The organism is Lagierella sp., assembly GCF_029983815.1.
GTDB lineage: Bacteria > Bacillota > Clostridia > Tissierellales > Peptoniphilaceae > Mediannikoviicoccus.
In genome coordinates this window covers 1-49621 of sequence record NZ_JASBYU010000013.1, presented here as the reverse complement: position 1 = coordinate 49621, position 49621 = coordinate 1, and the positions used below count along the sequence as shown (strand labels likewise).

The following is a 49621-nucleotide window of genomic DNA, read 5'->3' as shown; positions in this document are numbered from 1 at the left end:
ATTTTTCAATGCGTTTAAAGGTTTTGGTATGTATTCAACTGTCAAACTCCCGGGTGAAGTTGAAGAGGTTAGTGATTTACTTGAGGATGAAGATTCAGAAAACCTGGGAAATAATGAAAATTTCACTATTGGTGAAAAAATCTTGAAAAATCCTAAGGATGCATTTATTTATTCTGAAATCTTCAATAGAAAATACTAGAGTTGAAAGTTATACCAAAACTTGTTATAATAAATTTAAGTTAGATTATTTGATAGGAGTGGGATTTTCCCGCTCTTATTTATTTAATAAAAGGAGGCGTAATGAATAAAAAAGAGTTACTTAATCTTTGTAAGGAGGAGTTTGAACCTCTTTTAAAGGAATTGGGTTTGGAATTATACGACATTGAATACAGCAAAGATGCCATAGGAAATATTTTACGGATTTTTATAAGTAAAGACGAAGGTAATGTGGGAATTGAAGATTGCGAAAAGGCTAGTAAATCAATAAGCCAAAAGCTCGATTTACTAGATCCAATTGAAGAATCTTATTTTCTAGAAGTGTCTTCGCCGGGAATTGATAAGCCTTTTAAAAAGGAAAAAGACTATGTTAAAAATATTGGGAAGAAAGTCGAAGTGAAGTTTTATGGTTCTTTTAAGGGGCAGAAGACATTAATTGGTGTTTTATTAGAAAAAAAGGAAAATGAGATTGTAATTGAAACTGATAAAGGGAATGAAAAAATCCCTTTAGATATGATTTCTACTGTAAAATTATCATTATTTTAATAGGAGAGAAAATGAATCAAGAATTTATAAATGCTCTAACTGAAATTGAAAAAAGCAAGGGTATTTCTAGCGATATAATTATTGAAGCTTTAGAAAAAGCTTTAATAAAAAGTTATGAAAAGAATTTTAACGACAATGGAAATGTTTCTGTTAGCATAAATAGGGAAAATGGAGAAACAAAGATTTATTCCATTAAGAAGGTAGTTGAAGAAGTGGAAGATCCTATAACGGAAATATCTATCCATAAAGCTCGGGAGTTAAGATCAAATTTGGAATTAGGTGATGAAATTACAATTGAGGTCACTCCGAGAAATTTTGGTCGAATAGCTGCTCAAACTGCAAGAAATATTGTTATTCAAAAGATAAAGGATGCGGAAAGAGAAATAATTTACAATGAATTTATTGACCGAGAAAAAGAGATAATAACTGGATTAGTGCAAAGAATAGATAGGGGAATTATCTATGTCGATTTAGGAAAAGTTGAAGGTATTGTTCCTTATGAAGAACAGATTCCTAATGAAAATTATAAAATTAACGGAAGATATAAATTCTTTATAAAAGAAGTGAAAAACACTACAAAAGGTGCTCAAGTAATCCTATCTAGATCCGATGTAGGCCTTGTAAAGAGATTGTTAGAATTAGAAGTTCCTGAAATAAATGAAGGAATTGTTGAAGTGTTTTCTATTGCAAGGGAAGCTGGTTCAAGAACAAAACTAGCTGTTTTTGCTAGGGATGAAAATGTGGATCCTGTAGGGGCTTGTGTTGGATTTAAGGGAAGCAGAGTAAGGACTATAGTAGATGAACTAAATGGAGAAAAGTTAGATATTATCGTTTGGGATAAGGATATTAAAAAGTTCTTGGCAAATAGTTTAAGTCCTACTGAAGTCGAACAGGTTTTCATAAATGAAGAAGAAAAAGTCGCAAGGGTAATTGTAGACAATGATCAGTTATCTTTAGCAATTGGAAAAGAAGGCCAGAATGCAAGACTTGCAGCAAAATTAACGGGATGGAAAATTGATATTAAGGGTTCACAACAGTATTTGGATGAGATACAATCTGAAGACTTGAAAGTTGAGTTTCCTGAAGAACAAGAATATATTGCCGGTATTTTAAGTGAGGATCATGAAGACTAAAAAAATTCCAATGCGAAAATGTGTTGCTTGTGGTAATAATAAACCAAAAGGCGATTTACTTAGAATAGTTAAGAATAAAGAAGAAGGAATTATTATAGATCCTTCTGGTAAAAAGAATGGCAGGGGAGCTTATATTTGCAAGGATATAAACTGCCTTGAAAAAGCTATTAAGAACAAAAAGATTTGTCATGCATTAAACACTGAAATCAGTGAAGAAACTTATAAGGAGATTTCAAACTATGTAATGGAAGATAAATAAATTCGAGAGGAGTGCTTTATATGAAGAAAATTAGAATTTATGAGATTTCAAAGAAAATAAATGTTCCTGCAAAAAAAATTATTGAGGAATTAAGTAAAATAGGGATAAATGTTAAAAGTCACATGTCATCGGTAGACGAGGATGTACAAAAACAAGTTGAGGAAATATTTTCCAAAACTCCTAATAAATCTGGAACTAAGGATAAGAAAATGAAACATGAGGGTAAACAAAAACCTCAAAATAATAAACATCCTAAAAGCAAAAATTCAAGTAAATCAGATAAAAATACTGAAAAGACTGACAGTGAAAAAAATAACAAAAAAAATAAGAACCATAACACTCCTATTAATAAAAATAAAAACAAGGGGAAAAAGAATCGTCAAAAGAAAAAAATTGATGAAGATCATTTCAAAAATTTACAAAAAACTACCCCAAGATTAAAAAATAAATATAAAAATAAGAAAAAAAGTGATTCGGAAAATATGGAAAATGAAAATAAGAATGAACCTATAGAAATACCTGGAAAGATTACCGTAGGAGAACTTTCTGAAGCTATTGATGTTCCACTAGCTCAATTGATCAGTAAATTAATCTCCTATGGAATAATGGCTTCTCAGAATGAAGAGCTTGATTTTGAAAATGCTCAAATCATAAGTTTAGAGTTTGGAAAAGAAGTCGTTCAGATGACAGAAGAAGACCTTGAAGAGGATATGATGTTGGAACTGGATTTTGAAGATAAAGAATCTTCATTAAAATCTAGACCTCCTGTGGTAACTGTAATGGGACACGTTGACCACGGAAAGACCTCATTACTAGATAGTATTAGACATACTACTGTTACAAGGGGAGAAGCTGGTGGAATAACTCAACATATAGGTGCATCTGTAGTAAATGTTGATAATAACAGAATAATATTTTTAGATACTCCAGGTCATGAGGCTTTTACAGCGATGAGATCAAGAGGGGCTCAAGTTACAGACTTAGCTATACTTGTAGTAGCTGCTGATGATGGTGTTATGCCTCAGACTTTAGAAGCTATCAACCATGCTAAGGCGGCTGAAGTTCCTATTATAGTTGCCATAAATAAAATGGATAAACCTGAGGCAAATGTCGAAAGAATTAAGCAGGAATTAGCTGAAAATGGTCTTATGCCTGATGATTGGGGCGGAGAAGCTATTTGTGTCCCTGTATCTGCAAGGACAGGTGATGGTATAGATGACCTTTTAGAAATGGTTATTACAGTGGCTGAAATCGAAGACTTAAAGGCTAATCCTAATAGAAGGGCTATTGGAACTGTAATCGAAGCCCAACTTGACAAGGGAAGAGGTCCTACTGCAACTATCCTAATCCAAAAAGGTACATTAAAAACTGGAGATATAGTTGTATCAGGAACTACAAGCGGTCGTGTTAGGGCAATGTTTGACGATAAGGGTAAAAATATTAAGAAAGTCGGACCTTCATATCCTGCTTTAATTTTAGGTTTGTCAGATGTTCCTGAAGCAGGAGATACTCTTTATGCTGTAAAAGATGAAAGAACTGCAAGGGGATATGCTGATAAGGCAAAAGAACTTCAAAAAGAGGATATGTTACGTTCATCCTCTAATATAAATTTAGACGATCTATTTAGTCAGATTTCCAGTGGAGACATCAAAGATCTAAATATAATCATTAAAACAGATGTTAGAGGTACTATCGACGCTGTTAAGCAGTCATTTGAAAAGTTGAGTAATGAAGAAGTAAAAGTTAATATAATCCATGGAGCAGTCGGTGGAATAACTGATTCAGATGTTAACTTAGCTGTAGCATCAAATGCCTTAATAATAGGATTTAACGTTAGACCTTCCCAATCTGCAATAGACCTTTCAAATTTTGAAGGTGTTGAAATACGAACATATAGAGTAATTTATGAGGCTATTGAAGATATTAAAAATGCTATTAAGGGAATGTTGGCTCCTAAGCTTGTTGAAGAAGTAGTTGGAAGAGCCGAAATAAGAGCTGTTTTTAAAGTACCTAATGTAGGTTCTGTGGCTGGTATCTATGTCACAAGTGGTAAAATCCTAAGAAATGCATCTGTAAGACTTATTAGAAATGATATAGTTGTTCATGAGGGAGAAATAGCCTCATTAAAAAGGTTTAAGGATGACACAAAGGAACTGGCTACAGGATTCGAAGGTGGCTTGGGAATAGAAAATTATAATGATATTAAAGAAAAAGACGTTATTGAAGCTTATGTAATGAAGGAAGTAACTCCAAAGTAGGTGAGAATATGAATGAGAAGAGAGTACGAAGAATTTCTTCAGAAATAAATAAAGTGGTTTCAGAATTGTTGTATAAAGATTTAAAAAACCCGAATATTGATCCTCTATATACTGGTATAACCGGTGTTAAAGTTACAAATGATTTAAGTTTTGCATATATCTATATATCAGTAATTGGAGATGAGATAAAGAAAGAGGAAACCTTAAAAGGATTTGAAGAGTCTAAGGGTTTTATACGTAAGGAAATTAGCAGACAGGTGGACTTACGTCATACTCCAACTCTAATTTTTAAATTAGATGAGTCTTATGAAAGGGGAATGCATATTGAAAGCATCCTCAATGAGTTAAAATCTGATGGAGAAAAGAATGTCTAAAATTGAAGAACTAAGAGAAATAATTGCAAAAAACAAGAGTTTTGCAGTTATTTCTCATTTACGCCCTGATGGAGATAATCTTGGGTCTATTATTGCAATGTCTAGACTTTTAGAAAATCTGGGCAAAATTGTTTATCCAATCCAGTTGGATTTAATGCCTGATAAATTTAACTTTATTACAAACAACATCAACTTTTATAGCGATATCATCTTTGAAGTTGATGTTGTAATTGCCTTGGATTGTGCAGATAAGAAACGATTAGGCGAGGTAGATTCCTTATTAAATTCTGCCAAGGATATCATTAAGATAGATCACCACAATACAATTGAAAACTATGGTACTTTAAACATAGTTGACAAAGATATTTCATCTACTTGTGAATTGTTAACTAAGATTTTCATAAATTTAAATATAGAATTTACGCCTCAAATATCAACAGCCTTATTAACGGGAATTTTAACGGATACTGGTAGATTTTTATATGATAGTGCTGATGAAGAAACTTTGAATATATCTTCTTTCTTAATAAATAACGGAGCTGATAAAAAACTCCTTATGGATAAATTATTCCAATCAGAAAGTTTAAATTCTAAAAAAGCTCAATTGGAAATCCTCAAGAATGCTCATTTTTACTATGACTCAAATTTGGTTATTTTAAGACAGACTAAAAGCATCTTGGATTCATACTCTGTATCTGATTCAGATGTAGAAAATGCAATTAACTATTATAGGGAAAGTAAAGAAGTAAAGGCTGTAGTGATGATAAAGGAAATTACAGAAACTTCTTATAAAGTTAGCTTTAGAAGTAAATCTGGTGTGGATGTATGTCAGATAGCAACAGAATTTGGTGGGGGTGGACATATTCAGGCCTCTGGCTGTAAAATAGAAGGGCCAATAGACGTTGTGGAGTCTAAAATTGTTGAAAGGTTTGATATTTTTGAATAATAATACTATTTTAGACGGTGTAATCAATGTCTATAAAGAAAGAGAAATGACTTCCCATGATGTAGTATTTCAATTAAGGAAGATTTTAAAAACAAAAAAAATTGGACATGCAGGTACATTAGATCCAAATGTTACTGGAGTACTAGCCATATGCATTGGGAACTCTACAAAGCTATCATCCTATCTTATGAACAATTCTAAGACCTATATTGGGGAATTATATTTTGGTATAGAAACTGACACCGAAGATATTTGGGGAAATATAATAAAGACAGATTGTAAGATACCATCTGAGGAGGAATTGACAAGAGTTATAGATGAATTTAATCAAAAGTCTATTTTACAAACACCGCCTATGTATTCAGCTATAAAGGTTAATGGCAAAAAATTATATGAGATTGCAAGAAAAGGTGAAGTTATAGATAGGAAAAGCAGAAAAGTTTTTATTTATGATATTTCCCTTCTTAGGTTTTATGAAAATAAAGCTCAAATTAAAGTAACCTGTTCTAAAGGAACATATATTCGGACTTTATTTAAAAATATTGCTGAAAAATGCGGTAGTTGTGGGACTATGTCCTCTTTAGTTAGAATATCTTCTGGAGGATTAAAGATAGATAGCGCCTTAACCTTAAATAAGATTAAGTTCTTAGCTGAAAGTGAAATTTTTGATTTTATAATTCCACCAGAGGATGCTTTGGTTGACATTGAAAAAATAATAGTCCCTGATTATCTTTTCAAAAAGGTAATAAATGGAGTTGCCATTAAAACAGATTTGATAAATTTAAATCTTGAAGAAAAAAAAGAATATTTAGTGTATTGTAAAGGTGAATTTATTGGCGTTTACAAACATGAAAATAAAATATTGAAAGTTAAAACCTATTTATTTAGAGGTAACAAATGATTCTAGAAATTAGCAAAAATAATTTTAAACTTAATAGTAACTTTGTGATTGCCTTGGGGAATTTTGATGGCTTTCACATCGGACACCAATCTTTAATCGATGAACTTGTGGAAGTGTCCAAAGAGACTAACTTAACGCCTTCAGTTCTACTCTTTAAAGAACATACAAAAAAGGTATTAGAAGGGAAAACTTTTAAATATCTAACTAACTTGGATGACAAGATAGAAATACTCAAAGGTTTAAAAATTACCGACGTATTTATTACTGATTTCCAAGATATAAGGAATATGACTCCTATTGAATTCTTAGATTTTTTAACAAAAGGATTAAATGTAAGAGCTATTGTTGTAGGTAATGACTATAAATTTGGCCAATTTGCTAAAGGAAATATTAAACTGCTATCTGAGTATTGTAATGAGAATGGATTATATTTGAAAATTTTAAATCAAGTGGAAACTTTAGATTCGCCTGTTAAAAGCACCAATATTAGAAAACTTATTCAATCTGGAAAGGTTAGAGAAGCAAAAGAATTGCTAGGTAGGCCATATAGAGTTACAGGGACTGTTAATCATGGTTATAAAAGAGGACGAACTCTAGGTTTTCCCACAGCAAATATCACTGATCTATTTGATTATATTTTACCAAAAGAAGGCGTATACTTAACAAAAACCTATATCGATGGTTTTGTAGAATTCTACTATAGTTTGTCCTTCGTTGGTAAGAATATTACATTTTCTGAGGATGAATTGAAGATAGAAACCTATATATTGGACTTTGACGGCGATTTATATGGAAAAAAACTTAAGATAGAATTTTTAGATTTCATAAGGGATAATATAAAGTTTAAAAATGCAGAAGACCTAACTATACAGATCCATAAAGATATAGAAACGGCGAGAAATATACTAGGATTTTAATTTACTTTTTATCTTAATTATGGTACACTTATATAGAAATACCAATACGTTGAAATTCGATTCCTCAACGGTTCCAACAGTATTGGTGAATATTTAATAATAGGAGGAAAATATGTTTAGTGCAGAAGAAAAAAAAGCAATAATCGAAGAATTCAAATTAAGCGAATCAGATACAGGTTCACCAGAGGTGCAAATCGCTCTACTATCAAAGAGAATATCTGATTTAACACAACATTTGAAAACTCACACAAAAGACCATCATTCTAGAAGAGGACTTTTTAAAATGATAGGTAATAGAAGGGGTTTATTAAACTACCTAAAAAGAAAAGATATTGATAGATATCGTGAGCTAATTAAAAAATTAAACATTAGAAGATAATATAATAAGAGCGGTGAAATTCGCTCTTATTTTTGAATTATAAAAATATGCTAAGGAGATATTATGATTAAAGAGTTCAAATACAATTTGGCAGGCAAGGAGATTATAGTTACTACCGGTAAAGTTGCTAAACAAGCTAATGGCGCTTGTTTAATCCAATCTGGAGAAACTATAATTTTAGTGACTGCTACAGCCTCAAAACAGCCAAGAGAAGGAGTAGATTTCTTTCCGCTTAGTTGTGATTTTGAAGAAAAATTATATGCTGTTGGAAAGATTCCAGGAGGTTTCATTAAAAGAGAGGGTAAAGCTACTGAAAGAGGTACCCTAATCTCTAGATTGATTGACAGACCTCTTAGACCTTTATTCCCTGAGGGATATAGAAACGACGTACAAGTTATAGCAACAGCTTTATCAGTAGATCCAGATTACAGTCCTGATATATTATCTATGATAGGTTCATCAATTGCGCTTTCAATATCCGATATTCCCTTTAATGGTCCTACCGGTTCTGTAGGTGTAGGTATGATTGATGGGGAAGTAATAATAAATCCAACAAAAGAAGAAAAAGAAAAATCCGACTTGGAATTGACTGTATCAGGTACAGAAAAAGCTATTATGATGGTTGAGGCTGGATGTAACAAATTATTAGAATCTGATGTACTTAATGCTATTTTAAAAGCTCACGAAGAGATAAAGGGAATCTGTAGATTCATTTCTGAAATTCAATCTGAAATAGGTAAGGAAAAATCATCTTTTGAAGTTATTTTACCAGATGAACAACTTGTTACCGAGGTAAAAGAGTTTGCTCAGGATAGAATTATCAACGCTTTAAGAGATGAAGATAAAGTTTCAAGAGAAAATAATATCGATGATATCATTAAAGAAACAATCGATGAGTTTGCTGAGAAATATGAGGATTCAGAAGATGATATAAACAAAATATTAGAAGAGATACAGGTTAAAGAAGTCAGAAGGTTGATAATTGAAGATAAAATTAGACCAGATAACAGAAAGATCGACCAAATCAGAGAGTTAAGTTGTGATAGATGTCTATTGCCAAGGGCACATGGTTCTGGACTTTTTACAAGGGGACAAACACAAGTATTATCTGTAGTAACATTAGGATCTCCTAGTGATGTCCAAGTTCTTGATGGTCTAATAGAAGAAGAAGACAAAAGATATATGCACCAATATAATTTCCCACCATATTCTGTAGGGGACACTCGTCCTTTAAGAGCTCCTGGACGTAGGGAAATTGGTCATGGAGCCTTAGCTGAGAGAGCTCTTATTCCAGTAATACCATCTGTTGAGGAATTTCCTTATACAATTAGAGTCGTTTCAGAAGTTTTGGAATCAAATGGTTCAAGTTCACAAGCGTCAGTTTGTGGGTCCACACTTGCATTACTTGATGCAGGAGTTCCTATTAAAGAATCCGTTGCTGGTATAGCAATGGGATTGATGAGTGATGGTGATAATGTAACTATCCTAACAGATATTCAAGGTTTAGAAGACCACTTTGGAGATATGGACTTTAAAGTTGCAGGTACTAGAAATGGTATCACGGCATTACAAATGGATATAAAAATTGATGGTATTTCAAAAGAAATATTAACAAAGGCTTTAGAACAAGCAAAGGTTGCAAGACTTCAAATTCTTGATACTATGGATGCTTTAATTTCTAAACCAGAAGCTGATATTTCAAAATATGCTCCTAGATTAATGACTATAAAAATTGATCCTGAAAAGATAAGAGAAGTCATTGGACCAGGTGGTAAAACTATAAATAAAATCATTGATGAAACAGGTGTTGTAATCGATACTGAAGATGATGGAACTATAACTATTACAGCCGAAACAACTGAAAACGGACAGAAAGCTATTAAAATGATAGAAGATATAATCGCAGAGGTTGAAGAGGGTAAATCATATCTTGGAAAAGTTATGAGAATTACCAATTTTGGTGCCTTTATTGATATTTTAAATGGTAAAGAAGGATTACTTCACATATCAAAGATTGCTCATGAAAGAGTAAATAAAGTTGAAGATGTTTTAAGTGTTGGCGACGAAGTTCTTGTAAAAGTAACTGATATCGATAAAATGGGTAGAATTAACCTTTCAAGAAAAGCATTACTACCAAAGCCTGAAGACAAGAAATAAACTTTAATTTAATTAAAAACAAGTTATCTTATAAGTATTAAGCACTCAACCATTTGAGTGCTTGATTTTGGAGGAAAGATGAAAGTAAAAGTAATAAATAAAAGCAATAATCCGCTACCAGCATATGCTACAGAAGGTTCAGCAGGGCTAGATGTTCACGCTTTTTTAGAAGAAAATGTTGTTTTAAAACCAATGGATAGAAAGATAATTCCTACAGGATTATATCTTGAAATTCCTGATAGCTATGAGATTCAGGTAAGAGCAAGAAGCGGATTGTCAATAAAACATGGTATAACTTTGATAAATGGAGTTGGAACCATTGACTCAGACTATAGAGGTGAATTAGGTATACCATTAATCAATCTTTCAGATCAGGAATATGAAATTAAAAGCGGAGACAAAGTAGCTCAAATAATATTATCTAAATATGAAGTTATTAATTTCCAGTTGGAGGACAACCTTAAAGATACTAAAAGAGATGATGGAGGTTTTGGACATACTGGTTATTAGGTTTTATTTTATACAAATAACTGGAGGCAGTTGTGGCAAGAAGAAAAAGTAAGAAAAAATCTTTTATTACAAAGATATCTTTAAATCAAATATTAAGTCTTCTCTGCGTGTTATTGACTATCTCATATATTTTCCTGGTTGGTAAAAATACTGGTTTATTGGGAGAAAAAATTAAAGAGTTTTATTTTACTATATTTGGACTAGGATCATATGTAATAATCCCTTTAATTTTTTTTCATCTTATTTTGTCCATTTTAAATAAAGCAACTAAAAGGATACATATTTCCTTTACCATAATTTATGTTTTATTTTTATTAGCCCTTTGTATCCTAGATTTAAATGTGAACATTGGCTACACTTTAAATCAGAGGCAAGAAAATGCTAATATATTAGCCAATAACGGTCAGGGTGCAGGTATTGTCGGTGCAGCTATATGTTTCGTTTTTTTAAAGAGCATTGGAAAACTGGGCATATATTTTATAATGGTTCTATCCATGTTTTTTGCTGGGGTTTATTTATTAAATGTAGATTTACAAGATCTTTATGAAGATATTAAAATAATATTTAGAAAATTTTCAGAGATATTATCCAAATTATTTATCAAGATCCAAGAAACTATACAATCAAAGACCCATAAGAAGGTTGAAATTACAAAAAATAATGATAGTAGACCTGAGAGAATTGAAAATAATGAAATTATCAAAGAAGAAATTGTCTTCAACGATTATGACAATACTTTTGACGAATCTACAAATGAAATAGATGAGGTTATTACTGAAGAAGAAGCGGAACAGCTATCTATTGAAAATGAAATTCTAAGTCAAGCTAAACCCACTAGTCTATACAAATTTCCACCTATGGAGCTTTTAAAAGATCCTATTAAGACTTCTGGAGATTCTAAAGATATACTTATGGAAAAGGCAAATAAAATTGAAGATACCCTTGAAAGTTTTGGAATTCAATGTAATGTAGTATCCATCAATAAAGGACCAACTGTCACTTGTTTTGAACTGGATCCGCAGCCGGGAGTTAAAGTTAGTAAAATTGTCAATTTATCTGATGATTTAGCTTTAGCACTAGCCTCTCCAGATATTAGAATTGAAGCTCCAATACCAGGAAAATCACTTGTTGGAATTGAAGTTCCAAATCTGAATAAAGAGAGTGTATTTTTTAAAGAAATAATAGATACTGATGAATTTGAAAATTTAGAAAGTTTATTACCCTTAGGTTTAGGAAAAGATATTCAAGGAAGAACAATTGTGTCATCAATTGAAAAGATGCCTCATCTTTTAATAGCAGGAGCAACAGGCTCTGGTAAATCAGTTTGTATTAACACGATTATACTGAGTATATTGTACAAATCTAATCCTGAAGATGTAAAACTTATTTTAATAGATCCTAAAGTTGTGGAACTCAGTATTTATAATGGAATTCCACATTTAGCAATTCCAGTAGTAACAAACCCAAAGAAGGCAAGTTTTGCCTTAAACTGGGCTGTAACAGAAATGGAACGAAGATATAAAATATTTTCGGACAATTATGTAAGGGACATAAAAGCATATAACGAAAAGAATGCAGATGGAGAATTGGAAAAGTTACCTTATATGGTAATAATCATAGATGAGTTATCAGATTTAATGATGGTTGCAGCAGGAGAAGTTGAAGATGCGATTACAAGACTTGCACAAATGGCCAGAGCTTGCGGAATTCATTTAATAATAGCAACTCAAAGACCATCTGTGGATGTAATTACAGGAACTATAAAAGCTAATATTCCATCACGTATATCCTTTGCAGTATCTTCCCAAATTGACTCAAGGACAATTTTAGATATGTCTGGCGCAGAAAAATTATTGGGTAGAGGTGATATGCTATTTTTACCTTCTGGTAAATCCAAACCAGTGCGTATACAGGGAGCTTTTATTTCTGATAAGGAAGTTGAGAATATAGTATCTTATCTCAAAAATAAAAATGATTCGGATTATGACGATGAAATTATTGAAAATATAGAAAAAACCCAAGAAAAGTCAAATAACCTATCAGGTACCGATGAACTCTTTAACGAAGCGGTTAAGATAGTCATTGAAGAAGATTCCGCATCTATTTCAATGTTACAAAGACGAATGAAGATTGGCTATGCCAGAGCGGGAAGAATCATCGATGAAATGGCTGAAATGGGTATAATAAGTGGGTATGAGGGAAGTAAACCACGTAAAGTTTTAGTGGATAAAAATTTTTTAGAGGAACTTGATGTATAATGAATATAGCAAACAAATTGACAACTTTAAGATTGATATTAATACCTATTTTTGTAGGAGCTGCGATGCATTTTACTTTAGAAAGCCCAATTCCGGGCATTATATTTGTAGTAGCGGCTATTACAGATTTTTTTGATGGTTATCTAGCTAGAAGTAGAAATCTAGTTACTACTTTTGGTAAATTTATAGATCCCCTTGCAGATAAAATGCTCGTTGCAGCTGCGTTGATCATGTTTGTTGAGCAAGGAATTTTTCCTGCATGGACAGTTTGTATAGTAATAGCAAGGGAGTTTCTTATTACAGGATTTAGAATAATTGCTGCTTCTGAAGGTGTAACAATAGCAGCTAGTAAGTGGGGAAAATCAAAAACCGTATCACAGTTCATTGCAATCGTGCTAGTTTTATTTAGCACTATATTGGATTTTATTCCTTGGAATTTAATTAATGTAATATATTATGTTTCCGTAATATTAACGATGATTTCTGGATTTGATTATATTGCAAAGAATAAAGAGGTTTTAGATTTAGAAAATATATAAGGAGTATATTATGGCTGTTAATTTCACAAATGACAAAAATAAAAATGAATCAATCAAAAATGCTTTCAAAAATATTGAGAAGCAATTTGGAAAAGGCGCTGTTATGCTTCTAGGTGAAACACCTAAACAAAATATAGAAGCAATCTCTACTGGAGCAATAAACTTAGACGTGGCTTTAGGGATTGGTGGTATTCCTAAAGGAAGAATTATCGAAATCTATGGTCCAGAGTCTTCGGGAAAGACAACTCTAGCTTTGCATATAATTGCTGAAGCCCAAAAACAAGGAGGAGTTGCTGCTTTTATAGATGCAGAGCATGCTTTAGATGCAGTATATGCTCGAAATCTAGGAGTTAATATAGATGAATTAATCGTTTCTCAACCAGATACTGGTGAACAAGGACTTGAGATAGCAGAGTCACTAGTTAGAAGTAGTGCTATTGATGTAGTTGTTATTGACTCAGTTGCTGCTTTAGTTCCTAGAGCTGAAATAGATGGTGATATGGGTGATTCCCATGTAGGTTTACAGGCAAGACTTATGTCTCAAGCTTTAAGAAAGCTTGCGGGTGTTATTTCTAAAAGTAATACTTCAGTAGTATTCATTAACCAACTTAGAGAAAAAGTGGGTATTATGTTTGGAAATCCTGAAACTACTACAGGAGGACGTGCTTTGAAATTCTATTCTTCCGTAAGAATGGAGGTTAGAAGATCTGAGGCTATAAAACAAGGTGATGATATTGTAGGAAACAGAACCAAGGTAAAAGTTGTTAAAAATAAAGTAGCCCCTCCATTTAAACAAGTTGAATTTGATATAATGTATGGAAAGGGAATTTCTAAGACAGGAGCTATTTTAGACATGGCAGCTGATGTAAATATAATAAATAAAGCAGGAGCTTGGTATTCCTATGGTGATGAAAGGCTTGGACAAGGTAGGGAAAGGGCTAAAGAATTTTTAGAACAAAATCCTGACCTTTTATCTGAAATATCTCAAAAGGTTTATAGTCACTTCAGCATAGCTGGACATGATGTTGAGGAAGCTACATTAGATTTTAGTAATAGTGAAGAAAAATAAGAATAGCAAGCGTTGTGAAGTTGATGCTTGATTGTTTTAAATAAACCTCCTAAATAGGAGGTTTTCTTTGTAGGTGAATTATGAAATTTTTATTTTTTACAGATAGTCATATTAGGGCTACAAATCCAGTTTCTAGAAAAGATGATTACGTAGAAGCCTTGAAGTTAAAATTTAATGAAATTGGTGAAATCTTGAATTCATACAATATTGATTACATTTTACATGGTGGAGATTTGTTTGACAGACCCGATGTACCTGTAAGGACAGTAGGTGAATTTGCAAATATTATAAGAAAATTTAACACACCCTTTTTTATAATTTCAGGTAATCATGATATATATGGACATAATCCTAAAACCGTCGAAAGATCTATGCTTGGTCTTTTAAATCAAATAGGATTTGTTAGTTTAATCGATTTTGATAATCCTATAGTACTTGAAGAGGAAAACTTAAGAATCCAGATTTCAGGAATACCCTATATTTATGATATCGACTCTCAATTTGAAAAGTACTATTTCCCCAAAAGGCTGGAAAATATAGACTACCATATTGTAATGATTCATAGTTTTCTCATAGATAAACCATTCATAGATTCTATCAGTCATACTCTTATCGATGAGATCCAAAACATAGATGCAGATATAGTTCTTTCAGGTCATTACCATACGGGTTTTGGAGTAAAGCGATTTAATGAAAAATACTTCATTAATCCTGGAAGTCTTGCTAGAACCAATAATTCCCTACAAGAGTTAAAAAGAATTCCAGAAGTTATATTCTTAGATATTACTGAAAATGAACTCATAGTAGAAGAAGTAAAGCTTAAGTCTGCTAAAAAGGGCAGTGAAATATTCAATAAAAATGAAGATTACTCTAAAATTAGAAATGAACAAATTGAAAATTTTAAACAGCTTATTCGTTCTAGTAGTAATTTGGAAAACTATAATACATTGGAGATTCTTAAAGAAATATCCAAAAAACAAAACATCCCCAAAAGAATTTTGGATGACGCAATTAGAAGGATAGGTGAAGTAGATGAGAGATGAAGTCTATATCCACAGTGTAACGATAGAAAATTTTCAATCTCATGATTTGACAAGTCTAGAATTTGATAAGAATGTAAATGTCATTATTGGACCATCTGATAGTGGAAAAACAGCAGTTTTTCGAGCATTAAAATGGGTCTTCTTCAATGAACCTTCGGGAACTGATATTATCAAGAAAGGAAAAACCGAGGCTATAGTAACTGTAAATTTAAGTAATGGTTTTTCCATAGTTCGCGGTAGAAGTAAATCTAAAAACTACTATGAAATAGTTTCTCCTGATAAAAAAATTGAGCGATATGAAGGATTTGGCGTAAATGTTCCTCAAGAGGTAATAGATGTTTCTGGAATTAATAAAATAGACCTAGGAAATAATAATAAAATTTCTTTAAACTTCGCAGAACAATTGGAAAGTCCTTTCTTAATCACTGAGACTCCATCTGTAAAAGCAAACGCTGTAGGTAGATTAGCTGGTGTAGATAAAATTGACAAAGCCCTTAATAGACTTTCGAAAGATATGCATGAGTTAAATTCAAACAGGAAAACCTTAGAAAAAGAATTAAATAATCAAATTAAATTACTCGAAAAATTTGATTATCTAAATGCAGAAAAAGAAAGAATAGATAGACTGGAGTTCATATTTTCGAAAGTAGATAATTTAAAATCAAGACTTACCTTGGTAGAAAAGTTAAAGGTTGAATTTTATAATAATCAAGAAAGAACAAAATCCACTAAAATACTGTTAAAAAAATTTGAAAACTTGGATACTATAGATAGCCTTTTAGAGGGCTTAATGCTAAAGGTCAATTCTTTAAAATCATTAACTAACCTGAATAAAAGATTTAGCTATACAAAATCAAGAATGGAAGATTTAAATAGCTATCTAAATAAAGTCAATGTTGAAGGAGTAGAGCAAAAATATTTGGCGATTTCAGAAAAAGTAGATAAAATTAGTATTTTAAAAGAAAAAAATAGGAATTTAGAATACCTAACTCAAAAAATTGAGAATTTAACAAAATACAGAAATCGGTATAAAGAATTAAATAAAATAATAAATATGACTAAAGAATTAGAGAATATGATTCACAAGATTAAAATTCTTGAAGACAAATTTAATAATTACAAAAACTTAAGTATTCAAGAAAAAAAAGTTCATACTTATCTAAAAGATTTGGAAGACAAGTATAGAAATGCAGTTAATTTTTATATCAATCTTTTAAAGGAGGCTGCAGTTTGTCCTTTCTGTTACAATAAAATTGATGATGAACATATTTCTAGAATTTTAGATGAATTAGAGGTGTAAGATGGACTACAATGAAAGATTAAGTAAATTAAAGAAAAATCTAGATATAGCTAAGATAAATAGGACTAAAGCTGAAGGGATGTTAGAAACCTTAAATAATAATAAAGAAGAGCTAATAGCTTCTATTAAGGAACTTGGAATAGAACCTGAAGAATTGGAAAAGGAAATATTAAATTTGCAATCAGAAATTGACAGTCTTCTCTTTGAAGCAGAGAAATTACTTCCAGAGGATTAAATGAATACATTTGATTATAATAGTTTAAGAACAAAATTTTCGGACAAAAAAAACAGATACCATCAGGCAATGGGTGAAAAAATATCAATTGAAAAAAACATTAATAGGCTTAAAGAAAGTTTGAATCAATTAGATACTCAGTCTGAGGATCTTATATTAGTTGATACACTATTAAAGGAAACCGCTGATTTTTCGAGACTTCAATCTTCGAAAGAGATAGAAAATATTGTAACCTCATGTCTTGAATTAGTTTTTAATTCTAAGATGGAATTTAAAATAGAACTAAGTCAATTAAGAGGTAAGAATTCTGCAGAATTTTTTATTATAGAGCATGCTGAGGACAAAGAATATAAGTATAAAATAGAGGATACCCGTGGGGGAGGGGTAATAGATATTCTTTCACTAGCTTTAAGAATATCATTTTTATTAAAGATTTCACCAAAAATTGAAGGCCCTATCATATTAGATGAACCCGCCAAACATGTAAGCGAGGACTATATATTTAATATTGCAGATTTTATCAAAAAAATTTCTGAGGAATTTAACAAACAGATGATTATTATTTCTCATAATGAGCATCTTGCATCCATAGGAAATAAAAGATATAGAATTCACAAGGAAAATTTTGAATCCATTACCGAAACCCTGGAGTATTGATGAACTTGACTTATCATGCTATAAACCTTATAATTTAGGTATATGTATGGCGAAATTTTTTAATTAGTCATATTTAGAATCTTGAAAATTTAATAAAAAGGGGGCTTGTCAATGGATATATTTGCTATAATTGCAAGTTTAATAACCCTTGTAATCGGCTTGGTAGTCGGATTTTTAATTAGAAAAAACATTGCTGAAAAACAAATAGGATCTGCTGAAACCCATGCAGCAAGAATTATTAATGATGCTAGTAAAGAAGCAGAAACTACTAAAAAAGCTATGTTATTAGAAGCTAAGGATGAAATTTTTAAATTACGAACCGACCAAGAAAAAGAAAATCGTGAAAGAAGATTAGAAATTCAAAAGTCTGAAAAAAGAATTCTTCAAAAAGAAGAAAATCTTGAAATTAAAAGTGAAAAACTGGACTCAAAAATGCAAAAACTTGACTCTGAACTGAAAAAAACAGAATTAAAAAATCAAGAAATTGAAAAAGTTTTAGAAGAACAAGGCCAAGAATTACAAAGAATTGCTAATCTAACTCAAGAAGAAGCTAGAGAAGTTTTACTTGAAGATTTGAAAGAAAAAGTTACACATGAACAAGCAATGATTATTAAGGAATTTGAAGCAGAAACTAAAGAAAAGGCTGATGATATTGCTAGAGATTTAGTTACCGCTTCTATACAAAGATATGCAGCAGATTATGTAGCAGAATCCACAGTTTCTGTAGTTTCATTACCTAATGATGAAATGAAAGGACGAATTATTGGTAGAGAAGGAAGAAATATTAGAGCTTTTGAAACACTTACGGGAGTAGATCTAATAATAGATGATACACCTGAAGCTGTAGTATTATCAGCTTTTAATCCAGTTAGACGTGAAGTAGCAAGGATAACTTTAGAAAAGTTAATCATGGATGGTAGAATTCATCCTACTAGGATTGAGGATCTTTTTGAAAAGGCCAGTCGAGAGGTTGAAATTGCCATTAAGAAACATGGAGAAAACGCATGTTACGAAGTCGGACTTCATGGTATTCATCCTGAAATTGTCAAACTATTAGGTAAATTAAATTATAGAACAAGTTATGGACAAAATGTATTAAAACATTCTGTAGAAGTAGCTCAAATTGCCGGTATGTTAGCTCAAGAAGTTGGCGCTGATGTTCGTCTTGCAAAAAGAGGTGGTTTATTGCATGACATAGGTAAGGCAATTGACCATGAAATTGAAGGACCACATGTTCAATTAGGGGTTCAGGCAGCAAAGAGATTTAAAGAAAAACCTGAAGTCATTAATTGTATTGAATCACATCATGGAGATGTTGAACCTAATTGCATAGAATCAGTTTTAGTTCAAGCTGCAGATGCTATTTCAGCTGCTAGACCAGGTGCAAGAAGAGAAGCTATTGAAAGTTATATTCAAAGACTTGAAAATCTTGAGTCTATTGCTAATTCTTTCAATGGTGTAGAAAATTCTTTCGCTATTCAAGCGGGTAGAGAATTGAGAATAATGGTCAAGCCGGATGAAATTTCAGAGGATGAAATGATACTGCTTGCCAGGGATATATCTTCTAGAATTGAAAATGAATTGGAATATCCTGGTCAAATTAAAGTTAATGTTGTTCGTGAAATTAGAGCAATAGAATACGCAAAGTAAATTATTAGATAAACAAATTCTACTCCGGTAGGATTTGTTTTTTTAATATAAAAATTTATAGTCCAAAAGTACATGGTTATCTTAAAAGGGTAATAATATAATATCCTTGTTAAGGAAAATTTTTACAAAGGTATTAGAATTTAAACCGGTCAATATTAAAAAAATGGCCTATTTAGCTGAGAAGTATTTGGAGGTACTAATGTTTGACTTACACATTCATTCCACATATTCAGACGGATTTTTTAGCGTACAAGAAATTGTTAATATGATTAAATCTAAAAAACTAACTGGATTTTCTTTAACCGATCATGATACTCTTAGAGGAGTAAAAGAAGCAAGTTATCTTGCAAAGATAAATGATTTAGAATTTATTCCAGGCGTTGAATTTGGAATCAATTTTATGAATAAAGAAGTTCATATTCTAGGGTATTTTATAGATGAGGGAGATTCGGATTTAAACAATTTAACAAAATCTCTACAATTATCAAGAATTAATAGAATTGATGCAATCTTGGATAAACTTAACGAATTAAATATTCCAATAAGCATTAATGATCTGAATAAATACAAAAAAACCCAATTCTCATCAAGAACCCATATAGCTATGTACCTGATGGAACATGGGTATGTTAAAAGTATGAAAGAATCTTTTGATAAATACTTAGGTGAAAATGGATTAGCCTATATTAAAAAGGACAATGTTTCAATTAAAGAAATCATCGCAATTATTAAAAATTCCGGTGGTGTGGCTGTTTTAGCACATCCTTTTCACTTAGATGACATACAAATAGATAATGTTATAAAAAGCGGAATTGATGGTATAGAGGTAATCAATTCCAAACATAGAAAAAATGAAATTCTCAAATTTCTACAGTTATCTCAAAAGCATAAGCTTATTCCTACTAGTGGGAGTGATTGTCATGGACGTTATTTTCAAGATGATCTACTTATAGGAAACTATCTTTGTCCAAAGAGTTCTGTGGAAAGATTAAAATCACTACACAAGGTGAGATCTTAAAGGAGTAATTATGTATAGTAAAAAAATAGAAAATATATCTCCTTCTATGACCTTAGAGCTGTCTGCAAAAGTAAAGGAGCTTCAGTCACAGGGAATAGAAGTTATTAATTTAACAGTAGGTGAGCCAGATTTCAAAACTCCAAGTTATATAATTGATGGTGCTATAAGGGGAATTAGTAATGGATTCACAAAATATACCGCTACAAGTGGAATAATTGAATTAAAGAAAGAAATTGTAAAAAAATTTAAAGAGTTCAATTCTATAGATTATAATTCTAGTAATATACTTGTATCTACGGGAGCAAAACAGTGTTTATTTAATGCTATATTAGCTATTATAGAAGAAAATGATGAAGTAATAATTCCAGCTCCTTATTGGGTTAGTTATACTGAAATGGTTAAAATTTCTGGAGGTAAGTCTGTAATAATCAATACTTCTCCAAAGAATGATTTTAAAGTTACAGTAGATGAACTTGATAAACATTTAACAGATAAAGCAAAATTATTGATTTTAAACAATCCCAATAATCCAACTGGATCTGTATATAGCGAAGAAGAGTTATTACTAATTGGAAATTGGGCTATTGCAAATAATATTTTTATTATCTCTGATGAAATCTATGAAAGACTAACCTATGGATGCAATCATACAAGTTTAGCTTGTCTTGGAGATGAAATAAAAGAAAAAACTATAACGATTAGTGGATTTTCTAAAACCTATTCTATGACAGGTTGGCGTTTAGGTTATTGCGCAGCAAATGAAAAGTTGATAAAGTTAATGACGTCCATTCAAAGTCATAGTACAGCATGTGCAAATTCTATCGCACAATACGCAGGATATATTGCATTACTAGAAGAAAAAAATAATCCGGATATTGAATATATGATTTCAGAATTTTCCATGCGTAGGAAAATAGCAATAGATTTTCTGTTAAAAAATTCTAGACTTGATTTTATTTATCCAAGTGGAGCTTTTTATATTTTTATTGATATCAGTTTTCTTAAAAATAAAATTTATAAAGACCAAAAGCTTCTTAAATCTTCAGAGATTGCCAAGGTTTTATTAAATGATTATAAAGTAGCTGTAGTTCCAGGCGAAGCTTTTGGAAATGATGATTATATTAGAATTTCCTATGCCACAGATGAAAAATCTGTTAGTGAAGGTTTAAATAGGTTGATTCAGTTTGAAAAGTCGATAAGATAGATATAGCAGGAAATTATCGGACTATTTAAAGGGTTTTGCTGGTTTGCCATACAATTATACTAAAAGCATTTTAAAAAGGCCTTAAAACGCAAATTTAGGCCTTGTTTTTTGTGGGTTTTGGTTTTTTAGCTTAAAAATTGATTTACTAAAATTTTTCCTATTATTTTACTAGAAACACATAGATTAATGATATTAAGAGTTAAAGTAAATGATTAAATATGCCTTGGGAGATCGAAGAGCTAAAACATTTGATTACTTATGTGAATTTTCTAGTTGAATTTTCTGAAAGAGCTTTTATGGTAAATGAGATCTGAATTAATTTATTAAAAATTCAAATTTTACGAGGTATCAAAATACTCGCCTAAAATAAGAGTCAAAGGGACATAAAGGAATTATAATTACAGGAACAATCTAATAGTTGTAAATTCAAATTAAATACTAAAGAGCTTTACTTTTTCAGCTTCTTCTTATATAATAAAAATTAAGGTAATTGTCACAAAACTATTATTTTGCGACAAATTAAAATTAAAAAAAGGTGATTATTTTGAAAGACTACCCTCTTATCTTAGTAGACTTTTTAGACTATATTGAAACAATTAAAGGAAGATCTCCTTCCACCACAAAAGAATATGGATATAGTATCTCTAATTTCTTAAAATTTATTACTTACCGATTTAACATGGACAAATTTAAAATTCAAGATATTCCAGAAATTGACATTAAAGAATTTCCAGAAAGATACTTTAAAAAAATTGATCTGCCAGATCTTCATGCTTACCTAGCTTATACAGATCGATATAAGAATAATTCTACTACTACTAGATCAAGAACAGCCTCTAGCTTAAGAACTTTTTTTGACTATCTTTTTAAAATTAGGAAAACTATCGAGAAAGATCCAGCTCATAATTTAGAAAGTCCTCGTATTCAAAAGAAAAATCCTGTATATCTAACCTTGGAAGAATCAAAACGACTTATCAATGTTATTTATACTGAAAAAAATGAATTTGATAAAAAAAGGGATCTAGCTATAATAATGCTATTTTTAAACTGTGGATTAAGGTTAAATGAATTGACTAATATAAAGATATCCGATTTAAAAGATGATACTTTAACCGTTGTTGGAAAGGGAAATAAGGAAAGAACAATTTATCTAAACAAGGTTTGTAATAAAGCTATTGATGATTATTTAAAGGTAAGACCTGACATTGAGGACCCCTATCTCTTTGTAAGCAATAGAAATACTAAAATCAGTAATAGAACTGTACAAAGAAGAGTAGACCATTATTTAGAAAAGGCTGGACTGGATACTAAGGTGTTTTCCGTTCATAAGCTAAGACATACTGCCGCTACATTGATGTATAAGTATGGAGATGTAGATATTTTGCTTTTAAAAGAAATTTTAGGACACGAAAATGTATCGACAACACAAATTTACACCCATGTAGACAATGAAGGTCTTAGAGATGCGGTGAAAAAAAACCCATTAAATGAGTTATAGTGACTCCTACTGAGGAATCACTATAACTTGTCCAGGGTAAATTGTTGAATCTTTAAGTTCATTTACCCTTATTATTTCGTCTACCAATTCTCTAATATCTCCCCTGTAATTGGTTTCTTCTGCAATGTCCCAGACTGTCTGAGAATATTTTACTGTATAATTAGAATAAATAGGCTTGTCTTCATTGCCCTTTGATAATGTGTATTTAAAAATAAGTAGAATAATAGCTGTAGCGATCAATATTATGCTAGTTATTCCAACAAAAAATCTTAATTTATTTACGATTCTATATTTTTTCATGACTTCCTCCGTTCATATGTTCGATTTACTTATATGATACCGAACATTTGAACAATTGTCAACATATTCGAACGTATTTTCTCATATTATAGAACTTATGTTTGTTAATGTCATAAAACTATGTTATACTTTATTTAAGTGAGGTGTTCACATGTACGAAGATTTAAATGAAAAACAGATTATTCTTTTAGATTTTTTAAAAGAGTTTATTAAATTAAAGGGCTATCCCCCTTCCTATAGAGAAATTATTGATGAAATCAAGGTAATAAAATCCACTTCTACCATCAATTCATATATTATACAGTTAGAAAAAAAGGGCTATGTTAGAAGAGATCCTTCAAAGAACCGGGCCCTTGAGATTATTGATTTAGATTCCTATATCTCAGAGACAAAAAAAGAAACTTTTGATATTCCAATAATTGGTAAGGTAACTGCCGGTGAACCGATATTGGCTGTTGAAAATATTGAAGATACCTTTCCCCTTCCCCTTGAGTATGCAAGTAAAGGAGAACTATTTATTTTAAATGTTTCTGGAGAGTCTATGATAGAAGCCGGTATCTTAGATGGAGATAAAATTGTAGTAAGAAAACAGAATACTGCAGAAAATGGAGATATTGTAGTCGCTTTATTAGATGATTCTGCAACTGTAAAAAGGTATTTTAAACATAAGGACCATATAGAGTTGAGACCAGAAAATTCAAGTATGTACCCTATCATAACAAAAGAAGTAAATGTTCTTGGAAAAGTTATAGGTTTATTTAGAGAAATATAGATAGTGTTGAAATTCACTATCTATATTTTTATTTTATTCATTTTTAAAAAACTCATCAAAACCTGCATAAGGGCCAACTTACATTGAAAATAGTTTAAGCCTCCTTGATAATATGCTACATAGGGTTCTCGTAGCGGTCCATCTGCAGATATTTCTATAGAGGAACCATCTATAAAAGAACCTGAAGCCATGATTACCTTATCAGTATATCCAGGCATGTCCCATGGATATGGAGTAACGAAGGAATCGACAGCGGAAGATTTTTGGATACTTCTACAAAATTCTATAACAAATTCTTCATCTTGAAATTCAATTGCCTCAATTATATCAAATCTATCTTTTGAAGATTGTGGGAAAGTTTTAAAGCCCAATTTTTCAAAAGCTAATGCAAATAATAGAGCTCCTTTAAGAGCTTCCATTGTAACTTTGGGCGCAAAATATAGACCTTGTAATGTTGTACGAGTAGTACCAAATGTTAATCCTGTATCTTTTCCCAACCCTGGTGCAGTAAGCCTAATAGCAATACGGTCTATAAGACTTTTTAGTCCAACAATATAACCACCACTTAAAGCTAAACCTCCCCCAGGATTTTTTATCAATGATCCAACAGTTAAATCAGCTCCAAAATCTGAAGGCTCTACTTTTTGTGTAAATTCTCCATAACAGTTATCAATCATAATTAAAATATTGGGATTTACACTTTTTATAGTTTCAATAGCTTCTTTAATTTGTTCTAAACTAAGGGCATCCCTTAAGCTATACCCAGTAGATCTTTGAATCATGACCAGCCTAGGTGGATCATTCTTAATTTTTTTAATTACTTTATCTAAATCTATTTTCCCATCTTTCAATAGTTCAACTTTATCATAATGAATGCCAAGTTCGATAAGACTTCCTATATTATCCCCCTCAAGACCGATTACTTGTTTTAATGTATCGTAAGGATCTCCATTTATTGAAAGGAGCCTATCCCCTGGCAGTAAGATTCCTTGTAAAGCCAAAGCTAAGGCATGTGTGCCTGATGCAATATTTGGTCTTACTAATGCATCTTCTGTATGAAAAACCTCTTTAAAGATTTCTTCAACCTTATCCCTACCAGCATCTCCATAACCATATCCTGTAGTCCAATTAAAGTCTGAAGAAGAAAGTTTACAATCTTGCATTGCTTTAATAACTTTAAGTAAGTTATACTCCTCAATTTCTTTTAATTTATTAAATTTTGGCGAAAGCTCTTCTTCTATAGTCTGTACAAAATCGTATATCTTGTCGTCAATTTTGAACAAATTATTATACAAATCTCTATTCATATATATCCCTCATAATTTTATTAGCTATTTTATCAAAATCGTAATCATATTCCTCAATATCAATCCACTTAATTCTTTTATCCCTTCTGAACCAAGTATATTGTCTTTTTGCAAGGCGACGAGAGTTTCTCTTTAACAACATTAACATTTCTTCAAAACTTATTTCATTGTCCAAATAATCGATAACCTCTTTATAACCTATGGCTTTAAATGCAATATTGTTCTTATCGTACATCATAAGTAATGTTTTAACTTCATCGATTAGACCTTCAGAAATCATTGTATCCACCCTACAATTAATCCTATCATATAACTTAGCTCTATCCTCGTATAAACAGTAGATATGAAAATTATAGTCAATATTCTCTTGTCTGAAATTTTTGCTATTCTCGGAATATAATTTGCCAGTTGTATGATTATATTCCAAAGCTCTTATAATCCTTTTGACATTATTTTTATCAATTGTCTTTAAGGATTCTGGATCAACTTGATGTAATTTATCTAAAATAGGATTAATTCCTTTAGCATCATACGAATCCCATAGCTTGTCTCTATATTCCTCATCAGGTTCACCCTTTTCAAAGTTAAGTTCATAAACAATCGAATTTATATATAAGCCTGTTCCCCCAACTATAATTGGAATCTTATTTTTTTGTAACATTTGGTCTATTATCGTAAAAGCGTCCTTTTGAAAATTCGAAACATTATATTCTTGGTCTGGTTTTACTATATCAATTAAATAATGCTTTATTTTTTTTTGCATTTCTTTACTTACCTTAGCTGTTCCAATGTCCATTCCCCTATAAATCTGCATTGAATCGGCTGAAATTATTTCTGTTTGTAACAGATTTGCAAGTATTAATGATAATTTTGTCTTGCCTACACCAGTTGGTCCTACTATCAATAAAACATCTTTCATTATTTTATCCTCAAAAATAACTTCTCTAATTCACTTTGGCTTATTTCAACTATCGTAGGTCTACCGTGGGGACAAGTTAATGGATTGTCACATTTTAATAGGTCATTTAATAATGATGTAAGTTCTAAACCCGACATTTTATCTCCTGACTTTATAGCAGCTTTACAGGACATGCTTATAATTTTATTTAAAGCTTCTGAATCATTAAAATTAGTTCTATCAGTAACCAACCTATCCAAAATATTTACAAACAAGTCCTTTGTCTTTGGCAAATCTAAAACATCTGGCAGCCCTCTAATTATAAGCGTATCTTCACTAAATAAATCAACTTCAAAACCCAAATCATAGAAGGTTTCGCTATACTCCCTAAAGACATCTAATTCTTCATTATTTACATTTACCAAAATAGGTGTTAGCAGTTGTTGACTTACTACTTCTCTACTATGATATTTTGATAAAAATTTTTCAAATTGAATTCTTTCATGAGCTGCATGTTGATCCATTAAAATTATTTTAGTATCGTCTAATGATTCGAAGATATTATAAGTTTTAAAAATAGTACCGATGTATTGATATGATTTAATTTCTTCCTCTTTTTCACTAAGAAAACTAATAGAACTTATTTCAAGCTCATCTTCTTCATCTTCATTTTGACTTTCATATACTCTGGGCATTAAATTAGATTTATTTTCTTTATCCATTTTTGATCTGAATATATCAGAATAAATATTTGAATCATTATTAAAATCATTATCTAATTCGTCAGTTCCTAAACTCGTATTATTTTCATCCTTAGAATACTTTTCAGTTTCTTCTAAAATGGATTGGGAATCATAGGAAATTTTATTTAGAATGTCTTTTAAATCATCTTCGTACAATTTAGTACTATGATTATTAATTCTTGAATCGACTGCTAAATTCAAAAGATTTCTATTTTCTTGTAAAATCCTAGGTAAATTTTCATATAAAGAAGTTTTTAGATCTTCTAAAATAACAATAGATACCTTTTCTTTATTTGGGTGTATATTTACATCGATTAAATTAGGTTTTAGCTCAATAAAAAGTTGAAAAGCTGGGAATCTACCATTGGGAATCAAAGATCCATAGGATTTTTCAATTACATTAGATATGTCAGAATTTTTTACATATCGTCCATTGATATATAGAAATTCCATAGATCTATTAGATCTATAGTACCGGTTATTACTTATGAAACCTGTAATCTTGAAGTTTTTTTCACAAAGGTTAACTTCAACTAATTCCTTTGTAAATTCTACACCGAATAATTCGGAAAGATTAGATTTAAGACCACCACCCGCAATAGTGCGAAATACTTCCTTATTATCTTTAATATAGGTAAATCCGACATTGAAATTTCCTATAGCCAATCGATACATCATGGATGTAATCATATTAGCTTCAGAAGATGTTGACTTTAAAAATCTTTTCCTAACTGGTATATTGTAAAATAAATCCTTCACTATTATTGTAGTACCAGAGTTTTTCCCAATTATTGTTTTATCGAGAAGTTTAGAGCCCTCAAAACTAAAAGAACTTCCAATCTCTTCCTCTTTTGTTTTTGTCTCAATAGTAGTTTTTGAGATAGAAGTAATACTAGCAAGAGCCTCTCCCCTAAAACCTAAAGAATTAATATTATATAAGTCATTAAAATTTACCAATTTAGATGTCGCATGTCTGGAAACAGCTAGTTCTACTTGCGAATTTGGAATGCCTTTACCATTATCTATTACTTTGATAAAGTTCAGACCTCCCTCAGAAATTTCTACTTTTATCTCAGTAGAACCTGCATCTATAGAATTTTCTACTAATTCTTTCACAACTGAAAAAGGCCTTTCTATAACTTCTCCAGCAGCTATTTTTTGAATAGTTTCATTCGAAAGTAATTTAATCATACACTCACCTACATTCTTTTGGCGTCATTCACAATTTCATTTAATATGTTCATGGACTCTAATGGAGATAAAAGATTGATATCAATATCTCTTATTTTATCAATTAATTTATTTTTATCCTTGTCTAAAGAGTTTACTTCAGAATTTTCAAATAAAGATACTTCACAAGTATCATTTTGCAGAGTTTCATTTTTCTCAACCGTATCTAGGATTTTTTGAGCCCTACTCGTTAATTCTAAAGGTAACCCTGCAAGTTTAGCAACTTCAATTCCATAGGATTTATCAGTCTTTCCTTTTATAATTTTACGTAAAAAGACAATACCATCATCATTTTCTTGGATTTTTACTTGTAAATTAATAACATTTGTAAGTTTATTTTCCAAATCTGTGAGTTCATGATAATGAGTAGCAAACAAAGTTTTTGCTCCAATATTTTTACTGATATATTCTACAACGGCCCATGCAATACTCATTCCATCATAGGTACTAGTACCTCTACCAACTTCATCAAGTATAAGTAGACTATCCTTAGTAGAGTTTTTTATGATATTACTAACTTCTTTCATCTCGACCATAAAAGTGCTTTCACCTTTAAATAAATTGTCTGAAGCTCCAATTCTTGTAAAAATTTTATCTACTATTCCTATATTCGCTGAATCAGCTGGAACAAAAGAGCCTATTTGTGCCATAATCACAATTAAAGCAACTTGTCTTAAATAAGTAGACTTTCCACTCATATTCGGCCCAGTTAGTATTTGTATGTCATTGTTCCCAGAGCCCAAAGTAGCATCATTTCTTATGAACTGATCTAATCCTATTGATTTTTCGACTATAGGATGTCTTCCTCCCTCAATTTGAATTAATCCTATATTATTTATATTGGGACGAACGTACTTATCTTCATATGCAATCTTTGCTAAAGAATTATATACATCAAGATCAGCTATGATTGCTGTAGTAAGTTTTATGCGTTCAATACAAGTTAATATTTTCCTTCTTATATCATTGAAAATTTCATATTCCAATTCAATTATCTCAGAATCAGAATTTAAAATCATATTTTGAATTGTATTCAACTCATCAGTAGTAAATCGTTCAGAATTAGTCAATGTTTGTTTCTTGTCAAAATATTCTGGAACAAGTTTTAAATTTCCCTTTGTAACATCAAGAAAATATCCCAATTTTTTATTAAATACAATTTTTAGATTCTTAATACCAGTTTCTTCTTTTAAAGAAATTTCGTATTCTACTAATTTCTTTTTACCTTCAATTCTACTATTTCGAACTTCATCTAGTTTAGAGTTAAATCCTACTTTGATAATATTGCCTTCCGTTATTTGTAAAGGCGGTTCTTCAACTATGGATTTATCAATTAGTTCATATAAGTCTTTTAAGGAATCTAAGTTTGAAATAATTCTTTGAAGTACAGGTTCTTTACTATTTAGTAGAAGGTTTTTAATTTCAGGTAATTTCTTAATAGAAATTTTTAATGCTAGAAGATCTCTTGCATTTGCTCTTCCATAGGATAATTTACCAATCAACCGTTCAAGATCGTAGATTTCATTTAATAGTACCGTCAATCTATCCTGTAATTCCCTATTCTTATATAAGGATTCAATTATATCCTGTCTAACTATTATATCCTTCCTATCCATAAGGGGTCTTTCTAAGTAACTGTGGAGCAACCTAGCCCCCATGGACGTATTTGTTTTATTCAAAATTGAATACAATGATCCCTTTTTTGAATTATTCATTAAGTTTTTATGAATTTCCAGATTTATAATTGTGTGAGAATCGATATTAAGATATTTATCAATCTCAAAGTAATATGCATTTTTAATATGATCTAAATTTTCATCTCTAAAATTATAAATATATTTTAATATCATTCCCAGGGAATTAAAACTCTTTAAATCACCTGTTGCAGATGTAATTTTCTTATCCTTTAAAATTATTTCATTATCATTTTCTGTAATTATGTCAACTTTTGTTAGTGTTATTGAATTCAACTCAGCAATTGTATCTAGAAAAGTAGATTTAAATATTTCACTTTCGTTATAAATAATCTCTGATGGATGTATTTTTATTATTTCATTTTCTACTTTCTTTTCAACCTCTTTTAGATTTGAAAATCTTACTTTTGTAAAATGAATATTACCATCTAAAACATCACAGTAACTAATTGTAATCTTTTTATCGTTAAAGGCAATTGCCATAAGATAATTATGGTCAGAAGGATCTGAACCTTCCTGATTAACTATTGTTCCAGGTGTAACTTTTTCTATAATTCCTCTTTTGACAATGCCCTTTGCTTGTTTTGGATCTTCTAATTGCTCGCAAATAGCAACCTTATATCCTTTTTCAACCAACTTTGAGATATAGGTGTCGGCAACATGATAAGGAACACCGCACATAGGAGATTTTTGATTATTCCCACAATCCCTTTGTGTTAGTGCTATCTCCAATTCTTTGGATGCAACTATAGCATCTTCAAAGAACATTTCGTAGAAGTCACCTAAACGAAAAAAAACTATACAATCTTTATTTTGATTTTTAACTTCCATGTATTGTTGCATCATAGGAGTTAGATTTTTCATTATATCACCTTTAAATTAAATCCCCTGATAGTGAAAAGGAGTTATGTTCATTGATTTTAACATTTACAAGTTTACCAATTAATTCTCTATTGCCTTTAAAATGAACAAGTTTAAAACCCCTCGTTCTTCCTGTCAAGATTTCTTCATTATTCTTACTTGGACCTTCAACTAATACTTCAACTGTCTCTCCCAGCATCTTTTCATTGTTTTCATAGAAAATTTTATACATCTCATCTATAAGTCTATCAAATCTCTTTTGACTTACTTCCCTAGGAACTTGATTTTCCATAGTTGCCGCTTTAGTACCTTCACGTTTACTATAAATGAATGTAAATCCTTGGTCATATCTCACTTCGCGTATTACCTTTAAGGTTTCTTCAAAATCCTCTTCTGTCTCCCCAGGAAAACCTACAATTATATCTGTAGATAATGTTATGTTAGGAATTTTATCTTTTAATTTTTTTACTAGATTCAAGTATTCTTCTTGTGTATACTTACGATTCATCTCTTTTAAGACTTTATCAGATCCGGCTTGGAAAGGAAGATGTAGATTTTCACAGACTTTTTCACATTCTGCCATTGCATCAATTAATTCATCAGATAAATCCTTAGGATGACTTGTTAAAAATCTAATACGTTCTAAACCTTCAATTTCATTGATCCTTTTTAATAACTCAGGAAAAGTACATCTTTTTTCCAAATTTTTACCATATGAATTGACATTTTGGCCTAATAATGTGATTTCCTTGTAGCCATTTTTAACCATATCTTCAATTTCTTTAATTATACTTTTAGGACTTCTACTAATTTCTTTTCCTCTTGCATAGGGAACAATACAATAGGTGCAAAAATTATTACAACCTGTCATAATATTCACATAACCTATATAAGGATGATCCCTATTTAAATTCGGAATTTCATCTATTAAATCCGCTTCGGATATATCGATTATCATCTTACCAGTATTTAAATGTCTGTCAATCAAATTAGGCAACATAGATATATTCTTCGTACCAAAGATTATATCAACATGCTTATACTTTTCTCTAATTACGTCTCTTGCATCTCCGGTTTGCATCATACAACCACATACTGCAATTATTAGGTCAGGATTTTCTTTTTTTAGCCTTTTTAGGGAACCGAGTTGACCATAGACTTTCAATTCAGCATTTTCACGGACAAGACAAGTATTGTATATGATAAAATCCGATTCTTCTATGTTTTCTGTTCTAACATATCCTAAATTTTCCAAAATAAATCTAATTCTCTCTGAATCATGTTCATTCATCTGACATCCATAAGTTATTATTGTATATTTCTTATTCATATTACCTCGTTATTCTATGATTATTTTTCTAATTAAATCATTCTTCTTTACTGGAAAATCTAATTTAGTTTTGAAAACCTCTTTTGCTCTTGGAACGACCTCAACAATTTCATTATCAGAATTAATCATTTTTCCCATAGTAAATTCTTTAAAACCCTTTTCTGGTCCAAAAACTTCAAGTTTATCTCCAGAAAATATTCTATTTCTCTGTTCTATTGTAGCAATCTTGCTTTCATCATCATAGTCTAAAACAATACCAACAAAATCATAATTTCTTATATAAGAACTACTTGTATAAAGTTGATCATTTTCATCGGGTTTTTTAAAGAAGAATCCAGTAGTAAAATCTCTATGACTAACCTTCTTTATTTCGTTTAACAATTCGTTTGCAAGTTTTTCATTAAAAGTACCTTCACAGTATGCATCTATTGCTAATCTATAGCTTCTTACGACTGTAGCAACATAATATAATGTTTTTACTCTTCCTTCAAGTTTAAGACTATCTACTCCTGTATCAAACAATTCAGGTATATGGTTTATCATGCACAGATCTTTAGAATTATATATAAATGTACCCTTATCATCTTCTTCAATTGGAAAGTATTCTCCAGGTCTTTTTTCTTCAACTAAATGATATTTCCACCTACACGCTTGAGCACAATCTCCCCTATTGGAATCTCTTCCAGTCATATAATTACTTAATAGACATCGTCCAGAATATGAAATACACATGGCACCATGTACAAAAACTTCCAAATCCATTGATGGAACTTCTTCCTTTATTTGTTTTATTTCCTCTAAGGACAATTCCCTTGCTAGAATAGTCCTCTTTATGCCCATTTTTTCCCAAAATTTTACAGTTTGATAATTTGTAACTGAAGCTTGGGTAGATAGATGAACTTCAATATCATCGCTTACAGATCGAACTAAAGAATAAATTCCTGGATCGGATACTATTAAGGCATCTACACCAATGTCTATTAAAAATTCTACGTATTCTTCTAATCCATCAAGATCATCATTGTGAGGGATTATATTCAAAGTTATATAAATTTTCTTTTGGTGGCTATGAACAAAATTTACTGCTTCTTTTAATTCGTCTTCATTAAAATTTTTTGAAGCTTTACGCATACCGAAAGATTGGCCAGCAAGATATACTGCATCTGCTCCATAAATGATAGCGTATTTTAATTTCTCTAGATCCCCTGCAGGGGCCAATAATTCTATCTTTTTCACTTTTACTCCTTATCAAAATCAAGCACTCAGTCCTTGAGTGCTTGATTTTCTTATATCTTTTAATTTAGTATCTAATAAATCTTACAAAATATAAAATTTATTATATTTTTCCCAACAAAACCAATAAACTAAATTTTATATGAAATTGACATTCCATCATCAATTGGTATGATTGAAGTTTCAAAATCTTTTAATTTGGTGATATATTCCAAAAATGAATTCAATCTTCTTACAATTGTCATATTTCTATGCCGCTTAGTCAACGCCTCTTCATCACAAACTAATCCTTTAAAAAGTACATTATCACAAAGAATAATACCCTTAGGATTCAATAATTTTTCTGAAGCTTTAAAATATCTCATATACTGGCCTTTGGCAGCGTCTATAAAGATAAAATCAAATTTTTCTTCACATTTATTCAAATAGTCTAAAGCGTCAGATTCTATAACCTCAACGCTGTCATCGAATCCAAAATCTATAATATTTTTATTTGCAATTTTCACCATTTCAGGATTCTTTTCTATACTTACAATCTCTGAATTCCTATTTGCCAATTTAATGATAATGGATGAATATCCTATTGCTGTTCCAAGCTCTAGTACTTTTATAGGCTTTTTTAAACGTACTATCATTTGCAAAAATTTGGCAACTTCTGGCTCTATAATAGGGACATGATTGTTCTTTGCATAGGTCTCTAAACCCTCCAAAGATTTATCTTTAAATTTAGATAAAGTACGAATATACTCTTCAATTTCTTTTTGAACTATCATTTTAGAGTTTAATCTCTTTTTCAATACTTTCAAAAACTTCATGTAAAAGCATGGAAAAATTGTTCTCTGCTAATAAAAACTTACCTATATCAGGATTTAAAGATAGTACGTTTTGAAGTTGATTCAAATTTTGAAAATCCTCATCAGTTGCTTTTCCTTCTTGTTTTTTTATTTGATAATCCAAAACTTTTTTTCTAAAATCATCAATTATTTCTTTATTTTTTTCATCTTTGTATATTGAATTGTACAATTTTTTATATTCTAAAAATTTAGGATCCTTGGCTAATTCTTTACCTATTTCACTTGCTTTTGAAACTAAATCCATAATAATCTCCTTAAACTTCTATAATAACAGGTAATATCATCGGTCTTCTCTTAATTTGACTAAATACAAATTTTTTAAGATCTTCTCTAACAGAATGTTTAATACTACCCCAATCTTTAATATTACTATTTTCACATTCCTTTAAGGAATCTTCTACTACATGTTTCGCATCGTCCATTAAACTCATGCTTTCTTTTACATACACAAATCCCCTCGATATTATATCAGGGTCTGACAATATTTCATTGGTGTCCTTGTTTACAGTAATAACTACGACTATTAAGCCATCTTCAGAAAGATGTTTTCTATCCCTAAGAACTACATTTCCAACATCTCCAACTCCTAAGCCATCAACAAGAATATTGCCCGCAAAATCCGTATCCAAATGTCTTGCGCCTTTTTTTGTAAACTCAAAAGTATTGCCGTTTCTACCAATAAATATATTTTCACTATTCATTCCTAAAGATTCAGCTAGTTCAGCATGCATCTTTAAATGACGATATTCACCGTGGGCAGGAATGAAATATTTAGGCTTCAATAACACATGCATTAACTTTAATTCCTCTTGACAAGCGTGACCAGAAACATGAACATCCGCTAATGCATCATAAATTATATCCGCTCCTATCTCTGTTAGCTTATTAATTACTTGAGAAACTGTCTTTTCATTTCCAGGGATTGGTGTAGCAGATATTATTACAGTATCTGAAGGAACAAGTTTAACCATTCTATGTTCTCCGAAGGCCATTCTAGTCAATGCACTCATTGGCTCTCCTTGAGAACCTGTGGTCAATAATACAACTTTATTTCCATCATATTTTTTTATATCTCTAAGTTCAATCAATGTATCATCCTGAACATCTAAATAATTTAATTCCTTAGCAACAGAAATTATATTTATCATAGAGCGACCCGATAAAGCTACTTTTTTATTATAATGCTGAGCTGCATATATTACCTGTTGAATTCTATGAAGATTAGAAGCAAAGGTAGCTACAATAATTCTAGATTTTGCTTTGCCAAATAGATCAATGAAGGTTTGTCCAACGGACCTTTCACTCAATGTATATCCTTTTCTACCAACATTGGTACTATCGGCTACTAATGCAAGAACTCCCTTCCTACCTATTTCTGCAATTCTTGTTAAATCCATTCTATCCCCATCGATAGGAGTATAATCTATTTTGAAATCTCCTGTAAAGAATACCACACCTATGGGTGTCGTGATAGAAAGACAAACAGCATCAGGAATACTATGACTGGCTTGAACATACTCGATTTCAAAACAACCTAACTTTATAGTTTGTCCCTTCTCTACAACATGAAGACTATTTAAACTCAAATTGTGTTCATTGATCTTATTTTTAATTAGGCCTACAGTTAGATTAGTAGCGTATACATCTATATCAAGTTTTTTCAGAACATAAGGAATTGCTCCAATATGATCTTCATGTCCATGGGTTACTACAATACCTCTCACCTTATGGGCATTCTTTTCTAAATAGTCAATGTCAGGAATAACTAAGTCAATTCCTGGCATATTGTCATCAGGAAATGTTAATCCAGCATCAACGATTATTATATCATTTCCATATTCGACTACTGTCATATTCTTTCCGATTTCCGAAATACCCCCTAAAGGTATAACTTTCAATTTTCCGTTCCTATAATTATTCTTTCTATAAAATTTTTCCCGTTTTTTAGGCATCTATTTCTCCTTTTTCTCTTTTTTCTCCTGACATTGAGAGCAGATACCAAAGAATTTTAGAACATAATTAGACACATCGAATCCATAATTTTTTTTGATATTTTCTTCTATATCATTAGTTAAATCATAACTTACTTCAACTACCTTATTACAGTCGCTACAAATTAAATGATGGTGTTGATGTTCCCCATTATTTGCCAATTCATATCTATATCTATTATCATCAAAATTTAATTTAGAAACTAATTCAAGTTCTTCAAAGAGCAATAAAGTTCTGTAAACAGTTGCAATTCCGATATCCTTATCTTTTTTATTAACAATTAAATGCAACTCTTCCGGACTTAAATGATCTTTATCATTTTCTAATAAAGCTGTATAAATCAATTCTCTTTGCTTCGTAATTTTATAACCATGATTTTGCAATACAGTTTTAAATTTATCTAAATCCATTGCTATCCCCTCCTTTACTAACGTCATTTTCTTTCAATTCTAAATATATTTCCACAATATCATTAAGTTCTTTGTCACTTTCTATACCTTCAAAGATAAGTTCACCTTTATCATTTGTATGAGTTTTATAAATATAGTTCATTTCATCTTCTTTATCAATTGATTTTAAAACCACATAATCCTCATCTTCTATGCCAAAACTATCTTGAAGATAGTATTCTTCTATTTCATTGTCTTCGTTGTATAATTCTATAATCTCCATAATTTCTCCTTATTTTTTCATATCTAAATATGATTGAAGTATATAGGTGGAAGCAACCTTATCTATTACTTTTTTCCTATTTTTCCTACTTACATTTCCTTGTATTAAAATTCTTTCTGCTGAAACAGTAGTTAATCTCTCATCTTGTAATATTATTTCATTGTTTACTTCTCTTTTCAAACGATCAACAAATTCTAAAACTTTTTTCCCTTGTGGACCAATGGAATTATTCATGTTTTTAGGAAGCCCAACAATTATTTTAGACACTTCTTTTTCTTCAATAATTTTCTTTAACTCCTCTAAGTCTTTTTTTATTCCAACTCTAAAAATTGTAGTGTAACCTTGAGCAGTTAAGAAAAAAGGATCACTTATTGCTACACCTATAGTTTTGTCTCCAACGTCTAAACCCATAAATCTTTCCATTAAATCACCTATCATACAACTTTAATATAAAAATCTTCACAAACAGTGGCACAATATCCACAAAGAACACATTTTTCTCGATTTACATTAGCCTTACCATCTTTTAAAGATAAGGCATTTTGATCGCATCTTTCAACGCATTTTCCACAACCAATACAATAGTCCTCAATGATTAGCCTGCGCTTTCTATTGGACAATTTTTCCAACTTAGAAACAGGAACTTGATTATTGATAATTATATCCACATTACAATCTATTTCTTCTTCTGATTGAACACCAATCGCAATAGAATCTACTAAATTTAAATTCTTTACAAATTGAATTGCCTCTCCAACTTCGGATATAAGATGTCCACCACCTAAGGGCTTCATGCTATAAATTCCCTTTTCTAAGGATTTGGATATCTTTAAATTTTCTATCATTTCAGTGATATTTCCATCTGGAATTCCTAAACCGTTTTTATTTAAAATCGGATGAAGGATTTCAATTTCAGGATATTTATTAGCTCCAATAACTCCTGCAATTCTATGGGTAGAAAGGCCTACTGCTCTTATATACCCCTTTTCTTTCGCATGAATTAAGAATTCTAAAGCCTCATAATGACCTTTTATTGTCAATTCGGATTCCTGTTCATGAAGTAAAAAAATATCGATATAATCTGTATTAAGGCCTATTAAAGCTTCCTCTAGTGCCTTTTTTGCCAATTCCTTATTCCATGCGTAGGTTTTTGTGGCTATTACATAATCCTGTCTAGGAACTCCCTTAAAGCCTTTTTGCAGGTATTCATAGTTATTGTAAAGTTGAGCAGTATCAATAAAATTAACACCTTTATCAAAGGCATATCTAATTAGATATGCCCCTCTATCTACAGGTAAATTACTTTGAAAAGGTGTTATTGTTAAGCTTCCAAAACACATTGGAGAAACTTTAATATCTGTTTTTCCTAAATTCACTAATTTCATATTACATTAAGTCTTTTAAATAAGTCTTAAGAAGCTCTTCAAGTAGGTCATCTCTATCTACTTGTCGAATAATATTTCGAGCATTTCCATGGGAAGTAATATAAGTTGGATCATCAGATAGAATATAGCCGATGATTTGGTTTATTGGATTATATCCCTTTTCATCTAACAACTTATAAACAGTGGTTAAAATATTCTCGATAGATTTTTCCGACTCTTTTTGTGGTTCAAACATCATTGTTTCATTAACATGATCTTTATTCATACAAATCCTCCTTATTGTAATTATTTCATTTGTTCTTCAATAATATTTTCAACAGAAGATAGCGCTTCGTCAACTTTTGAAGGATCCTTTCCTCCAGCCATTGCAAAATCCGGTCTACCTCCTCCATTACCTCCAGTTATTTGAGCTACTTTTTTTACTATATTACCTGCAGATAAAGTTTTCTTTGCTAGATCCTTTGTCACTAAAGTTAGAAAGTTAATCTTATCATCTGTAGAATTGGCCAAAACTACAACCCCTGAAGAAAGTTTATCTTTTAAAGTATCTCCAAGATTTCTAAGATTTTCTATATCCATATTCTCTACTTTATGGGTTAAATACTTAATGCCATTTACTTCAGAAGTTTTTTTGATGATTTCGTCTACACCCTTTAGACTATCTTTCTGTTTTAATTTATTTAATTCTTTTTCAATAGATTTAAGCTCATTTTGCAACTCATTTGACCTATGAACTAAATCATTTTCGTCAGTTTTTAAGGCTATGGATAGATCTTTTAATTTAGAGTTATTTTCTTTTAATTTTTTATACACCTGTTTTCCTGTTATAGCTTCAATTCTTCTAACTCCAGCTGCTACAGAGGATTCTGAAATAATTTGTAACATCTGAATTTCAGCAGTATTGTTTACATGACATCCTCCGCATAATTCAGTGGAATATTTATCCCCTACAGAAACTACTCTAACAATGTCTTTATACTTATCTTCAAATAGTCCTATAGCTCCAAAATCTTCAGATTCCTTAAGTGTCATATTGTATTTATTTACTGGCATCGCCTTGGATATAACTGAATTTACAATATCTTGAACTTTTTCCAAATCTTCTCTTGAAATAGTTTCAAAATGAGTAATATCAAATCTCAACCTATTGGGTCCAACATAGGAACCTGCTTGATGCACGTGATTACCAAGAACTTCCCTTAGTGCTTTATGAAGTAAATGTGTTGCAGTATGATTTTTTGTTATATCATGACGAATATCCTCATTCACTTTTAAAGTCACAGAATCTCCGACTTTTAAATCTCCCTCTTTAACAAGTACATGATGATAAATTCCATTATTCTTATTTTTTTTAGTATCCAATACTTCAAGTGTAGAATTTTTAGATATAATTTCTCCAATATCTCCGACCTGTCCTCCACCTTCACCGTAAAAAGGTGTAGTCTCAGTGACAATTATACCTTTTTCACCTTCGCTAATATGATCAACTTCTAAACCTTCCCTGAAAATAAATTTTACTGAAGAATCGGCTTGAAGGTTATTATATCCTACAAAATTTGTTTGTGGTAAATTAATAATTTTTTCATTTGTTTCACTAGACCAGCCAATTGTACCTTCATGTCTAGATTCTCTGGATCTAATTCTTTGTTCTTCTAATAATTCATCAAATCTTTTTAAATCCACAGACATATTATTTTCTCGTAAAATTTCTAAAGTTAAATCCACAGGGAAACCATAAGTATCATATAATTTAAAAGCTTCCTCACTTTTTATATGGTCACCACCAGTTTTCTTTAAATTTTCTATAAGACTTTCTAAGATAGATAAACCTTGATCTATTGTTTCTTGGAATTTACTTTCCTCAGAAGCTATTATCTTATTTATACGTTCTCTATCTTCTAATAATTCAGGATATTCTTCGTTGTATATCTCAAGAACTTTATCCACTATCCTTGTAAGAAAACTTTCCTTTATACCCAATAGTTTTCCGTGTCTTGATGCTCTTCTAATAATACGGCGAAGAACATATCCTCTGCCTTCATTGCTAGGAATAATTCCATCATAAACCAAGAAAGTCATAGCTCTTACATGATCTGCTATAATTCTAATTGAGATATCTGTTTTTTCATCATTTTTGTACTTAACATTAGAGATTTCTTCTATTTTTGAAATGATATCTTTTACTAGGTTTATTTCAAAAATGTTATCGGCATTTTCCATAACCATAGTAATTCTTTCAAGTCCCATACCTGTATCTATATTAGGATTTTCAAGTGGAGAATAGTTTCCTTCTGAATCCTTATAGAACTGAGTAAATACTAAGTTCCAAACTTCTAAGAATCTATCACAGTCGCAACCAGGCTTACAATCTGGATCATCACAACCCATCTCTTCGCCTCTATCTACATGTATCTCAGAACAAGGACCGCATGGACCCTCTTCTAATTCCCAAAAATTATCTTCTTTTCCAAGTCTAACTATTCGTTCTTCAGGAATTTTTATAATATTTTTCCATATATCATAAGCTTCGTCATCTTTTTCATACACTGAAATCCATAATTTATCCTTTGGTAGTTCCAATCTTTCAGTTAAAAACTCCCAAGCCCAAGAAATAGCTTCCTTTTTAAAATAGTTACCAAAGGAGAAATTACCTAACATCTCAAAGAAAGTACCATGTCTTTTAGTTATACCAACGGATTCTATATCTGCTGTTCTTATACATCTTTGAGATGAGGCGGCTCTATTACCTGGCATTTTAAATTCACCTGTGAAATATTTTTTCAAAGGAGCCATACCTGCATTTATAAGTAATAAGCTATCATCATCTGTTGGGATCAACGAAAAACTTTTTATAATATTATGATCTTTCTCACGAAAGAATTCCAAAAACTCACTTCTAATTTCATTTAAACCTAAATTCTTCATTCTATTCTCCTATTTTTACTCTCATCATTATTATCTACAAAAAAATTTAAAATATCCACCTTAAAATGGGAAATGATTACCTTTAAAGTTGCAACTACAGGAACTGCGAATATCATTCCTGGAACTCCAAACATCCCTGCACCTACTATCAAGCTTATAAGTATTAATAAAGGATTTAAACCTATAGTAGTTCCCAATATTTTTGGAGCTAAAATATTATTCTCTACCCACTGAATTAAAACAAATGCAATTGCAACTACTATCCCCTTAATTGGATTATCTATCAATGCTAAAAAAACCGCAGGAATAAAACCTAGAGCTGGACCTATATAAGGAATAATATCAGCGACACAAGTTATGATTCCAATAATTAAAGCATAGTCGATTCTCATTATAAATAGAAAGATGGTAGTCATGATTCCAACGGCAATTGCCATGATTAGTCTTCCTCGAACAAATTGAGAATTAACCCTATCGATTTCTGTAAACAATTCTATCGTGCCCTTGTATTTATTTGGTGGAACTTGTTTTTTAATCCATGTAATGTACTTTTCCTTATACATAATAAAGTAAAAAGTAAAAACTGGTATAAGAATAAGTCTCAAAATTCCACTTGCAAGACCTGTAACCTTCTCACCTATATTACTCATTTGTGAAATTAAATTATCTTGAACAGTATTTAAACTCTTCAACAGGCTTTTAGTTCCATTATAAATAAATTCATTCATGGCAGGATAATCGCTAAATTTGTCGGCAATACTATTACTGACTTGTGTAATAGAGTCAATTGTCTCTGGAATGTTCTGAACTAGATTTTTTACCTGTTCTGCTAACATAGGCCATAATACAACTGCTATTATTACAAAAAACAATACCACGATTAAATATACGATCAGTATGGAATATGTTCTTTTTATCCCTAAATCCTCTAGCTTTATTACTAAAGGATTTATTAGGTATGCTAAAACCAAAGATATAATTGCAGTAAATAAAGTCCTACTGACTATGGGATATTTATTGAAAATGAATAATGTAAACAAAACCAAAGCAATAAGAACCGATGTTCTTTTTATAAAAATTTGATCGAATCTAAGTCTGTTTTTTAAACTTACTTTGGTGTTGCCAATGTTGATTAAATAATATATACCAAAGGATAAAAGCAAAACTGACAATACCAATATCGTGTTAATTAACAAATGTCTAACATCAAAAGGCATGATAACACCCCTAATAATCAAATAATCTCTACATATAGTATATCATAGAATTTTGAAATCAAGTTTCAAAATCTTCTCATCCCAGTGCAGTTTTTAACCTTTTAACACTATTCAAAAAATATCAAGAAAACAAGATACTACCTTGTCCTCTTGATATTACCGTCTACCATATCCTGTAATGTCATCGAATCTATTTTTTTATTAATCTCATCGGCTATAGCTATCCAAACCAACCTAGAAGGACAACTATTTTCCTTGCCGCAAACACCACTTTCATTGGAGCATTCAGTAACACCAAAGAAATCTTCTAAAGACCTAAGGATATCTCCAATGGTTATATCCTTAGGATCTCTTTTTAAAAAATACCCGCCTTTAGGCCCTCTAGTACTATCTACTAAATCATCTTTTTTTAATTTTCTAATCAATTGTTCCAAATACCCTACTGGAAGTTCAGTGACTTTGGCAATTTCACTTAATGGTAGAGGTTCTTCACCAAAGTTTTTACCTAACTCATACATTGCCTGTAGTCCATATCTGCCTTTAGTTGACAGTCTCATCATCTTCCTCCAAATTCTTATATGTTCCAAATAAAATTCCAACAGTTCCTGGTCCAATATGGCATCCAATATTTGGAGATACCTCTTCAAAAAGGACTTCTATATCGGGGAATTTATTTTGAATTCTATCTCTTAATTCAATAGCTTTCTCTTTTTTTAATACGTATACGACTGAAATATATTTAATATCTTCACTTATGTAGGACTCTAGAGCTTTTAAAGCCTTTTTTTCCCCTCTTATTTTCTTATATAGTCCTAAACTACCATCTTCAAAAAGTGTAATTATTGGACATATCTTTAATAAGTCGCCAATAGCTGCAGAAGCTTTGGAAAGTCTTCCTCCTCTATAAAGATATTCCAAATTTTCAGGGATAAAATATATTTCTTGACCTTCACGCATTTTATAAAGCCTATCTAATATTATATCCTTTGACAGATTTAATTTTCTAAGTTCACAAAGATACTCTATCATCCGCTTTAAATTTACAGTAGTAGTTCTTGTATCAACAATAATTATACGTTCATCATTTAACATTTCCTTGGCAAGTAGACTGTTTTTGTAAAATCCACTTAAAGCCTTTGATATAGTCATAACAAAAACATAATCCGGATCATCTTTTAAAGCCTCTTTAAAAGATGTCAAAATCTCCCCTAAAGAGGGTTGAGAAGTTTTAGGGAACTCAGTCGAATTCACCAACTTCTCATAAAATTTATCATAGTATGAAAGCTCCATTATATTGTAACTTTCATCTTCAAAAAAACATAAAAGAGGCAATACAATCAACTTTTCACGTTCAATAAAATCCATAGACAACGATGCAGAGTTATCTGTAATGATATTGATTTTCACATTCTACCTCCTATTTTAGGACAATGTTTAATATCTTTCCTGGAACATAGATTTTCTTTACAATTGTTTTGTTTTCAATATATTTTTGAAAATCTTCATCTTCAAGTACTTTGGCAAATATCTCTTCTTTATCTTCATCTAAGCTAATCTCGATTACACCCTTTACTTTTCCATTAAATTGTACTGGAATTTCAATAATGTCCTCTATCAACTTTTCTTCATCGTAACTTGGCCATTTTTGATTATGAATTAAACCTTCCCCTACAACCCTTTGCCATAGTTCCTCGGTAATATGAGGCGCTACTGGGTTTAATAAAATTATGAAAGTTTTAAAATCCTCTAAGGTTAAATTGGAATTATTATAAAATTCATTCACTAAAGTCATCAATTGAGCTATTGCAGTATTAAATTTCAAATTTTCATAGTCCTCAGAAACTTTTTTTATAGTTCGATGGATTTCTCCTTCCAAACTCTTGGTATATTCATTTCCATCAGTCAAAATTTCTTGAAGTTTCCATACTCTTTCTAGAAATTTTCTACAACCTTTAACTCCATTTTCTGACCAAGGAGCAGACTTTTCAAAGTCACCAATAAACATTTCATATGTTCTAAGGGTATCAGCGCCATAATCTCTGATTATATCGTCAGGATTTACAACATTTCCCCTTGACTTAGACATCTTTTCTCCATTGTCACCTAAAATCATTCCATGGCTTGTCCTCTTCATATATGGTTCTTTCGTATTTACAACACCTAAGTCATATAAAAATTTATGCCAAAATCTAGAATACAATAAATGCAGTGTCGTATGTTCCATACCACCATTATACCAGTCAACTGGTAGATAATAATCTATTGCATCTTTTGAAGCTATCTCTTTGTCATTTAAAGGATCCGCATATCTAATATAATACCAAGAAGAACCTGCCCATTGTGGCATAGTATCAGTTTCTCTTTTAGCTGGGCCCTTACAACGTGGACATGTGGTATTTACAAAACTGTCTATGTTGGCAAGAGGAGATTCTCCATCTCCAGAAGGTTCATAATTGTCAACTTCAGGTAATTTCACAGGCAAGTCCTCTTCTGGAACTCCAACCCAACCACATTTTTCACAATAAACCAAAGGTATCGGCTCTCCCCAATATCTTTGTCTAGAGAAAACCCAGTCTCTCAATTTATAATTAGTCTTTCTATTTCCAATTTTTAAATCTTCCAACTTAGAGATAACAGTTTCCTTTGCCTGGTCAATACTTAAACCGTCAATAAAGTCAGAATTAATAATCTTTCCACTGTCTATCTCAGTTAATGGTAAAGAATCATCTTTGCCAGTTGTAATAACTGGAATTATCTCTAATCCAAATTTCATTGCAAAGTCAAAGTCCCTTTGATCATGGCCAGGAACCGCCATAATAGCACCAGTACCATAGGATGTTAGAACATAATCAGATACATAAATTGGCAATCTCTTCTTTGTAAATGGATGAGTTGCAGTTATACCTTCGACCAATACACCAGTCTTCTCTTTAACCAATTGAGTTCTTTCAAACTCCGATTTCTTTTGAGCCTCTTTAGCATAGGCATTAATATCGGATATATTCTCAATTCTGTCCTTGTATTTAGATAGAATTGGATGGTCAATTGCTATTACCATATATGTTACACCGAATATAGTATCTGGTCTGGTAGTATACACCTTTAACTTCTCATCAACCTCAGTCAGTTGAAAGTCCAACTCTGCCCCATGGGTTCTTCCTATCCAATTTATCTGTTGCATTTTTATCTTATCGGAGTAGTCAACTTCATCTAGATCATCAATTAACCTATCTGCATATTCAGTAATTTTTAACATCCACTGTTTTTTTATTTTGTGTTCCACGGGATGTCCGCATCTTTCACAATTTCCGCCAACAACTTCTTCATTGGCCAACCCAGCTTTACAAGATGGACACCAATTTATTGGCATCTCTTTTTTATAGGCTAATCCTTTTTCAAAAAATTTCAAAAATATCCATTGGGACCATTTGTAATAATTAGGATCTGTAGTATCAATCTCTCTGTCCCAATCAAAGGAAAGCCCTATAGATTTCATCTGCTCTCTGAATCTGTCTATATTTTTTTTCGTTATAACCGCTGGATGAATTTTATTTTTTATTGCATAGTTTTCAGCAGGTAGACCAAAGGCATCCCATCCCATTGGATAAAGTACATTATATCCTTCCAATCTTCGCTTTCTTGAAACTATATCCATAGCAGTATAGGGTCTAGGATGTCCAACATGTAAGCCCTGTCCTGATGGATATGGGAATTCAATTAATGCATAAAATTTTTTCTTGCTATTGTCAATTGTTGTTTTAAAAGTTTTATTATTTTCCCAATATTCTTGCCATTTTTTTTCTATGGCGTTAGGATTATAAATATCCATATAACCTCCATAATATATCCTCTATAAGTACCAAAAAACTTTCGTCCCAATATGACACGAAAGTTAGTTTCAAAATAATTAGAATTTATCCTTGTCAATATTTATATATTAAGACAATTAAATGAAATGCCTATTCAAGTATCAACAATTCATTTGATCCCTTAATCAAAACACAAATTTCTAGTGTTCAGAATAAATTATAACATTTTCAAATTCTTTAATCAATTACCCAATTCTTCCTTTAATAATTCTAATAAAATATTTAATTCGTCCTTTGAAAAAGTCAATCCTTTACTCATCCTTGTGTGATCAGGATTCCATTCTCTAATATCATATTTTGGTTCACGTTCTTGCCAACTAACTAAATTTAATTCCTTTCTCCATCCCTTAGCATTTTCTGATAAAATTCCTAAATTTTCCACAATTTCAAATTTAAATTCCGCCATGATTCCTCCTACATAATTATATTGTTTTTAATCGGTATTACAGCTAGTAACATACTATCTATATCCTTTAATAATTTATCTAATCTTTGAATGTCTTTTATTAAATTAATTTGATATTCACCAGTTTCATTCAAAAGAATACTATCAAGTTTATTAAGGTTCTTCATATCATCACTTAAATCTTCATATCGAATAGTTCCTTCTTCAATAGCCTTATTAACTATCATCAGTGACACTCTTTCATAACTTTTCAACCTCTTGATGTCTTTTGTTTCAAGAGCTGATAGTGACTTATTTAAAATCTCTTCGACCTCTTTTTGGTTGTCTTTGAAATTTCGATTTTTTAGTAAAGTGACAATACTTTGATATTTGTTATTTATTATTTCTTGGTCTTTATTTAACTTATCCAAGAACATAGTGCTTTTAAGAAATTCCACCAGGACAATGTCATTAATATTATTGTAGATTTCATCAGGAAAGTCTTCGTTGCCATTAAGTGACTTTAAAAATTCTATCTCTTGCAACTTAAAGAATATTTCTTTTTGTTTTTCATCTTTTTGTTTTTCCAAGTAATCTATTTTCTCAATCGTTGAATCAAGAACTTTAACCTGGCATATTTTACTATCTATTTTATCTAATGGAAATTTATCCTCCAGTATTCTCACCTTCTCTCACTTGTAGTGTAGCATTTAATATGATTTTTTCAAAATTGATTTTCTTTTTACCAATATGATATCATTTAATTGACAAATGTTGAATACAAAAGAAATAAGAGGTGTAATATGAAAAAAAATAATTTTTTTGTACAACTGGTAGCCTGTATTTTAGCATTAGCTATGCTTTTCCCTATTATTTTATCTTTTATTAGCTCATGGAAATAAAAAATATTGAATTTGAAGATTCTAAAAACCTTTTTAAAATTACCTTTTCAGATGATTTTTTATATGCCAACTATGAATTATACAACGACCTGTTGTTAAGTAAAGGTAAAATATTAAATTCTGATGAATTTAAAGCTTTAAAAGATTTTAACGATTTTAATCTCAATTACTCCAAGGCTATTAATTTTATAAGCTATAGAATACGGACCAGAAAAGAGATAGTCGATAAATTAAAAAAAGAAGGTGTCGATTTTATCCAAATCAATAAGATATTGGATAAATTGGAAGAAAACGGATATATTGACGATGAATCCTTTGCCAAGAGTTATTATGAATCAAAGTCTAGAATAAACGCCTGGTCCAATAAAAAAATAGAATATGAATTAAAAAACAAGGGAATTTCTCAGGACATTCTAAATCCCTTACTTTTAGACCATGAAGATAATGACTACAAAAATGCAAGATTACTCGCTTTAAAGAAAATGCCAATTTGGAGAAAAAAATATGAAGGATTTAAATTAAAAAATAAGCTATATACATTTTTAGCCTCTAAAGGATTCAAATACGATGTTATAGATAAATTGATGGGAGAACTTTTGTGAATTTTGTTTATATATTAAAATGTAATGACGACAGTTTGTATACTGGCTGGACCAATGACTTAAAAAGAAGAGTCCAGGTTCACAATAGCGGTAAAGGCGCAAAGTATACCAGAGGTAGAACTCCTGTAAAATTAGTCTATTATGAAGAATATGAGGATAAATTATTAGCTCAAAAAAGAGAAAGGGAAATAAAAAAACTCACTAGGGAAAGTAAGATAGAATTAATACTTAAACATTCAAATGTTAAATTTTAGTTGTAAAAAGAGCAATCATTTCGATTGCTCTTAAAATTTTATTATTTTTATGCTAGTTTATTTTTATATTTACAAGGCTATCGTCTGTCACTTCTTTCAACATTGTAATCATCAAACAACCTGGCCCAGTATGGGATCCTATTACAGCACCTATCTCATCAATATATATATTAGTGAAATTTAGTTCTTCTTCAACAGCTGATTTTAACTCATTAGCCAAGTCTAAGGAATCCGCATGACCAATAATCACAAGTTGATCTTTAGGTAAATTTGAATCCATGTTCTCTTGGATGTATTGTGCAAATTTTTTATAGACCTTCTTTAATCCCCTAGCCTTATCAATAGGTTTTAACTTACCATCATCATCCATTGTTAGAATAGGTTTTATATTTAGCATTCCCCCTATTACTTTCTGAGCTGTAGAAACCCTTCCTCCCCTATGAAGATATTTCATATCATCAACGGTGAATATAACGTAAGTTGCCTTTATAAATTCTTTAGTTTTAAGAACAATCTCTTCTAATGATAAATTTTGATTTATCATAGTAATTACTCTTATTGCAAGCATAGTTATTTCATAACTAGCCATCTTGGTATCAATGATTTCAATTTCTGCCTTTGGATATTCTTCAATAATCAAATCTTTCGCCAATTTAGCCGAATTATAGCAACCTGAAATACCAGAAGATAATGTCAAGCATAATATTTTGTTATCATTATCGATTTCCTTCTTAAATTCATTTACATATTGTTCTACACTGACTTGAGAAGTCGTAAATAATTCTCCTTCTCGAATTCTTTGATAAAGTTCATCGGGTAATATTTCTATTCCGTCTTTATATTCATCTTCTTTCGATATTGCAGTTAAAGGTATTACTGTGATACCGTATTTTTTTGCTAACTCCTGGGACATATCCGATCCAGAGTCAATTATCAATTTAATATTCATATAATCACCACGCTTTGCGTTTTATTATATCATAAACTTTGTAATATACATAATTATATTCTTCATTGACCTATTCTCCCCATTTAAAGTATAATGACCATATTATTGTTAAAAATAAAGCCCTTAATTTGTAGTGACCCCCTAAATCCGGACATGGATTAGGGGGTATTTTAATGTCAA

49 protein-coding genes are annotated in these 49621 nt (G+C 30.8%); 26 read left to right on the top strand and 23 right to left on the bottom strand.

The window, feature by feature from the left end; all coding sequences use genetic code 11:
* The 23 genes from Q1K37_RS06315 to Q1K37_RS06205 all read left to right on the top strand — a co-directional run.
* Positions 1 to 199, top strand: a 199-nt coding sequence (locus Q1K37_RS06315; RefSeq protein ID WP_300410567.1) for a hypothetical protein, incomplete at its 5' end; no start/stop codon positions are given.
* A gap of 101 nt (positions 200 to 300) precedes the next feature.
* The gene (gene rimP, locus Q1K37_RS06310; protein WP_300410565.1) at positions 301 to 762 is read left to right on the top strand and encodes a ribosome maturation factor RimP; all 462 of its coding nucleotides are present in this window, start codon (positions 301 to 303) and stop codon (positions 760 to 762) included.
* An 11-nt stretch (positions 763 to 773) separates the two neighbouring features.
* Positions 774 to 1895: a transcription termination factor NusA gene (gene nusA, locus Q1K37_RS06305; RefSeq protein WP_300410563.1), complete on the top strand. Its 1122-nt coding sequence runs from the start codon at positions 774 to 776 to the stop codon at positions 1893 to 1895.
* Positions 1885 to 2154 carry a YlxR family protein gene (locus tag Q1K37_RS06300; RefSeq protein ID WP_300410561.1) on the top strand — a complete coding sequence of 90 codons (270 nt, stop codon included), beginning with the start codon at positions 1885 to 1887 and terminating at the stop codon, positions 2152 to 2154. The genes nusA and Q1K37_RS06300 overlap by 11 nt, the downstream gene beginning before the upstream one ends.
* A gap of 20 nt (positions 2155 to 2174) precedes the next feature.
* Complete coding sequence (infB, locus tag Q1K37_RS06295) at positions 2175 to 4412, top strand: translation initiation factor IF-2 (RefSeq protein ID WP_300410560.1); 2238 nt, start codon at positions 2175 to 2177, stop codon at positions 4410 to 4412.
* A gap of 8 nt (positions 4413 to 4420) precedes the next feature.
* Positions 4421 to 4786, top strand: a complete 366-nt coding sequence (rbfA, locus tag Q1K37_RS06290; protein ID WP_300410558.1) for a 30S ribosome-binding factor RbfA — start codon at positions 4421 to 4423, stop codon at positions 4784 to 4786.
* The gene (locus tag Q1K37_RS06285; protein WP_300410556.1) at positions 4779 to 5732 is read left to right on the top strand and encodes a bifunctional oligoribonuclease/PAP phosphatase NrnA; all 954 of its coding nucleotides are present in this window, start codon (positions 4779 to 4781) and stop codon (positions 5730 to 5732) included. The genes rbfA and Q1K37_RS06285 overlap by 8 nt, the downstream gene beginning before the upstream one ends.
* Entirely contained in the window at positions 5725 to 6633 is a 909-nt protein-coding gene (gene truB / locus Q1K37_RS06280) for a tRNA pseudouridine(55) synthase TruB (RefSeq protein WP_300410554.1), read from the top strand. The genes Q1K37_RS06285 and truB overlap by 8 nt, the downstream gene beginning before the upstream one ends.
* Entirely contained in the window at positions 6630 to 7550 is a 921-nt protein-coding gene (locus Q1K37_RS06275; protein WP_300410553.1) for a bifunctional riboflavin kinase/FAD synthetase, read from the top strand. The genes truB and Q1K37_RS06275 overlap by 4 nt, the downstream gene beginning before the upstream one ends.
* A gap of 112 nt (positions 7551 to 7662) precedes the next feature.
* The gene (rpsO, locus tag Q1K37_RS06270; RefSeq protein WP_300410552.1) at positions 7663 to 7929 is read left to right on the top strand and encodes a 30S ribosomal protein S15; all 267 of its coding nucleotides are present in this window, start codon (positions 7663 to 7665) and stop codon (positions 7927 to 7929) included.
* Between the two features lie 63 nt (positions 7930 to 7992).
* Positions 7993 to 10086 (top strand): polyribonucleotide nucleotidyltransferase, encoded by a 2094-nt coding sequence (locus Q1K37_RS06265; protein ID WP_300410550.1) that lies wholly within the window; start codon positions 7993 to 7995, stop codon positions 10084 to 10086.
* Positions 10087 to 10164: 78 nt separating this feature from the next.
* Positions 10165 to 10596 (top strand): dUTP diphosphatase, encoded by a 432-nt coding sequence (gene dut / locus Q1K37_RS06260; RefSeq protein ID WP_300410548.1) that lies wholly within the window; start codon positions 10165 to 10167, stop codon positions 10594 to 10596.
* Positions 10597 to 10628: 32 nt separating this feature from the next.
* Positions 10629 to 12854: a DNA translocase FtsK gene (locus Q1K37_RS06255; protein ID WP_300410547.1), complete on the top strand. Its 2226-nt coding sequence runs from the start codon at positions 10629 to 10631 to the stop codon at positions 12852 to 12854.
* On the top strand, positions 12854 to 13393 hold the full coding sequence (gene pgsA, locus Q1K37_RS06250; RefSeq protein ID WP_300410545.1) for a CDP-diacylglycerol--glycerol-3-phosphate 3-phosphatidyltransferase: 540 nt from the start codon (positions 12854 to 12856) through the stop codon (positions 13391 to 13393). The genes Q1K37_RS06255 and pgsA overlap by 1 nt, the downstream gene beginning before the upstream one ends.
* A gap of 10 nt (positions 13394 to 13403) precedes the next feature.
* On the top strand, positions 13404 to 14462 hold the full coding sequence (gene recA, locus Q1K37_RS06245) for a recombinase RecA (protein WP_300410543.1): 1059 nt from the start codon (positions 13404 to 13406) through the stop codon (positions 14460 to 14462).
* A gap of 80 nt (positions 14463 to 14542) precedes the next feature.
* Positions 14543 to 15505 carry a metallophosphoesterase gene (locus tag Q1K37_RS06240; RefSeq protein ID WP_300410542.1) on the top strand — a complete coding sequence of 321 codons (963 nt, stop codon included), beginning with the start codon at positions 14543 to 14545 and terminating at the stop codon, positions 15503 to 15505.
* Positions 15495 to 16805: an AAA family ATPase gene (locus Q1K37_RS06235; RefSeq protein WP_300410540.1), complete on the top strand. Its 1311-nt coding sequence runs from the start codon at positions 15495 to 15497 to the stop codon at positions 16803 to 16805. The genes Q1K37_RS06240 and Q1K37_RS06235 overlap by 11 nt, the downstream gene beginning before the upstream one ends.
* Position 16806: 1 nt before the next feature.
* Positions 16807 to 17040, top strand: a complete 234-nt coding sequence (locus Q1K37_RS06230; protein WP_300410538.1) for a hypothetical protein — start codon at positions 16807 to 16809, stop codon at positions 17038 to 17040.
* The gene (locus Q1K37_RS06225) at positions 17041 to 17697 is read left to right on the top strand and encodes an ATPase (protein ID WP_300410536.1); all 657 of its coding nucleotides are present in this window, start codon (positions 17041 to 17043) and stop codon (positions 17695 to 17697) included.
* A 111-nt stretch (positions 17698 to 17808) separates the two neighbouring features.
* The gene (rny, locus tag Q1K37_RS06220) at positions 17809 to 19347 is read left to right on the top strand and encodes a ribonuclease Y (RefSeq protein ID WP_300410534.1); all 1539 of its coding nucleotides are present in this window, start codon (positions 17809 to 17811) and stop codon (positions 19345 to 19347) included.
* A 199-nt stretch (positions 19348 to 19546) separates the two neighbouring features.
* Positions 19547 to 20365 carry a PHP domain-containing protein gene (locus Q1K37_RS06215; protein ID WP_300410533.1) on the top strand — a complete coding sequence of 273 codons (819 nt, stop codon included), beginning with the start codon at positions 19547 to 19549 and terminating at the stop codon, positions 20363 to 20365.
* Between the two features lie 10 nt (positions 20366 to 20375).
* Positions 20376 to 21569 carry a pyridoxal phosphate-dependent aminotransferase gene (locus tag Q1K37_RS06210; RefSeq protein WP_300410531.1) on the top strand — a complete coding sequence of 398 codons (1194 nt, stop codon included), beginning with the start codon at positions 20376 to 20378 and terminating at the stop codon, positions 21567 to 21569.
* 535 nt (positions 21570 to 22104) lie between these two features.
* Positions 22105 to 23067 carry a tyrosine recombinase XerC gene (locus Q1K37_RS06205; RefSeq protein WP_366524098.1) on the top strand — a complete coding sequence of 321 codons (963 nt, stop codon included), beginning with the start codon at positions 22105 to 22107 and terminating at the stop codon, positions 23065 to 23067.
* 6 nt (positions 23068 to 23073) lie between these two features.
* On the opposite strand, the gene Q1K37_RS06200 is transcribed toward Q1K37_RS06205, so the two are convergent.
* Positions 23074 to 23367 carry a LysM peptidoglycan-binding domain-containing protein gene (locus tag Q1K37_RS06200; RefSeq protein ID WP_300410527.1) on the bottom strand — a complete coding sequence of 98 codons (294 nt, stop codon included), beginning with the start codon at positions 23365 to 23367 and terminating at the stop codon, positions 23074 to 23076.
* Positions 23368 to 23518: 151 nt separating this feature from the next.
* Between Q1K37_RS06200 and lexA the strand changes: the two genes are divergently transcribed.
* Positions 23519 to 24139 carry a transcriptional repressor LexA gene (lexA, locus tag Q1K37_RS06195; protein WP_300410525.1) on the top strand — a complete coding sequence of 207 codons (621 nt, stop codon included), beginning with the start codon at positions 23519 to 23521 and terminating at the stop codon, positions 24137 to 24139.
* 20 nt (positions 24140 to 24159) lie between these two features.
* On the opposite strand, the gene Q1K37_RS06190 is transcribed toward lexA, so the two are convergent.
* The 21 genes from Q1K37_RS06190 to Q1K37_RS06090 all read right to left on the bottom strand — a co-directional run bounded on the left by Q1K37_RS06190 (position 24160) and on the right by Q1K37_RS06090 (position 47420).
* Complete coding sequence (locus tag Q1K37_RS06190; protein ID WP_300410524.1) at positions 24160 to 25446, bottom strand: methionine gamma-lyase family protein; 1287 nt, start codon at positions 25444 to 25446, stop codon at positions 24160 to 24162.
* Positions 25439 to 26365, bottom strand: coding sequence for a tRNA (adenosine(37)-N6)-dimethylallyltransferase MiaA (miaA, locus tag Q1K37_RS06185; RefSeq protein ID WP_300410523.1), 927 nt, complete (start codon positions 26363 to 26365; stop codon positions 25439 to 25441). The genes Q1K37_RS06190 and miaA overlap by 8 nt, the downstream gene beginning before the upstream one ends.
* Complete coding sequence (gene mutL, locus Q1K37_RS06180; protein ID WP_300410522.1) at positions 26365 to 28278, bottom strand: DNA mismatch repair endonuclease MutL; 1914 nt, start codon at positions 28276 to 28278, stop codon at positions 26365 to 26367. Before mutL ends, miaA begins: the two co-directional genes overlap by 1 nt.
* An 8-nt stretch (positions 28279 to 28286) precedes the next feature.
* Positions 28287 to 30875, bottom strand: coding sequence for a DNA mismatch repair protein MutS (gene mutS / locus Q1K37_RS06175; RefSeq protein ID WP_300410521.1), 2589 nt, complete (start codon positions 30873 to 30875; stop codon positions 28287 to 28289).
* A 10-nt stretch (positions 30876 to 30885) separates the two neighbouring features.
* On the bottom strand, positions 30886 to 32202 hold the full coding sequence (gene miaB / locus Q1K37_RS06170) for a tRNA (N6-isopentenyl adenosine(37)-C2)-methylthiotransferase MiaB (RefSeq protein ID WP_300410520.1): 1317 nt from the start codon (positions 32200 to 32202) through the stop codon (positions 30886 to 30888).
* Between the two features lie 9 nt (positions 32203 to 32211).
* Positions 32212 to 33438 carry a U32 family peptidase gene (locus tag Q1K37_RS06165; protein ID WP_300410518.1) on the bottom strand — a complete coding sequence of 409 codons (1227 nt, stop codon included), beginning with the start codon at positions 33436 to 33438 and terminating at the stop codon, positions 32212 to 32214.
* Between the two features lie 128 nt (positions 33439 to 33566).
* Positions 33567 to 34208: an O-methyltransferase gene (locus Q1K37_RS06160; RefSeq protein ID WP_300410517.1), complete on the bottom strand. Its 642-nt coding sequence runs from the start codon at positions 34206 to 34208 to the stop codon at positions 33567 to 33569.
* Between the two features lies 1 nt (position 34209).
* On the bottom strand, positions 34210 to 34533 hold the full coding sequence (locus tag Q1K37_RS06155) for a YlbF family regulator (RefSeq protein WP_300410516.1): 324 nt from the start codon (positions 34531 to 34533) through the stop codon (positions 34210 to 34212).
* Between the two features lie 10 nt (positions 34534 to 34543).
* Positions 34544 to 36241, bottom strand: a complete 1698-nt coding sequence (locus tag Q1K37_RS06150) for a ribonuclease J (protein ID WP_300410514.1) — start codon at positions 36239 to 36241, stop codon at positions 34544 to 34546.
* Positions 36242 to 36691, bottom strand: coding sequence for a Fur family transcriptional regulator (locus Q1K37_RS06145; RefSeq protein ID WP_300410512.1), 450 nt, complete (start codon positions 36689 to 36691; stop codon positions 36242 to 36244).
* On the bottom strand, positions 36678 to 36953 hold the full coding sequence (locus Q1K37_RS06140) for a DUF1292 domain-containing protein (RefSeq protein ID WP_300410511.1): 276 nt from the start codon (positions 36951 to 36953) through the stop codon (positions 36678 to 36680). The genes Q1K37_RS06145 and Q1K37_RS06140 overlap by 14 nt, the downstream gene beginning before the upstream one ends.
* Before the next feature lie 9 nt (positions 36954 to 36962).
* Positions 36963 to 37376: a Holliday junction resolvase RuvX gene (gene ruvX, locus Q1K37_RS06135; protein WP_300410510.1), complete on the bottom strand. Its 414-nt coding sequence runs from the start codon at positions 37374 to 37376 to the stop codon at positions 36963 to 36965.
* An 11-nt stretch (positions 37377 to 37387) separates the two neighbouring features.
* Positions 37388 to 38338 (bottom strand): aldo/keto reductase, encoded by a 951-nt coding sequence (locus Q1K37_RS06130; RefSeq protein WP_300410509.1) that lies wholly within the window; start codon positions 38336 to 38338, stop codon positions 37388 to 37390.
* 1 nt (position 38339) lies between these two features.
* Positions 38340 to 38603, bottom strand: a complete 264-nt coding sequence (locus Q1K37_RS06125; protein WP_300410508.1) for an IreB family regulatory phosphoprotein — start codon at positions 38601 to 38603, stop codon at positions 38340 to 38342.
* Between the two features lie 20 nt (positions 38604 to 38623).
* Positions 38624 to 41263 carry an alanine--tRNA ligase gene (gene alaS, locus Q1K37_RS06120; protein WP_300410506.1) on the bottom strand — a complete coding sequence of 880 codons (2640 nt, stop codon included), beginning with the start codon at positions 41261 to 41263 and terminating at the stop codon, positions 38624 to 38626.
* A complete protein-coding gene (locus Q1K37_RS06115) occupies positions 41260 to 42480 on the bottom strand; it encodes an AI-2E family transporter (protein WP_300410505.1) in 1221 nt (406 codons plus the stop codon). The genes alaS and Q1K37_RS06115 overlap by 4 nt, the downstream gene beginning before the upstream one ends.
* A 137-nt stretch (positions 42481 to 42617) precedes the next feature.
* Positions 42618 to 43040: an Rrf2 family transcriptional regulator gene (locus Q1K37_RS06110; protein ID WP_366524097.1), complete on the bottom strand. Its 423-nt coding sequence runs from the start codon at positions 43038 to 43040 to the stop codon at positions 42618 to 42620.
* A complete protein-coding gene (locus Q1K37_RS06105) occupies positions 43021 to 43887 on the bottom strand; it encodes a DegV family protein (RefSeq protein WP_300410503.1) in 867 nt (288 codons plus the stop codon). The genes Q1K37_RS06110 and Q1K37_RS06105 overlap by 20 nt, the downstream gene beginning before the upstream one ends.
* Positions 43888 to 43897: 10 nt before the next feature.
* Complete coding sequence (gene leuS / locus Q1K37_RS06100; RefSeq protein ID WP_300410501.1) at positions 43898 to 46309, bottom strand: leucine--tRNA ligase; 2412 nt, start codon at positions 46307 to 46309, stop codon at positions 43898 to 43900.
* Positions 46310 to 46530: 221 nt separating this feature from the next.
* Entirely contained in the window at positions 46531 to 46755 is a 225-nt protein-coding gene (locus Q1K37_RS06095; RefSeq protein WP_300410500.1) for a PC4/YdbC family ssDNA-binding protein, read from the bottom strand.
* Positions 46756 to 46763: 8 nt separating this feature from the next.
* Complete coding sequence (locus Q1K37_RS06090) at positions 46764 to 47420, bottom strand: hypothetical protein (protein WP_300410498.1); 657 nt, start codon at positions 47418 to 47420, stop codon at positions 46764 to 46766.
* Positions 47421 to 47626: 206 nt separating this feature from the next.
* Here Q1K37_RS06090 and Q1K37_RS06085 point away from each other — a divergent pair, with 206 nt between their 5' ends.
* The gene (locus Q1K37_RS06085; protein ID WP_300410497.1) at positions 47627 to 48238 is read left to right on the top strand and encodes a RecX family transcriptional regulator; all 612 of its coding nucleotides are present in this window, start codon (positions 47627 to 47629) and stop codon (positions 48236 to 48238) included.
* Positions 48235 to 48492 (top strand): GIY-YIG nuclease family protein, encoded by a 258-nt coding sequence (locus Q1K37_RS06080; protein WP_300410496.1) that lies wholly within the window; start codon positions 48235 to 48237, stop codon positions 48490 to 48492. Before Q1K37_RS06085 ends, Q1K37_RS06080 begins: the two co-directional genes overlap by 4 nt.
* 52 nt (positions 48493 to 48544) lie before the next feature.
* Here the strand turns inward: Q1K37_RS06080 and Q1K37_RS06075 are convergent, their stop codons facing one another.
* Entirely contained in the window at positions 48545 to 49441 is an 897-nt protein-coding gene (locus Q1K37_RS06075; RefSeq protein WP_300410494.1) for a DegV family protein, read from the bottom strand.
* Between the last annotated feature and the right edge of the window lie 180 nt (positions 49442 to 49621).

Bases quoted from the DNA above. Each gene is read 5' to 3' on its own strand.
- Q1K37_RS06225 (WP_300410536.1), top strand. From the start codon at position 17,041: ATGAATACATTTGATTATAATAGTTTAAGAACAAAATTTTCGGACAAA.
- Q1K37_RS06150 (WP_300410514.1), bottom strand. From the start codon at position 36,241: ATGCCTAAAAAACGGGAAAAATTTTATAGAAAGAATAATTATAGGAAC.
- pgsA (WP_300410545.1), top strand. From the start codon at position 12,854: ATGAATATAGCAAACAAATTGACAACTTTAAGATTGATATTAATACCT.
- Q1K37_RS06230 (WP_300410538.1), top strand. From the start codon at position 16,807: ATGGACTACAATGAAAGATTAAGTAAATTAAAGAAAAATCTAGATATA.
- ruvX (WP_300410510.1), bottom strand. From the start codon at position 37,376: ATGGAAAGATTTATGGGTTTAGACGTTGGAGACAAAACTATAGGTGTA.
- Q1K37_RS06130 (WP_300410509.1), bottom strand. From the start codon at position 38,338: ATGAAATTAGTGAATTTAGGAAAAACAGATATTAAAGTTTCTCCAATG.
- Q1K37_RS06240 (WP_300410542.1), top strand. From the start codon at position 14,543: ATGAAATTTTTATTTTTTACAGATAGTCATATTAGGGCTACAAATCCA.
- mutL (WP_300410522.1), bottom strand. From the start codon at position 28,278: ATGATTAAATTACTTTCGAATGAAACTATTCAAAAAATAGCTGCTGGA.
- Q1K37_RS06145 (WP_300410512.1), bottom strand. From the start codon at position 36,691: ATGGATTTAGATAAATTTAAAACTGTATTGCAAAATCATGGTTATAAA.
- leuS (WP_300410501.1), bottom strand. From the start codon at position 46,309: ATGGATATTTATAATCCTAACGCCATAGAAAAAAAATGGCAAGAATAT.
- Q1K37_RS06265 (WP_300410550.1), top strand. From the start codon at position 7,993: ATGATTAAAGAGTTCAAATACAATTTGGCAGGCAAGGAGATTATAGTT.
- Q1K37_RS06210 (WP_300410531.1), top strand. From the start codon at position 20,376: ATGTATAGTAAAAAAATAGAAAATATATCTCCTTCTATGACCTTAGAG.
- Q1K37_RS06200 (WP_300410527.1), bottom strand. From the start codon at position 23,367: ATGAAAAAATATAGAATCGTAAATAAATTAAGATTTTTTGTTGGAATA.
- rny (WP_300410534.1), top strand. From the start codon at position 17,809: ATGGATATATTTGCTATAATTGCAAGTTTAATAACCCTTGTAATCGGC.
- recA (WP_300410543.1), top strand. From the start codon at position 13,404: ATGGCTGTTAATTTCACAAATGACAAAAATAAAAATGAATCAATCAAA.
- miaA (WP_300410523.1), bottom strand. From the start codon at position 26,365: ATGAAAGATGTTTTATTGATAGTAGGACCAACTGGTGTAGGCAAGACA.
- alaS (WP_300410506.1), bottom strand. From the start codon at position 41,263: ATGAAGAATTTAGGTTTAAATGAAATTAGAAGTGAGTTTTTGGAATTC.
- Q1K37_RS06110 (WP_366524097.1), bottom strand. From the start codon at position 43,040: ATGATGAGACTGTCAACTAAAGGCAGATATGGACTACAGGCAATGTAT.
- Q1K37_RS06155 (WP_300410516.1), bottom strand. From the start codon at position 34,533: ATGGATTTAGTTTCAAAAGCAAGTGAAATAGGTAAAGAATTAGCCAAG.
- Q1K37_RS06085 (WP_300410497.1), top strand. From the start codon at position 47,627: ATGGAAATAAAAAATATTGAATTTGAAGATTCTAAAAACCTTTTTAAA.
- lexA (WP_300410525.1), top strand. From the start codon at position 23,519: ATGTACGAAGATTTAAATGAAAAACAGATTATTCTTTTAGATTTTTTA.
- infB (WP_300410560.1), top strand. From the start codon at position 2,175: ATGAAGAAAATTAGAATTTATGAGATTTCAAAGAAAATAAATGTTCCT.
- Q1K37_RS06095 (WP_300410500.1), bottom strand. From the start codon at position 46,755: ATGGCGGAATTTAAATTTGAAATTGTGGAAAATTTAGGAATTTTATCA.
- Q1K37_RS06275 (WP_300410553.1), top strand. From the start codon at position 6,630: ATGATTCTAGAAATTAGCAAAAATAATTTTAAACTTAATAGTAACTTT.
- Q1K37_RS06285 (WP_300410556.1), top strand. From the start codon at position 4,779: ATGTCTAAAATTGAAGAACTAAGAGAAATAATTGCAAAAAACAAGAGT.
- miaB (WP_300410520.1), bottom strand. From the start codon at position 32,202: ATGAATAAGAAATATACAATAATAACTTATGGATGTCAGATGAATGAA.
- dut (WP_300410548.1), top strand. From the start codon at position 10,165: ATGAAAGTAAAAGTAATAAATAAAAGCAATAATCCGCTACCAGCATAT.
- Q1K37_RS06140 (WP_300410511.1), bottom strand. From the start codon at position 36,953: ATGGAGATTATAGAATTATACAACGAAGACAATGAAATAGAAGAATAC.
- Q1K37_RS06190 (WP_300410524.1), bottom strand. From the start codon at position 25,446: ATGAATAGAGATTTGTATAATAATTTGTTCAAAATTGACGACAAGATA.
- Q1K37_RS06235 (WP_300410540.1), top strand. From the start codon at position 15,495: ATGAGAGATGAAGTCTATATCCACAGTGTAACGATAGAAAATTTTCAA.
- Q1K37_RS06125 (WP_300410508.1), bottom strand. From the start codon at position 38,603: ATGAATAAAGATCATGTTAATGAAACAATGATGTTTGAACCACAAAAA.
- mutS (WP_300410521.1), bottom strand. From the start codon at position 30,875: ATGAAAAATCTAACTCCTATGATGCAACAATACATGGAAGTTAAAAAT.
- Q1K37_RS06115 (WP_300410505.1), bottom strand. From the start codon at position 42,480: ATGCCTTTTGATGTTAGACATTTGTTAATTAACACGATATTGGTATTG.
- nusA (WP_300410563.1), top strand. From the start codon at position 774: ATGAATCAAGAATTTATAAATGCTCTAACTGAAATTGAAAAAAGCAAG.
- rpsO (WP_300410552.1), top strand. From the start codon at position 7,663: ATGTTTAGTGCAGAAGAAAAAAAAGCAATAATCGAAGAATTCAAATTA.
- rbfA (WP_300410558.1), top strand. From the start codon at position 4,421: ATGAATGAGAAGAGAGTACGAAGAATTTCTTCAGAAATAAATAAAGTG.
- rimP (WP_300410565.1), top strand. From the start codon at position 301: ATGAATAAAAAAGAGTTACTTAATCTTTGTAAGGAGGAGTTTGAACCT.
- Q1K37_RS06075 (WP_300410494.1), bottom strand. From the start codon at position 49,441: ATGAATATTAAATTGATAATTGACTCTGGATCGGATATGTCCCAGGAG.
- Q1K37_RS06300 (WP_300410561.1), top strand. From the start codon at position 1,885: ATGAAGACTAAAAAAATTCCAATGCGAAAATGTGTTGCTTGTGGTAAT.
- Q1K37_RS06215 (WP_300410533.1), top strand. From the start codon at position 19,547: ATGTTTGACTTACACATTCATTCCACATATTCAGACGGATTTTTTAGC.
- Q1K37_RS06160 (WP_300410517.1), bottom strand. From the start codon at position 34,208: ATGATAGTTCAAAAAGAAATTGAAGAGTATATTCGTACTTTATCTAAA.